We start from the raw sequence: 54,720 nt of genomic DNA on the forward strand, positions 1-54,720 counted from the left end.
CGCGGCCTGTGGGTCCCGCCGCGATGACGGCGCAGCGGGGCCGCGAACGGCGTGACCGGAGACATGGCCTACGCGACCGCATGCCCGGGGGCGATCGCTCGACGCCGAGGTGGTCACCGTCCACCAGGTGGTCACCCGCCGGACGCCGGCGCCATGTGTAAGGACGCCGCGCACGAGCCGCCGGCCCTCGCCTGCTCGCTGCCGTGGCCCACCCGCAACCGACGCAACGGGATGCGGTGGTGAGCGGACCCGTCTGGTGAACCGTCACGTGCTTTCCCTGCGATCGTCTCGTCCCTTGGCTATCGCCGGAACAGATCCTACGATGGACGAGGTCCAAGTCAATACGGCAACCAGATCCATACGTATTCATTCGCCAGACGATGCACTGTGAGGCTGGTGACCATGAGTGACCTGCTGAATCGGCTTCGCGGACGCGGCTGGCGGATGACCGCCCAACGCCGGGTCGTCGCCGAGGTTCTCGACGGCGAGCACGTCCACCTCACCGCGGACGAGGTACTCGCGCGCGCCACCGCCCGGCTCCCGGAGATCTCCCGCGCGACCGTCTACAACACCCTCGGTGAACTCGTCTCGCTCGGCGAGGTGGTCGAGGTGACCACCGACGGCCGCGCCAAACGCTACGACCCGAACGCACACCGTCCGCACCACCACCTGGTGTGCTCACGCTGCGGCGCGATCCGCGACGTCCACCCCGACGGCGACCCACTGGCCGATCTACCCCCCTCCGAACGCTTCGGCTTCACCGTCTCCGGCGTCGAGATGACCTACCGGGGCCTGTGCCCGGACTGCGCCTGAGGCGCGGGCGAAGCCGCTGCCGACCGGTCGCTGCCACCCCGCCTCGACGGAATCGAGATCCAGCTCGACCACTGACCTTTCCTCCTGCCCACAGCACCCCGACCTGGACAGGGCAACGAGTCGGCACGCATACGCATTGACCTCCGGCCGCGGCCCACCAACACCCACTCAACACCGACGACTCGCCATCGCCGGCCGCGGTGCCCGCGCATCCGCTCCGGCCCGACGTTCGACGCCGGTCAGCGCGGTCGCCAGGTGCGGATCGCCCGGTGGGTGATGCGGGCGCCGGGTGCGCGCGGCCACTGAAGTGTCGGAGCCGTATCGGAGCGGTGTCGGCGTCCCGTCGGCGGTCCGTCGGTGCGCCCGTCAAGGATGGCCGAACGGCACCGATCCCGGGAGGTTCACCATGACGAACAGCATCCGACCGCACCACTCGCGCACGACCTCGGTCCTGATTTCCGGCGCAGGCGTCGCCGGAACCGCCCTGGCCTACTGGTTGGAGCGATACGGCTTCCGCGTCACCGTCGTCGAGCGCGCCCCGGAGCCTCGCGCCGGCGGGCAGGCGGTGGATGTGCGCGCCAGTGCCCTGGACGTCGTCGGGCGGATGGGCCTGCTCAAGGAGGTCCAGGCGCACAAGACCGGCCTGCGGGGCATGTCCCTGGTCGATGCGGACGGCCGCGAGCTGCGCCGCACCACCGAGTGGACGGCCAGCGGCGGCCCCGTTGACAGCCCCGACGTGGAGATCCTCCGCGACGAGCTGTGCACTCTGCTGAGGCAGGCCGCCGGGCCCGGCATCGAGTACCTTTTCGGCGACTCGATACACAGCCTCGTTCAGCACGACGACGGCGTCCAGGTCCGCTTCACCAGCGGCGCCGAGCGTTCCTTCGACCTCGTCGTGGGCGCCGACGGCCTGCACTCGGCCACCCGCCGTCTGGTCTTCGGCCCCGAATCCGACCACCTGCACTCCATAGGCACCTACGTCGCCGCGTGGAGCGCCCCCAACCACCTCGGCCTGGACCGTTGGGAGATCTTCCACGGACCAGGTGGTGACGGCGTATGGGGCTGCATGGCGATGACCGTACGGGACAACAGTGAGCTGCGCGTCTTCGTGGGCTTCCATTCCGACGAACCGACCGAGCAGCTGCTGCCACGCGACATCGCGGCACAGAAGCAGCTGGTGGCCGAGCGCTGCACCGGGCTGCAGTGGGAAGTACCGCGCTTCCTCAAGGCCATGTGGGAGACGGACGCCTTCCACTACGACGTGGTCGCGCAGATCCGGATGGACCACTGGTCACACGGCCGTGTCGCGTTGCTCGGCGACGCCGGGTACTGCTGCTCGCCGCTCACCGGTCAGGGCACGAGTGTGGCGCTGACCGGCGCCTACGTCCTCGCCGGGGAACTGCACACGGCCGGCGGAGATCACCGCGCCGCCTTCCCCGCCTACGAGGAGCGGCTACGCGACCATGTGACCGCCAATCAGGCACTGCTCGAAGTGGGATGGGCCCGGACCGTCGCCAGGGAGGCGGGGGCAGACGGCGCGGCAGCAGAATCCGGCCCCATCGCCGCGGTGGGCCTGGACGAGCCCGACCCCGAGACCATGGCGGCCTTCCACGCCGCCACCGCCTTCGATCTGCCCGACTACTGACGGCACGACAGGAGGTGCGCGGGACGCCTACGACCTGAGGCATGAGGCGCTGGTTGCCCGGGTCGCAACGCTCGACACGCTGCGGGGGAAGGACGCCGACCGGCTGGGGCAACCAGGAGTTCGCTGATCGACCCACCCAACACCGAAAGCGCCCCGCTTTGCTTCGGCAGTGCGGGGGCGCTTGACTTACTTCACTTACTTCCGGTCAGCCCGCCGGTGTCGCCGCCCAACTGGCCAGCAGCTTCAGGCGCTCCTCCGTCTGTGAACCCGGCTCCGGCGTGTAGACCACCAGCATCTGATCGGGCACCCCGGTCACCGTCAACGCCTCGTACGGCATGGTGAGTTCACCGGCCACCGGGTGCATCATCCGCTTCGCCCCGTAGGTCTTCTCCTTGACCTGATGATCCGCCCACAGCCGACGAAAGTCGTCGCTTTTCAACGACAACTCCCCTACCAGCGTGGCAAGTTGTCCGTCCTGCGGATGGTTTCCCGCATCCAGGCGCAGATGGGCGACCGTTTCCGCGGCCACCGCCGGCCAGTCCGGGTACAGCTCACGTGCCTGCGGGTTGAGGAACACCTGACGTGGCATGTTGCGGTCCTCGGGCGCCATCTGCGAGAAGCCGACGAGGGCGTCGCCGAGGTCGTTCCAGGCGAGCACGTCCATCCGGCGGCCCAGTACGAATGCCGGGGCCTTGTCGATGGTGTCCAGCAGGAGGCGCAGTCCGGGGCGGACCCTCTGGGGCGCGCGCCCTGCGGCGGGCGTACCGCGCGTGGCCGAGGGGCGGCGGGTGGTGGGCCTGGCCACCGTGCGCAGGTAGTCCTGCTCGGTGTCGTCGAGGCGCAGGACGCGCCCGATGGCGTCGAGTACGGCGTCCGACACCGAGGGGCCGCGGCCCTGTTCGAGGCGGATGTAGTAGTCGACACTGACGCCCGCGAGCTGGGCGACCTCCTCGCGGCGCAGGACCGGCACCCGCCGCCTGCCGTGCCCCGGCAGGCCGACCTCTTGGGGCTGGATGCGGGCACGCCGCGAGCGCAGGAAGTCGCCGAGTTCCCGACCGGTGGATATGTCCATGCCGGCGATCATAGGCCCCGGAACCGCTCCGTTCCTGGTACTGCCGGACCCAGGAAAACGGCAGCCCTGGGTAAGCGCGCCAGCCGGGCGCAGGGTGGTTGTCGTCGCCGGGAGTCGTCCGGCGACGACAACCACCGAGGCAGGAGTTCCCATGTCGTACGACACCCTCACCGGCCGCACCGCCGTCGTCACCGGAGCCGCCAGCGGCATGGGCGAGGCCACCGCCAGGTTGCTCGCCGCGCACGGCGTGCGGGTGGCACTGCTCGCCCGCCGCGCCGATCGGCTCACGGAGCTGGCCGCCAAGATCGAGGCGGACGGCGGGCAGGCCCTCGCGGTGGCCACCGACGTCACCGACACGGACTCCGTCGACGCGGCGGTGGAGCGGGTGCACGCCGCGTACGGCGAGGTCGACCTGGTGGTCAATGCGGCAGGCGTGATGCTGCCGAACCCCGTCACCGACGGCCGCGCCGACGAGTGGCGGCGCATGCTGGACACGAACGTGGCCGGTGCCCTGCGCGTCATCCGCGCCTTCACTCCGGATCTGATCGCGGTGGCCGCCGCGGGCCGGACGGCGGACCTCGTGAACATCTCCTCCATCGGCGCCCACATCACGTTCCCCAACTACGCGGTGTACGGCGCGACGAAGGCCGCCCTGACGTACCTGTCGCAGTCCCTGCGCACGGAGTTGGGCCCGCGCGACGTCCGCGTCACCAACATCGAACCCGGTCTCACGGACACGGAGTTGGGCGGTCACATCGACAACGCGGAGCTGTCCGGCCAGCTGGACGGCATGTTCGAGGCGCTGATCGGTCTGTCGGCGGACGACATCGCGGACCTGATCGCCTTCACGACGAGCCGCGCCCGCCATGTCAACCTGCGCCAGGCGATCGTACTGCCGACGCGACAGGCGTGACATCGGCGCCGGGGAGGCGGACAGTCAACGGTTGAGTCTGTTCCTCGGTGGACTGTGCTGCTGGACGTCTCGGCGCTGGGTGGGCTTGGGCTGCGGCGAGCGCTCCCACAGGGGCACGCGCGGCCTGCCCGGCTATCCGGCCGCGGTGACGAAGCCGCGGCCGGAGCGAGACGGCCTGATCAGAATGCGACGCGTGCGTTCTCGTCGATGCGGGCCACCGATTCCTGCTGGAACCGCTTGTCGTACTCGCGGCGGATCTGCTGGATCTTGCTGCCGTTCCGGCCGGCAGTACCCGACGGGTAGAGGAGGGTGACCTTGTACGAGCGCTCGCGCTCGATCTTCCCGTGCGAGTCGCGGTACTGACCGTAGCTTGTCTCGACGGTGAGGCCGTCGGGGAAGCGCGGGGTGATGAATGAGTCCACGAAGGCGCGGAACTCCTTGTCGCTGACAGGCGCGCCACCGTTCGGCTTGGCGGTGCCGAAGAGGAGCTTGGTCTCGACATACGGCTTGCCCTCGGATGCGACCGATGCCGATGCCTTGGACGGGCTTGCGCTCCGGTCGTCCAGGGCTGCGTATGCGACGGAGCCGCTCGTGCTGAGGAGCGTGGCGACGAGGGCGGCGACCGCCAGGCGGGTGCGGGCGGCGGACTTGCGTGACACGGGCACGGTTCCTTCCGGTCCGGGCGACAAGGCTTCAGGACCGTAGCGCACGGACATATCTGGCGCACCGCGTTCGACCGCATTTCACCCAGCGGTGTGCCGGACAGGCACGGATCCCCGACGGGCCAGGCGGCGGCGACCGGGTGCCACTCCGTTGCCTTGCGGAGAACCCGTTGATCAGCGTGGAGGATCAGGCCGCCCACCACCACGGGGGGCTTCGCCGCGCAGACCGCACTCGCCCTCAGCGACCTGCACAACGCCGCGGTTCCCGCCACACTCGGCCACGCGGTGCTCTGCCAGGGCTTCGAGGAGCTGGCGAGCTTCGCCTCGCTCGCCGCCCGCCAAGCGCTGCGTACCGTCGAGAGCCTCCGTGTGGTCCTCGCGTGTCTTCTGGTCGCCGCGGTGCGCGCACTGCGCCAGCGCGGCACACCACCGGCCGCCGGAACGGCGGCGGCCCGGGCGGTCGTGCCGGCCGACGAGGCCCTTGACGGCGCATGGAGGACCGGCCGCTGACCGGGGACGTGGAGGTCGCCGTCGGGCCGCCCTTGGCCCCGTGGGGCCTACCGCACGACGCCCTCCGGACCGCCAGGCAGGTAGACAGTCCCCGGGGCCGGTCGCCTGTCCGGCATCTGGGCAACGGCCTTGGGGCGGCGCACTGTTGGGTGCGCCGCCCGTTTCGTTTCCCGGTGTCGGGGTGCCCTGTGCCGGGGGCTATCGAGTCACTTCCGGGTCACTGGTGGACGGTCCAGTGATCATTGGCGCCTGCCTGGACGAACTTCAACGGCGGGCACAGGAACGCGTTCGGATCGGGGTTGGTGTCGGTCCACGGCGAGTCGGACGGGCTCGCCGGCTTCCAGGCACCGTTGCTGCGCAGCTGCACGGCGCTGCTGTCGAAGGTGGTGTTCCGTGCCTCCGTGCAGTAATACCCCTCTTCCGTAGCCGGGTTGACGCTCGCATAGATCTCGAACATGTCCCAGCCGTGGTCCAGCCCGCTCTGGTCCGTCCCCGACTGCTGGAACAACAGGTCCCAGGCAGCGGTGCGGTAGTTGTAGAGATAGGCCGACCAGCGGTTGGCGGCGGCGTCGTCCTGCACCATCTGCACGCTGTACGCGGCCGGCCCGCCGTTGCCGGGGGTGTAGTTCTTCAGGAAGTTGTCGTCGATGGGGACGGTCTTGGCCGGGCCTACGGTCCCGCACCAGTCCCACGCCCAGATCTCGTTGCCGGTGTTGGTGTACGCGGTCACCACTTCCATGCAGGAGTTCTGGGCCTTGGTGGTGGGCGCATAGGTGACGTTGTCCGCGTCGGTGACCGTGTAGGACGGGTCGATGGTATGGGTGGCCATGATGCCGTCATGCGTACCGGGCTGCGGGAAGACCCCCCACCAGTTGTGGGTGACCTGGCCCGCCCGGGGAGCCGGTGTGGTCGGCCGGCTGCCGGGGACCCGGGGGTGGTGCGTCCACGCCGGGCCGGATACGGCGCGGCGCCCTGCCAGGAACGTACGGACGGCGTGCGCGCGCCGCGGTGTGCGGGCCGGTGTGCGCGCCCCGGCGACGACGCCGGTGTGCGGGGCCGTGGGAGAGGGCGGCGGAGTGGTCCGGGCGGCGACCGGGTGGACGGTGGCGCTGGCGGGGGCTGCCAGGGTCACGGTCACCAGGGCGGTCACGGCGGAGGCGGCAAGGGCCAGGGCTGCGAGGGGCGAACGAGATCTTGCTCTGGAACCGGGTCTGAGTCCGGGGCTGTTCACGGTTGACCTCCAGGGCGTGTGGGGGGTTTCCCTGAGCTGGTCCGAGCGTGCCTGTACGTGTCTGCGCCGACCTGAGCGTGCCCGTATTTGCCGGCACTTGCCTGAGTCTGTCCGTGCCGGGCCGCTCTGGCCTGGACCAACTAGGGTCTAAGGAAATGTCCATGACAGGACATCGGGTGTCAAGGGATCCGACGGAGAGGCAGCACAACACCATCCGGCCCCATGCGGACCCATAACGCCCGGCCCTCTGCCCTCGGTTGAGGAACGGGGGCCAGACGCCGGGGTGCCGGTGGGCGGTGAAGGGTATTACTGCACGCTGATGGACTCCAGCGGATCGAGGCGGGCGGCACTGCGGGCCGGCCGGGCGGCCGTCGGCACGCCGACCGCCAGGGCGATCGCCAGGCAGAGCGCCGACCGCCCCCAGGGGAGCACTGCCTTCCCCGGCATCGCGGCAACCTTGATCATCCGGCTTCGCACATGACCGACCGGACAAAACCTAGCAACACAGGACGACCTTGCCGAACTTCCCCGGACCGGCCAACCGGGCGTAGGCGTCGGAGTAACGGTCCAGTGGGAAGGCTGCCTCGACGGGTACCCGCAGCCGGCCCTCGGCCAGCAGCGGTACGACGGAGGTGCGCACCGTGGCCGCGAGGAGGGCTTTCTCCGCGTGGGAGCGGCCTCGAATGGTGGTGCCGATCAGCTGGGCGCGGGCAAGCATCAGGTCGAACATCTGCAAGGGGGCCACCGCCCCGCCCTGTACCCCCACAATGAGGAACTTCCCCCGCGTACGCAGTAGTTCAACCCGCCGCAGGCAGTCCTCCCCGCCGACCAGCTCGACGACGATGTCATACGGCGCCCGTTCGCCCTCCTGGCCGGGGACCACCACGTCTACGCCGCTACCGACGGGGGCAAGTTCCCTGACGCGGTCGTGTAGTTCGGTCCGGCGCACGCTGGCCACGACATGGGCACCGGAAGCGGCGGCCACCTGCACCATGGCCGTACCGACCCCGCCCGCGGCTCCGGTGACCAGCACCCGATCCCCTGCGCGAACCCCGGCCTGGACGACCAGTGCGTCCCAGGCGGTGCCGAACGCCTCCGGGAAGCCTGCCGCCTCCTGCCAGGGCAACCCCGCAGGCACGGGAAGCAGCAAGTCGGCGGGCACCACGATCCTTTCGGCGTGGCCACCGCCACCCACGAGTGCCATGACCCGGTCGCCGACGCTCACTCCCGTGACCTCCGCGCCGACCTGCTCGACCTCGCCGGCGATTTCCAGCCCGGGGATGTCGGCCGGCCAGCCCGGTGGTGCCGGGTAGTCGCCCCGGGCCTGCTGAAGATCGGCCGCGTTGAGCCCTGCGGCGTGGACGCGCACTGCCACCAGGCCGGGCCCGACCACCGGATCAGCGCGCCGCCCGAGCCGGAACGCGCCCCCGCCGTCGATCACAACTGCTCGCATGATCACGAATGTACTCTCCCGGCTTCGGCGCGAGAGCCGGGGGCATCGAGCCGGAATCGATGTGGGGATGCGCACCGCGGCGAGGAGCATCATCGACCGCGCCGCCACGGACGGCTACGGGTCGGAGGCGTTGGCGCGTCCGACGAGCGTCCTTCACCAGGCCAGTCGGCCCGGAGAACCGGCGAAGGTGACGCCTGAAGATCACCTGGGCCCCGCCGGCCCCCGGGTACCCGGGCAAGGCCGAGGTCCCGGGCAAGGATCGCGGCGGGGAGCTTGTGACGCCGGCAGCCCCGGCCCGTCAGCGGGCCGGGGCTGCTGAGCGACGGACCGAGGGATCAGTTCGGTTCCACGGCCTTGCCCTTCCAGCGGTGTTCGACCTTGGCCAACCGCCAGTAGGCCAGTGCGCAGAGCCAGACGACCACGAACAGGCCGACGATGATGAAGCCCACGTTGTTGAGGTCGATGCCGGAAATCCAGTTGGTGACGGCGTCGTTGAGGTTGAGCTGGTCGTGGAGGACGCCGACCAGTTCGATGGTGCCGATGAGGAAGGCGACCGCGACGGACAGGCCGGTGATGGTGAGGTTGTAGTAGACCTTGCGCACCGGGTTGGAGAACGCCCAGTGGTAGGCGAAGTTCATGAAGGTGCCGTCGAGGGTGTCGAACAGGCTCATGCCCGCGGCGAAGAGCAGCGGCAGGCACAGGATCGCGTACCAGGGCAGCCCGGCGGCGGCGCCGGAGCCTGCCATCACCATCAAGGTGACCTCGGTGGCGGTGTCGAAGCCGATACCGAAGAGCAGGCCCACCGGGTACATCTGGCCGGGGCGGGTGATGGACTTGGTCAGCCGGCCCAGGATGCGGTTCATGAAGCCGCGGGAGTCCAGGTGCTTCTCCAGTTCGTGCTCGTCGAACTGGCCCGCCCGCATCGCCTTGAAGACCCGGTAGATGCCGGCCAGGGAGAGCAGGTTGAGGGCGGCGATCAGGTAGAGGAAGCCACCCGAGACGCTGGTACCGACCACGCCGAGGGTCTGGCGGGTACTGGAGTTGTCACTGGTCAAGGCGGTGACGAAGTGCGCTCCGGCAGCGATGCCGCCGGCGAGGAGGAGCACGATGGAGGAGTGCCCCAGGGCGAACCAGAACCCCACCGAGATCGGGCGCTTGCCATCGGCCATCAGCTTGCGGGTGGTGTTGTCGATGGCCGCGATGTGGTCGGCGTCGAAGGCGTGCCGCATGCCGAGGGTGTAGGCGGTGACGCCCAGCCCGAGGCCGAAGACCTGCTTGCCGACGGTGTAGTGGTGCGGTGCGACCAGCATCATCAGGATCGCGAAGGCGACGACGTGCAGTGCGGCTATCACCGCCAGGAGTCCGCCGGTGCGTATCCAGTCCTTGCGCTCCCAGCGGAACAGCGGTGTGGCCGGAACCACCGCCTTCGCGGCGGACATGGTGGAGTTTTCAGACAGGGTCATCTCAGGGAGCCTCTCCAGCACCTCGTGGACGGGGACGCGTGCGGTGCCGTGGCCGGTCTCCTGGCTGACGGGTCGAACGCCGGCGTACCCGGCCTTCCCAGGGGCCCGAAGGTCCCCAGTGGCGTCCGCCTTCCGGCGGAGGTACGTCGACTTCCCGATCACAGTGGCGAGGGCCGCTCCGGACTTCAGCCCCTGTCAGGGCCGTCACCGGTCTTCCCGAGCACCACGGCGGGACCACCGTAGAGGTTCGGCCACTACGGCTACAAGCCTGCAAAGATACGCAGGTGTCTTGGTTACCTGGGTGAAGTGCGGTGAGAATGGGGCGCATGCACTTGGTTCCCTCGGATCGCGCGCATCAACGCGCCATTGACCATCACACCGTGTGCGATGCCATCGAAGGCATCGGCGACCCCCACCAGGTACACGCCTGGGCCGAGCGCTTCGCCCTGCTCGCGGATCCCGGTCGCCTCTCGCTGCTCCTCGCCGTGCACCGGGCCGGCCCCATCGCGGTCTCCGACCTGGCGCTCGCCACCGGCATCCGGGACACCGCGGTCTCCCAGGCACTGCGGTTGCTCCGCGCATCGGGCGCGGTGCACGCCGCCAAGGACGGCCGCATCGTCCGGTACAGCCTGTGCGACCCCGAGATCGCACGCCTCCTCGACGCCATGTCCACGGCCGCCACGGCGCCCCCGCCCGCCTGACGAAACCGGCCCCTCCGCGATTCCGCCAGCGCATCAGGCCATGTCAACGGGAAACGAGAGGCGGGAGCGGCGATACCGTCGCGTCTCGGCCTCGGTCAGGTCGTCCGGTCGTCCACCGGGTACGGCACGAACGTGCCGGCGTGCTGATCGATCCACAGGGCGCGCCCGAGGGGCGGCAGGGCACGCCGGGGCAGTCGAGGCGTTCGCAGACGCGGCAGCCCATGCCGATGGGGGTGGCGGCGGAGGTGTTGCGGAGGTCTAGGCCGTCGGAGTACACGAGTCGTGCGGCATGGCGGATCTCGCAGCCGAGCCCGATGGCGAAGGTCTTGCCGGGTGGGCCCCAGCCGCCGCGTTGCCGGGTGACCGCGCGGGCCATCCACAAGTAGCGCTGTCCGTCGGGCATTTCGGCGATCTGGACGTGGATGCGGCCGGGGGCGGCGAACGCCACGTAGACGTTCCACGGCGGGCAAGGTGCCTCCCGCCCGCGAGAAGTGGAAGCCAATTGTCGTCGAGGATCCGGCGGCCGTCCTGGCCACCCACACCTCCTCGCTCCCGGGTCATGCGCCTCGGCATGGCCACCAGCCGCGCCGACCGGGTCGTGGGACGGCACTTCTTCAACCCGGTCCCGGTGCTGCCCTGGTGGAGATCGTGCCCTCCCTGCACACGGCCCCGGAGACGGTCACCGCCGTGACGGACTTCGCCACCGGCGTCCTCGGCAAAACGGTCGTCCACTCCCGGGACCGGGCCGGCTTCGTCGTCAACTCGCCGCTCACCCCGTACCCGTTGGCGGCGATCCGCATGGCGGAGTCGGGCTTCGTCACCGCGGCCGACATCGACACCGGCACGGTGCTGGGCTGCGCCCACCCCATGGGTCCGCTCAGGCTCGCGGACCTGATCGGACCGGACACCGTCGCCTCGATCGCCGAGTCCCTCTACGAGGAGTTCAAGGCCCCCCCTACGCCCCTCCCCCGCTGCTCCAGCGGATGGTGGAAGCCGGGCTGCGGGGCCGCAAGACCGGCCGGGGGTGCCACGCATACGGCCGGGACCGAGCGACCCGGCAGCCGGACCGAGGGGTCCGGACACCCCGCCGGCGGAGGGGCCGGCGGCGGCTCACCAGGAGGGCGGGAGACCACCATGCGGCGTTTCCCGCCTTCGGCCCGCCGCACACCCGCCGGCCGCGTGTGTGACCTCACCGTCCACATGACGGATGCGGCCCTCCGCATCCCCTGACGGCCCTTAAGCTGGTCCCAGCAGCTGGTTCGCCCCGTCCGCCAGGCGGGATGCGTCGTAAGAGGGAACCCGGTGGGAATCCGGGACTGCCCCGCAGCGGTGAGCGGGAACGACCGCCGTCACACGCACTGGGTCCGGTGAAACGGGCCTGGGAAGCGACGGCCAGTAGGTGTCCTCCCACGAGGACGTGCCCGCGAGTCCGAAGACCTGCCATCTGCCCGTGCGTGAACCACTCGCGCACGGACATCCCGGTGACCTCGAGGGCGGGTCGGCGTACACACCAGGCGGATGCGCACTCCACCGCGCGCCCTACGCCCGGACCGTGTCCCCTTCGCGCCGTCGTTCCCTCGCCGGGATCTCAGGGATTCATCTCGCGAAGGAGATTTCCGTGACCACCAAGTCCGCAGCCGCGGCAGCACGGGCCACCGTGTACGGCTACCCGCGCCAGGGCGCACACCGGGAGCTGAAGAAGGCGATCGAGGGCTACTGGAAGGGTCGCGTCACCGCCGACGCCCTCCGTGCCACCGCCGCCGAACTGCGCCGCACCAACTGGCGGCAACTGGCCGGGGCCGGCCTCGACGAGGTCCCGACGGGCGACTTCTCGTACTACGACCACGTGCTGGACACCACCGTCATGGTCGGTGCGATCCCCGACCGCCACCGGGACGCGGTCGCGGCCGACCCCCTCGACGGCTACTTCGCCATGGCACGGGGCACACAGGATGTCGCGCCCCTGGAGATGACCAAGTGGTTCGACACCAACTACCACTATCTCGTGCCCGAGTTGGGACCGGACACCGTGTTCACGGCCAACTCCGCCAAGCAGGTCGGCGAGCTGACGGAAGCCCTGGCCCTGGGGCTGACGGCCCGGCCGGTCCTGGTCGGCCCGGTCACCTACCTGCTGCTCGCCAAGCCCGCGCCCGGCGTCGCCGCCGGCTTCGACCCGCTCACGCTCCTGGACCGCCTGCTGCCGGTGTATGCCGAGGTCCTCGCCGACCTGCGGGCGGCCGGCGCCGCGTGGGTACAGCTGGACGAGCCCGCTCTCGTCCAGGACCGCACCCCGGCCGAACTCGGCGCCGCCGCACGCGCCTACCGCGCGCTCGGCGCCCTCACCGACCGGCCCCAGCTGCTCATCGCCTCCTACTTCGACCGCCTGGGCGACGCCCTGCCCGTCCTGGCCGACGCCCCGGTCGAGGGCCTCGCGCTGGACTTCACCGAGGCCGCCGCCGCCAACCTGGACGCCCTCGCGGCCGTCGGCGGACTGCCCGGCAAGCGGCTGGTCGCCGGCGTCGTCAACGGCCGCAACATCTGGGTCAACGACCTGGAGAAGTCCCTCGCCACGCTCGGCACCCTGCTGGGCCTGGCCGACCGGGTCGATGTGTCGGCCTCCTGCTCGCTGCTGCACGTCCCCCTCGACGCGGCGGCCGAACGGGACATCGAGCCGCAGATCCTGCGCTGGCTCGCCTTCGCCCGGCAGAAGACCGCCGAGCTCGTCACGCTCGCCAAGGGCCTGACCCACGGCACCGGCGCCATCACGGCCGAACTGGCGGCGGCCCGGGCCGACCTGGCTTCCCGGGCCAACTCCCCCGTCACCCACGACCCGGCCGTCCGCGCCCGCACCGCCGCGGTCACCGAGGCCGACGCCCACCGCTCCCAGCCCTACGCCGCACGGGCCGCGGCCCAGCGTGCCCACCTCGGCCTGCCGCTGCTGCCGACCACGACCATCGGCTCCTTCCCGCAGACCGACGAACTGCGCACCGCGCGGGCCGACCTGCGCGCGAGGCGGATCGACACGGCCGGATACGAGGAGCGGATCAAGGCCGAGATCCAGGAGGTGCTCGCCTTCCAGGAGAAGGCCGGTGTGGACGTGCTCGTCCACGGTGAGCCCGAACGCAACGACATGGTCCAGTACTTCGCCGAGCAACTCACCGGGTACCTGGCCACCCGGCACGGCTGGGTGCAGTCCTACGGCACGCGCTGTGTCCGCCCGCCGATCCTGGCCGGCGACGTCTCCCGCCCCGAGCCGATGACCGTGCGCTGGACGGCCTACGCCCAGTCCCTCACCGACCGCCCGGTCAAGGGCATGCTGACCGGTCCGGTGACCATGCTCGCCTGGTCCTTCGTCCGTGACGACCAGCCTCTCGGCGACACCGCCCGGCAGGTCGCCCTAGCGCTGCGCGACGAGGTCACCGACCTGGAGGCGGCCGGCACGTCCGTCATCCAGGTCGACGAGCCGGCCCTGCGCGAGACGCTGCCGCTGCGCGCCACCGACCGCCCCGCGTACCTGGCCTGGGCGACGGAGGCGTTCCGGATCACCACCAGCGGGGTCCGTCCCGACACCCAGATCCATACGCACATGTGCTACGCCGAGTTCGGCGACATCGTCCAGGCCATCGACGACCTCGACGCCGACGTCATCAGCCTGGAAGCCGCCCGCTCCCATATGCAGGTCGCCCGGGAACTGGCCGCCCACGGCTATCCGCGCGAGGCCGGGCCCGGGGTGTACGACATCCACTCACCGCGCGTGCCGAGCGCACAGGAGGCGGCCGACCTGCTGCGTACCGGCCTGGAGGCCATCCCCGCCCACCGCCTGTGGGTCAACCCCGACTGCGGCCTGAAGACCCGCGGTTGGCCCGAGACGCGCGCTTCGCTGGAGAACCTGGTCGCCGCGGCCCGCACCGTCCGCGGTGAGCTGCCGGCGTCCTGACCGGCAGGCCCCGAGGGGCCGGGGCGCCGACCCGCCCCGGCCCCGACGCCGGATCTGCGCGGCTGCGGTAGGCACGCCGAGCATCGTTCGGACGGTCACCTGTGGTCGGCGATGCTCCAGCGCCTGTCGAAGCATCGCGCTTCCAGGCTCCGCGCCATGAACACCGCGCCCCTTCGGCACGGCAGCGGATGCCGCGCACCGCACAGCCATCGCACAGCCATCGAACCGAGCATCCTGCACTTCGGGACGCCGGTGGTGCTCCCGACGACGGAGCACGACGACGGGTCGGTCGATCTCGCCCCGTTCTCCTCGGCGTGGGCACCGGTGAGGACGGTGGTTCCCGGTCTGGCCCGCGACGGTCGGACGGCACGGAACCCGGGCACCGACCCGATGTCGCGATCAATCTGCCCGCTCCCGCCCAGTGGCCTGCGGCGGAGCGGCCGGCGCCGCTGACCGGTCGCAGTCCGGTACCCGCGACCAACGCACAAGGCCGGCGGTTCGAGCCCGACGAGTTCGGCGCGGCCGGCCTGCACGAGGAGCCGTCCCCTGTGGTCCGGCCACCGCGCATCGCCGAACGACATTGCATAATCATGTGCGAACGTGCATACTCTTCCCATGTCTAAGGTCCTCACCTCCCTTCCCGCCGGCGAACGCGTCGGCATCGCCTTCTCGGGCGGCCTCGACACCTCCGTCGCGGTCGCGTGGATGCGCGACAAGGGCGCCATCCCGTGCACCTACACCGCCGACATCGGCCAGTACGACGAGCCCGACATCGCCTCGGTGCCCGGCCGCGCGAAGACCTACGGCGCCGAGATCGCGCGCCTGGTCGACTGCCGCGCGGCGCTGGTCGAGGAGGGCCTGGCCGCGCTCACCTGCGGGGCGTTCCACATCCGCTCGGGCGGGCGGGCCTACTTCAACACCACCCCGCTCGGCCGCGCCGTCACCGGCACCCTCCTGGTGCGGGCGATGCTCGAGGACAACGTGCAGATCTGGGGCGACGGCTCGACCTTCAAGGGCAACGACATCGAGCGGTTCTACCGCTACGGCCTGCTGGCCAACCCGCAGCTGCGGATCTACAAGCCCTGGCTGGACGCGGACTTCGTGACCGAGCTCGGTGGCCGCAAGGAAATGTCGGAGTGGCTGCTCGCCCACGACCTGCCCTACCGCGACAGCACGGAGAAGGCGTACTCCACCGACGCCAACATCTGGGGCGCCACCCACGAGGCCAAGACCCTGGAGCACCTGGACAACGGTGTGGAGACCGTCGAGCCGATCATGGGCGTGCGGTTCTGGGACCCCGAGGTCGAGATCCTCACCGAGGACGTGACGATCGGCTTCGACCAGGGCCGCCCGGTGACCATCAACGGCAAGGAGTTCGCCTCCGCCGTCGACCTGGTCATGGAGGCGAACGCCGTCGGCGGCCGGCACGGCATGGGCATGTCGGACCAGATCGAGAACCGGATCATCGAGGCCAAGAGCCGCGGCATCTACGAGGCGCCCGGCATGGCCCTGCTGCACGCGGCGTACGAGCGCCTGGTCAACGCGATCCACAACGAGGACACCCTCGCCCAGTACCACAACGAGGGTCGGCGCCTGGGCCGGCTGATGTACGAGGGCCGCTGGCTGGACCCGCAGGCGCTGATGGTGCGCGAGTCGCTGCAGCGCTGGGTCGGCACGGCCGTCACCGGCGAGGTGACGCTGCGGCTGCGGCGCGGTGAGGACTACTCGCTCCTCGACACCACGGGCCCGGCGTTCAGCTACCACCCGGACAAGCTGTCCATGGAGCGCACCGAGGACTCGGCGTTCGGCCCGGTGGACCGGATCGGCCAGCTCACCATGCGCAACCTCGACATCGCCGACTCGCGCGCCAAGCTGGAGCAGTACGCCGGCCTCGGCCTGATCGGCACCGCCAACCCCGCCATCGGTGCCGCCCAGGCGGCGGCGACCGGGCTGATCGGCAGCATGCCGGAGGGCGGCGCCGAGGCCATCGCCTCGCGCGGCGAGGTGTCCGCCGACGACGAGGTGCTGGACCGCGCCGCGATGGAGTGCGGCACGGACTGACCCACCCGTCGAGCGAAAGGCTCGGCACCCGGAGAGGAATGCACCACCGGAACAGGCCGGCTGGGCGCCGACGGCGTCCGGCCGGCCCGTTCCGTTACGGCGGTCCGGTCGGCACCGCTCCCGGCCCGCGCTTCAGCGGGGCCTGTCAGCGGCGTGGGCGGGCGCGAGCGGAGGAATGGCACCAGGTCGCGGGCGGGTCGTGCGGGTACCGCAGCTGTCTGCGGACGGCTACGGTGCCGCTGTGCCAGCCGACCACGCCATCACCGTCCGCCCCGGAACCCCGACGGATATCGAGGAGGCGCTGACGATCCTGCACGCTGCCGACGCCCGGCGGAGCGGGCGTTCGCCCGTCGAGGGGCAGAACCGCGATCGGACGGGCCCCAGGCTCGCCGGTCCCGACACGCTCTTCTTCGTCGCACTGCGCACGGACGGCCGTCCGGTCGGCCTCGCGGCCGGGAAGAGTGGCCGCCGGAACGGCGGTGCCGGCCCGGCCATCCCCGGGCTGTGCCACATCAGCATGGTGGCCGTCCGCCCCGAGCACTGGGGCGAGGGAGTGGGCAAGCAACTCGTCCGGGCACTGCTCGTCCACGGTCGCGACCTGGGCTACCACCGGTTCCAGCTGTTCACCCACGCCGACAACGCCCGCGCTCAACGCCTCTATGAGGGCCTGGGCTTCACGCTCACGGGCCGAACTGCCGTATCCGACGGCGGCGGGAGCATCGTCCACTACGTGTGGGGCCCGCACCGTCTTCCCTGAGGCACCAGGACGTACGGCACCACCATCCCCCGTACGGCCGGACCGCGCGAACGAGCCGTTCCGGCACGGGCGGAGGACCGGGTGCGGAAGCGGACCGAGGCCGGTGTGCACCCCCGTGGGCCTTCCGCGGCGGCTCCGGGCAGGTGTCGTGCGATGCTGATCGCCGGCCGACGGCGCATATGACCTCGGCCGATGCCAAGACTGGGGAGCGTGCGGCAGCGTGAAGGCAGCGATACGACGGACGGGGCGCGGCACCTGGGATCGCTTCGCGGCATCCGACCCCGGGCTGCTGCGGCTGATGGCCGGGCTGCGGACGGTGGCGGCGATTGTGCTCACGCTCGTCGTGCTGGCACTGCTCGACACCGGTGTCACGTTGATGGTCGCCGGCGCCATGGCGGCCATGGTCGCCACGTTCGCCATCAGGGAGAAGGAGGTGCGCGGCCAGGCGGTCACGCTCGCTCTCGGTCTGCCGGTCGCGCTCGCCGCCATGACGCTGGCGGCGCTGCTCCACAGCAGGATCGTCGCCGGCGACCTGTTCTTCATCGCGCTGATCTTCGGCGCCGTCTACGCCCGCCGCTTCGGGGACCGCGGCATGGCCCTGGGGCTGATCGGCTTCCAGGTCTACTTCATCTCGCTGTTCGTCCATGCCACCGTGCCGACCCTGCCGGAGCTGTACCTGACGCTGGGTGTCGCCTTCGCGTGCAGTGCCGTGGTGCGTTTCGCGGTCGTTCCCGAGACGCCGGAAGGGACCCTGCGCCGCCTGCGCGAGGCTTTCCGGACGCGCCTGGCGCAACTGGTGGCCACCCACATCGAGTTGGTGGACGCCGGTCCCCAGCAGTTGGACGGCGTCCTGGACGATCTGCGGCGGCACACCTCCCGGCTGCACGAGGCGGCGCTGATGATTCAGGGCCGCCTGGAGGAGGGAACCCGTGACGCCGCCGTCGCGGGACTGCTGCAACGCCGGGTCGCGGATGCCGAGATCGCGGCCGAACGGTTGGGCGTGATGCTGCTCAACGCGCGCAGCGCGGAGCGCACGGACACCCTCACCCTGCATCTGCCGGATGCCCCGGTGCCGGCCATGATGAACCGTGTGCAGGCCGAGGGGGATGCCATCGGCACGCTGCGCCGGGACCTCGAAGCGCTTCATCTGCTGGTCGCGCGGGCGCCCGATGACCGCGGCACGGCGCTGGCACATGTACGGAACCGGTTGCTCGGCTACCGCGACGAGGACAATCTGCCGCCCGGCACACCGGCCGTCCAGGACGCCTTCCGCGGTCTGGGTGAGGCCGCGCGTGCCGTACTGGGTCTGCGGCTGGCGCTGGACGGGCCACAGGACGAGTCCGACGACTCGCCGGCCACCACACGCTCGCGTGAGGAGTTCGATGCCGAGGACCTCGCGATCGTCGGGGCCGAGGAGAGCACGGAGGGCGAGGACGAACGCACCGGACTCCAGCGGCCCACCACCCGGGCCGCGTGCCAGGTCGCGGTGGGCTCCGCGCTGGCCATCGTCGGCGGCGAGTTCCTGTCGACCCAACGCTGGTACTGGGCGGTGCTGACCTGCTGGGTGGTGTTCCTCAACACCGCCTCGACGGGCGAGATCCTGGTCAAGGGCTACCGCCGGCTGCTGGGCACGGTGCTCGGCGTGGTCGCCGGTGTCGGCCTTGCCGGTCTGGTCGGCAACCACACCTGGACCGCGTTCCTCCTGGTGCTGCTCTGTGTCTTCGGGATGTTCTTCACCGCCCCGTTGTCGTACGCGTTGATGTCCTTCTTCGTCACCGCGATGCTCGGTCTGCTCTACACGCTGCTGAACACCTACAGCCTCGCCACGCTCGTGCTGCGTATCGAGGAGACGGCGCTGGGTGCCGCGTGCGGGATCATCGCGGCCGTTCTGGTGCTGCCGGTGCACACGGACCGCCGTACCGACGAGCATCTGGGCACGGTCCTGGTCCGGTTGCGCGAGGTGGTGTCCGCGGCGGTGGCGCAGCTCAGCGGCGGACCTGCGGTGGATCTGCTGAGCAGGGCACGCGATCTGGACACCGCCCTGGACGATCTGCGGGGCTCCACCCAGCCGTTGATGCATCCCATCACGCCGCTGCGCGTACGTCGGCAGACGGCGCGCTATCTGGTGGCGCTGCTGGATACCTCCGCGTATCACGCGCGGTCTCTGGCGGCGACGGCCGAACTCGTGCCGTTCAGCAAGACCGTCGCGGCCGACCCCCGGCTCGAACGCGCCGGCCTGCGTATCGCGCGCAACATCGATCTGATCGTCGCGCGGGTGGCGGACGAGCATGCCGAGGGCGAGGTGGAATCCGGTGCGAGCATCGCCTCGATGCTGGAGGCGGACGACTCCCCTGCGCTGCGGTCGGGGACCGTCACCTTCCGCGTGCTGCGGCATCTCCAGCGCCTCGACGAGGGCGTGGTGGGCATCGCCCGCTCCCTGGACGTACCGGTGTCGGGGCGCAACGGGAGCAAGAACGGCTGAGCCGGGACGGAACTGCCGTGATCGATGGGACCGTCCCGGACAATCGATCTTCGCCCCGGACCCTACCTGTCATGGTCACAGGAAATGGCCGCCCCTACCCAACTCGGTTATGTGGCAGGTCGATTCACTTCCCGCATCTGTCCCGTACGGAATTTCCGATCGGTCGATCCGGGTCAACTTCCGTAATACCGGGCCGGGTTCGATCGTGTGGTTGATGTGAATGCCGTGAGGCACGAGAGCGGTGGGGAAGCTGAATACACGAAAGCGGCAGCCGATGAGTTCCGCCGGATGACCGGCGGAACTCATCGGCATGCCTGACCGTGAGGTCGTGGGGCGCTGTCAGTGGCCGCCCTCGTTGACGACCGCCACCTCCTCGATGTTCTGCTCGATCGCCTCGGCCGGGACGGCAGTGGCCCGGGCCCAGTAGTAGATGCCGACGGAGAACAGCGCGACGATCGCCATGTCCCACCAGAGCGGGATGTGGCCCTTACCACCGAAGCCACCCTGCCAGGAAATGACCCCCATACCGATCAGGTAGACCGGGAGCCACTGCGCGGCCTTCCAGTCCAACCTCGGCGCGTTCGGCAGCTGCCTCTTCGTGGCATAGGCGGCGTAGCTGCCGAGCAGGACGTAGCCGATGATGATCGCCCAGCCGAGCCGCTGGAGGGTGTCCCAGCCGGCCCAGTAGATGATCAGGCTCGCGACGACGAACGACAGCGGGGAGAGCACATTGCCGCCGGGGAGGCGGTAGGGACGCTCGTGGTTGGCCAGCCGCCGGCGGAACACTCCGAAGGCCAGCGGGGCGCCGGCGTACATCAGGACGCTGGCGGAGGTGATGAAGGAGACGAGTTGCTGCCAGCTGGGGAAGGGCAGGAAGCAGATCACGCCGGTCACGAAGGAGATGATCAGGCCGAACCACGGTACGCCGCGGCCGTCGGTCCTCTCGAAGAGCCGGGGTGCGTAGCCGTTCTTGCTCAGGCCGTAGGAGATACGGGAGGTGGAGGTGGTGTAGATCAGGCCGGTGCCGCCGGGGGAGATGATGGCGTCGGCGTACAGGACCCAGCCCAGCCAGCCCAGGCCGACCACGGTGGCCAGTCCGGCCCAGGGGCCGCTGATGCCGGCGTAGTCGAGCTTGGCCCAGCCGTGGGCGAAGGAGGCCAGCGGCAGGGCGCCGATGTAGACGACCTGGAGCGCGGTGTAGATCACCGCACCGATCACCACCGAGCCGATGGTGGCGCGCGGCAGATCACGCTTGGGGTTGCGGCTCTCCCCCGCCAACTGAATGGCCTGCTCGAAGCCCAGCAGCGCGAAGATGATGCCACTGGTGCTGATCGCGCTCAACACACCCTTGGCACCGAACGGCGCGAAACCGTGGGACGTGAAGTTGTGCGGATGGAAGTTGGTCGCCGCGATGACGAAGATCGCCCCGAGGGGTACGGCGATCTTCCACCACGTCGCGGCACTGTTGGTGTGGGCCAGTACCTTCACGCCCAGGAAGTTCACCGCCACGAAGATCGCCATCAGGACGACCGCGACGATGAAGCCGGTTGCCGTGAGGGTTCCGTTGGCATGCTGGAGGCTCTTGGCCCATGACCAGTGGCCGGCGTAGCCGATCATGGCCTCGACCTCGATGGGCGCCACCGTCGCCGCCTGGAGCCAGGAGAACCAGCCGAAGGACATGCCGGCCAGGCCGCCGAAGGCGTAGTGCGGATAGCGGGCCGTGCCACCGGCGACCGGGAAGAGGCCACCGAGCTCGGCATGCACCAGTGCCAGCAGCACGATCGCGACCGCGCCGATGCCCCAGGAGATCACCGCGGCCGGGCCTGCCACCACGACGGCCTTCTGGGCGCCGTAGAGCCAACCGGATCCGATGATCGAGCCGACTGAGGCCCACATCAGGCCGATCAGTCCTACGTCCCTGCGAAGTGTTGATGTGCGTGTCGACATGGGCGTGATCTCGTCAACGCTTGCCATGAGGGGCCTTTCAAGACAGAGCTGGCCGAAAAGTTGCCTCAGCGTAGGGAGCATTCGGCGCCTTGCAAAGAGCCGTTGGCTGAATAGTTACATTCGAAGGAACATTCTCACCGGGCTCAGCGGACACGGACGGGGAGATGTGACGGAATGCCCCCACCTGAACCGGCCACCGCGTCCGGATATCGGAATGAGCACGATCAATTACCTGCACAGCCCACCGAATAACAGAATTCAACTTGGTGAAATCTTTGAGCCCGCGTGCCGGTGGCATTACTTTTCGGCGCCTAGGGTTTTCGCCCCCCGCCGACGAATGCAGAATTCGATCATCTCGGCACGGGACGGTCGAAGCCGTAGCAATGCCCCGCCAGAGGGGCCGCCACCGCCGTCGCCGCCGCACGGCAGGCGGGACGCCTCGTGGCGGGGACATGCCGGAAGGTGGTCCGCAAGATCAGGAGCGGATCACCTGGACGCGCTGTGCCACATCGCCTCCCGCGGACACCTCCACGACGGCCGCCCCGCACACGAGCTCGTCGACTCCCGAGGCGCCCACCTCAGCGACGTATCCACGCTCGGCCCCCTGGTGACCGGGGGCGTACTCCTCGAACTGCCCACCGTCTCGGGCAGCAGGTGGCTGGAGCCCGGACGAGCCGGGCACTCCGCGAACGTCGTCACCGCGGAACGAGCGCTCGACGTCACGATCGGTGAGGGCGCGGTACTGCCGCCGGCCGACAGCGTCCGCCGCCGGGAACCGGGAGCCTGGAACCCCGACGCGGCAAGCGCAGGCTTCCATGCGGACGCCATGCCCCTGCTGGCCGAGCCCGGTATCGCCCTGCTCGGCGGCGACGGCGACAGCGACGTACGTCCTTCGCCGGTCGACGGTGCGCACTACCGGTCCACGCACTGGCGATCGTCGCCATGGGCGTACGGCTCCTGGACAACCTCGACCTCGAAGCGGTCTCGCCCGCCTGCCGGCTGCCTCACCGTCCTGGTCCGTGCCGAGGCGCCCGTTCAGCAGGCCGAGAAGACCAACCCGACGCCCACGGCCCCACCAGCGGCCCCAGAGCGACCACCGGCAAAACCATCGTCCACGTCAACCAGTCCATGACCAGCCCGGCGTCGCTGGCGCCGCCAACCGCGTTGCACAAGCCGCCCGGACCATCGGCTCGGACCTCCGGGTGATCGACGGCGAAGCTTCTCTCCCACTTCCGCAACGCCTGGACTCACTCCGCCGCCGTCAACGACGTGTACTTCGCCGACGCCGCCCCGTCCCTGCGCGCCGCACACGAGAAGGCCGCCGCCGTCCCGTTCCACATCGGCGCGGGCGACAGCGGCCCCTCCGCCTTCCCACGCATCAACAGCCGGCAGTTCCAAGCGGCCACCGTCCCCGAACCGTTCCCCCAACAGGGCTGGCAGATCCCCGACGAATTCAACCGTGCCTTCTCCGGCAGACCCGCCGGCGGAAACATCGCCCCCGCACACATCGCCACAGCCGCCGACGGCACCGGGACGACGACCTGGGACCCGCGCGGCGTGCCGGAAGATCTGGGGAAGGTAAGCAAGTGCCCCCTGGAAACCGCACGCGGATCACGTGGAGCTGATAGTCCGTCACCACCGAGGAGCCACCAAGTGATCTTCCCCGTTCGCACCGCGCCGCCACCCACCCTGCCCCTACCCGTGCGTCGGCAGGCTGCCCCGCATCGATTTCCGGCCCGCCGGCATCAGGAACCCGTCAAGGTAGCCCCTCCCTGCGCAAAGAAAACACCAACACCTCGCGATCCCACTATCGGGTCCCCTTCGATGGAACGTGTGAACGTGGCACAGGGCGAGGAGCTGACCCCATGAACAAGCCGGGCTTCCGCGTTGTGGCCGGGGTGAGCGGTTCACTGGGAAGCCTGACCGCGCTGCACCGGGCCGCCTCCGAGGCACGCGCCACCGGCGCCACACTGTGGGCCGTGCTGGCCTGGGAACCGCCGGGCGGCGACATCGCCCATCGCGGCGGACCCTGCCCGGAGCCGCTGGCCGCATGGCGCCGCCTGGCGGTAGACCGCCTCACCAACGCGCTCGACACCGCCTTCGGCAGCGCCGGGCCCGGGGTACCGCTCGAGCGGCTCGTGGTACTCGGCAAACCGGCCAAGGTCCTGCTGTCGGTCGCCGATCGGCCCGATGACCTGCTGGTGGTCGGAGCCGGAGCCCGCGGCCGGCTGCGCCGAGCGCTGCTGCCCTCCGTGGCCCGCTACTGCCTGGCACGCGCCAGCTGCCCGGTCCTGGCCGTCCCGCCCTCCCCCCTCCACCGCACATTCCACGCCGTCCACCGCCGCAACACGTGGAAACTCCCTCTGAAAACCCAGGGGTTGGCCGAGCGGCACTGACCCCACGATCGAACGCGCCGGAGCTACGGCACACGCAGCAAGCCTGCGCAACGCCTCGCGGACGTCGTGGAGGAGGCACGGAGGAAGGCCGTACCCGCCCACGATGAGGTGAGGTCGAGCCAGTGCGGACGGTCCCGCCGATGAGGGACTCAACGCGTTCGGCTGCGCCCTCCCCGCCATCCTTGCCCGACGGTACGGAACCGGTCGACAGCATCCCCGCTCTGCTGTGGGGCTGTCGCCGTATCCGGCAGGGAAGAAGCCGTCAGCGACCGCATGCCCGGCGGAAAAACGCTGCGCCTGGTTCGCGTTGATCCTCACAACTCGCGCTAGGCTGCCGAAGATCAGGCCATGCCTGACGCATGGCTCGGAGAGTTTGGGGTTCGAGTGCGCCCGATCCGTGTTACTCCCCGCATTCCCGGCGTACAGCCGAGCAGGCTATTCGGCTTGCTCCCGGTTTTCACCTGCGACGGGAACCTGGCTGCCATTTCCGACCACCGGTCGATCGCCTCGCTCCAAGAGGGCGGTGCAGTTCCGATCGACGCCCGGTTCGATCTCGGCGGGCCGGGTACGGCGGGTCTCCCGGAACCCCTCGCCGACCGAATCATGACGAATAGCCTGGCCAATATGCCGCACGGAGTCTTCCGCCCGAGCACAGAGCACGGAGCGCGAAGACCCGTCCTCAGTCCCTTCGGAGGGTGACGATGATCAGCCCTGAACGAACGGCTTCGACTTCTCTGTCCACTTGGCGGTCCGCGGTGGCCGACAGCGTCTCTGAAATCCCGCCGGAGGTGTGGCACGAGCTCGCACCGTCTGACGACCCGATCTACGACTACGCGTTCTTCCAGGCCATGGAGCGGACCGGAATCGGCCCGGATGCCTATCGCTACATCCTGCTCAAACAGGGAGAGCAGGTGAGGGCCGTATTGCCGATGTGCGTCTTCCACGGACTTGCTCTGGAAGACATTCTGGGAACCCAGGGACGCCAAGTACTGCGGCCGCTGCACGGCATCATGCGGAGATCACTGCGCATCAAGGCTCTGCTGTGCGGACATGTCATGGGTCCTACCGGAAGAGTCCTGCGAGACGGCGGGATCCCTGAGACGGCGTCACACCTCCTGGTGGACACGGTGCAACAACTGGCTGCGTCGATGGGCTCACGGTGGATCGGCTTCACGAACTTCGCACCGTCGGAACTGCAATGTCTGGATCCGGCTCTGAAAAGAGCCGGATACTTTCGCGCCCCGGGGCTCCCCGCTGCGTGGCTCTGCCTGCGCGCCAAGAGTTTTGAGGAATATGTTTCAACCCTGTCCAGGAACGGCAGAAGTACCGTCCGTCGTAATCTGGCGAGGTTTTCCGAGCATCAAGACGTGACCATCGAGGTGCGCGACCGATTCGATGATCTCGTACCAGCCATGATGCCGCTCTATCAAGCGGTGCTCGACCGTGCGGAGTCCAGGCTGGACGTATGGACACCGGAATTCATGACCTTGCTCTCCACCGACGCGAGGATTCCCGCCAGGGCTGTCGTCTGCTGGCAGCGGGACCGCCTGGTGGGGTTCTTGATCTTCCTTGTCAAGGAGAACAGCGCGGTGGTATTGCGCATCGGCCTCGACTACGACTGCGCGCGCGAGCTACGGCTCTATCAGGTCATCCACTATCGCAGCATCCAGGAGATGATTCGCTTGGGTGTGACCAAGATCAGCCTGACACAGAACGCCTATGAGGCGAAACGCAGAATGGGGTGTCATCTCGTCCCGATCGAACATGCAGCGACACACCGCAACCCGGTGTGCAGGTCCTTCCTCAGGAATTTCCTCCCGATGGCGATCAGCCGGTACGGAGAACAGACCTGAGTCGATGAACGAGTACGCGTCAGAACGGTTCGGGAACGAAGGACGCACGGGGTTGCGAAGCCGCGTGCGCAAGTGCCGATGGACACTTTTCACTTCTCGAAGTGGGCGAGGAAGGAGTCCCATTCCTCGTTCATCGGGCTCCAACACCAAAACGGTCGCCAACTGCTGACGGGGCATCGTCCCCTCCCCGGTGGAGCACTGACCGACGAGCACGGCGGTGACGGTCGGTACTCCACCGCAGGCAACTCCACTCCCCTCCGGGCTGCCGGAGGGGCACCACCACCCCGGGACGGCTCGTCAGTGGCGGATCAGGCCGGTGCGTTTGACCGTCGCCAGCAGCGGGGTGGTGTCGATGGCGGTGATCCCGTCCAGGGAGCCGACGGCGTCGGTGAGGAAGGCGTACAGGGTGTCGAGGTCCGCGGTGGCGAGAGCGACGACGAGGTTGGCGGGGCCGGTGGTGGCGGCGCAGAAGCGGACGTGCGGGTGACCGCTGAGGGTCCGGGCGGCCTCGTGCAGTGCGCCGGGCCGCACCGCGATCCACAGCAGGGCTTCGGTGTACGCACCGAGCAGGGCGAGGTCGACCTCGGTCGCCAGACGCACGGTCTGGCCGCGCACGAGCGCGTCGAGTCGTCGGCGGGCGGTGAGCGCGGTGGTGCCGGCACGGCGGGCGAGCTCGCTGTAGGTGCTCCGGCCGTCCTCGGTCAGCGCCGCGATCAGCGCGGTGTCGATGGCCAGCGGCGGAGGAGGCGCTGTCGGGGGTGTGGGGTCGGGGATGAGCTGAGCCAGCTCTTGGAGTGAGAGGAGGCCCGCGGTCCAGCGGAATGCGGTGGGAAAGACGCGTAGCAGGGTGTGAGCGGTCCAGGAGCCGACGGCATCGGTGGCGGGCAGGTCGCGCAGCAGCAGGGTGTTGCGGGCGTCGGGGCCGTCGAGGAAGAAGATCGTGGAGACCTCGTCGCCGCCGCCGAGGATGTCGACCCAGACCGTGTCGGTGCGGCGTGCCAGGGCCTGGGGTCGGCACCCATGCCTACGGCGACCGCAGGTCCGCATCCTCCTGGACGTCTACGAACGCGTCCTCGACCGCAACCCCGGTCTGCCCGCCGGCACGCTGGTGATGGAGCACGGCGGCCTGGCCGGCCCCGAACAGCGCGCCCGAGCCGTGGCCCTGGGCATCCCCGTCACCATCCAGCAGCCGCTGCTGCACGACACGGCCGAGGTGGAAGAGGGCTTCTGGGGCCCGGAACGCGTCGCCCGGCTCTTCCCCGCCCGGGGCTGGCTCGACCAGGGTGCCCAGGTCAGCGCCGGGTCCGACTTCCCCGTCGGCCAGTTCGGCGCGATGCGCTCCGTCTGGGGCATGACCACCCGGCACACCGTCATCGGCGTCAAGGGCCCCGAGCACGCCATCACCTACGACGAGGCCCTCACTTCTGCACACCACCAACGCCGCCCGCCTGTGCGATGAGGAGAACCTGCGCGGCACCCTCACCCCCGGCCGCCTGGCCGACCTCACTGTCTGGGACCAGGACCCCGCGCACTGCCTTGGCGACGCTCTGCGCGACCTCAGCCCCACCCACACCTTCGTCGGTGGCCTCCTGGTCTCCCCCGCTGCCACCCAGTGAGCCAAGCCATCCCGGCCAACAGCCAGGACCCGGCAGAGCAGCCCCGGGCACGGCGACAGCGGCGGTGACCACCACACGCGTCACGGCCACCCCTGCGCCATCCTGGAACCGTGAGGATCGAGGTTCTGGTCGTGCCGGACTGCCCGCACGAGGAGGCGGCGGTCGAGCTGCTGCGTCAGGCGCTGGACGACGCCGGGCTGGCGGACGTCACGTGGGAGACGCGGGTGGTGGCCGATCAAGACGAGGCCGAGCGGATCGGCTTCGCCGGGTCCCCGGCCTTCGTGGTCGACGGACGGGACCTGTTCGCCGCGCCCGGTCGCGTCTCCGGGCTGACGTGCCGGATGTACCCGACGCCGCAGGGGCCCGCCGGACTGCCCACCCGTGACCAGCTGCGACAGGCACTGGCCGGCGCCGGTACGGCCGGCGACGCTCCGGCGGGTGCAGATGGCGAGCGGGAGCGGGCGGAGGAGCAGCGGCGGCACTGGCAGGACACCTATGCCGCGTACCCCGGCATGTACGGCGCCGAGCCCTCCGCCCCGGCCGTGCACGCGGCCGGCGTCTTCCGGGCCGCGGGGGCCGAACGGGTACTGGAACTCGGTGCCGGGCACGGCCGCGACGCCCTGTACTTCGCCGGCGAGGGCTTCGCCGTGCAGGCAACCGACTTCAGTTCCAACGGACTTGAGCAGTTGCGCGACGCCGCCCGCGCTCAGGGCCTGGCCGATCGGATCAGCACGGCAGTGCACGATGTCCGGACTCCGCTGCCGTTGCCCGACGACTCGGTGGACGCCGTCTTCGCGCACATGCTGCTGTGCATGGCGCTGTCCACCCGCGAGATCCACGCCCTGGTCGACGAGGTCCGTCGCGTGCTGCGTCCGGGCGGGGTCTTCGTCTACACCGCCCGGCACACCGGCGACGCCCACTACGGCGCCGGCACGGCCCACGGCGACGACATCTACGAACACGGCGGCTTCGCCGTCCACTTCTTCCCCCGCCGGCTGGTCGACGGCCTCGCCGAGGGGTGGCGACTGGACGAGGTCCACGGCTTCGAGGAAGGCGAACTGCCGCGCCGGCTGTGGCGCGTCACCCAGACCCTGGCCTGAGGCGGAGCAGCAGCCCGGACCGAGCGGCTGCGCACGGTCCGGCCGGTCCGGATGCCGGCGCCCGCCCTCTCATGCCGGAACACCCTGCGAACCGACTGGCGAGAAGGGTTATCGGTCCCGCTCCCGGCACTTGTAATCATGGAATTGGCAGCCGGCGGAGGGCGTGCGGAAGCTCGACCGGGCACCGGCTGCATCATCCCGGGGTTTGTGCCTTCCGAATGCGAAGCCGCCCCCCTTCACGCCGTACCGAGATGATCTCCAGCCTGTTTCGCTAGTTCCTGCGTACGGCCACCCTGCGCACCATCGGCCGTTTTGCTCATGCCTGTTCACGTCCCGGGAGGGAATGTGTCCGCACCGGACAGCGTCACCGGTTCCGCTACCGAAGAGCCCGCACTCGATCCATCCGCAGACACCGCGCTCACCAGTCTCAGTACACAGGCCGCGCGCCAACTGGCCACCACCACCAAGTCCGTGCCCCAGATGCAGGCCATCACCTCGCGATGGCTGCTGAAGATGCTGCCGTGGGTGGACGTCAAGGGTGGCACCTACCGGGTCAACCGGCGTCTGCAACTCCGTGTCGGCCGGGGCCGTGTCCAGTTCGAGCACAACGGCGCGGACGACATCAAGGTGATCCCGCAGACCCTCACCGAGCTGCCCGTGCTGCGCGGTTACCCCGATATCGACGTCCTCAAGGAGATCGCCGGGCGGTTCCGCGTCCGGGAGGTCCGGGCCGGCCAGGTGCTCTTCGAGGCCGGGCAGCGGGCCACCGAGGCGTACCTCGTCGTGCACGGCCGGTTCGCGCGCTACGCGGCCGGCAAGTACGGCGGGGAGGAGGTCATCGGCGTCGTCACGGACGGCGACCAGATGGGGGACGAGGCGATCGGCCGGCCCGAACCGCGGTGGCAGACCTCGGTACGGGCCGAGACGGCGGGCGTGCTGTTGGCGCTGCCCTGGGACGTGGTCGAGGAGTTCACCGGCCGGGTGCCGTCCCTGGCCGCACACCTGGCGGCGTACGCGGAGCGGCAGCAGCGCCCCGTGAACCGCAAGGGCGAGGCGGATGTGCCGGTACAGGCGGGGCACGTCGGCGAACCGACGCTGTCCGGCGGCTTCGTCGACTACGACCTCACCCCGCGCGAGTACGAGCTCTCCCTGACCCAGACCGTGCTGCGGGTGCACAGCCGGGTCGCCGATCTCTACAACGAACCCATGGACCAGACACAGCAGCAGTTGCGGCTCACCGTCGAGGAGATCCGTGAACGCCAGGAGTGGGAGCTGGTCAACAACCGTGAGTTCGGGCTGCTGCACAACACCGACTACGGCCAGCGCATCAGCACCTACAGCGGTCCGCCCACCCCCGACGACATGGACGAGCTGCTGTCCATGCGCCGCAAGACCCGGCTGTTCCTGGCCCACCCCAAGGCGATCGCCGCGTTCTTCCGGCAGTGCAACAAGCGCGGACTGGTGCCGGGCACGGCGCATGTCGACGGGCACGAGGTGCCCGCCTGGCGCGGCGTCCCGATTTTCCCGTGCGGCAAGATCCCGATCACCGGCGAGCACACCAGCAGCATCATCGCGCTGCGTACCGGGGAGGCGGACCAGGGGGTCGTCGGCCTCAACCAGACCGGCCTGCCGGAGGAGTTCCAGCCCGGTCTGAACGTCCGCTTCATGGGCATCGACGACGCCGCCATCATCAAGTACCTCGTCACCGCCTACTACTCGATGGCCATCCTCGTACCCGACGCGGCCGGAATCCTGGAGAACGTCCAGATCGGCCGGAGCGCCGACTGACCGGGTGGAGTTCCCAACCATGAGCACGACCCCCGACACCGCGGCCGGGTACGCGCTGCCCGGCCCGCCGAACCTCGCCCGCAGCCTGCGGGCCCGACGCGGCGGAGCCGTCCCCGGGCTGAAGTACCGGCCCGCCGTCCCCGCCGACCCGGAAAAGGCCAGGGAGATCGACCGCAGGCTGGAGTCCTGGGCCCGCCGGCTGGATCTCTTCCCCGCGCAGTGGACCGGGGACTTCGCAGAGTTCCAGGTCGGCCGGGCGGTCGTCCTGCAGCATCCCGGTGCGTTCGATCTCGAACGCCTCACCGTCGCGGGCGAGTTCCTGCTGGCCGAGAACATCGTCGACAGCTGCTACTGCGAGGAGGACGAGGGCCGCGGTGCCTCGCGCCGCAGCCTGGGCGGTCGTCTGATCCTCGCCCAGTCGGCTCTCGACCCGTTCCACGGCACGCCCGCACTGGAGGCGGAGTGGCACCGCGGCATGCAGGCCGACGGCCCGCTGCGCTCGTACCACTGGGCCATACAGGACTACGCGGCCTTCGCAACTCCCAGTCAGACGGACCGGTTCGTCCACGACATGGCCCGGCTGCACCTCGGCTACCTCGCCGAGGCGTCCTGGGCGGCGACGCGACACGTGCCGCATGTCTGGGAGTACCTGGTGATGCGGCAGTTCAACAACTTCCGCCCCTGCCTGTCCCTCGTCGACGCCGTGGACGGCTACGAACTGCCCGAAGCCCTCTACGCCCGCCCCGAGGTCCAGCGGGTCACCGCCCTGGCCTGCAATGCCACGACCATCGTGAACGACCTGTACTCCTTCACCAAGGAACTGGCCAGCGACCCCAAGCACCTGAACCTGCCCCAGGTGGTGGCCGCCAACGACAAACGCGGTCTCAAGGCCGCCTACCTGAAGAGCGTCGACATCCACAACGAGGTCTTCGAGGCGTTCGAGGCGGAGTCGGCCCCGCTGGCCGCCACCTCGCCGCTCCTCGAACGGTATGTCCGGGGCCTGTCCGACTGGGTCGCCGGCAACCACGAGTGGCATGCCACCAACACCGACCGCTACCACCTGCCCAACTACTGGTAGACCGATCCCGCGCACCACGGCAAGGAGTCACCGTTGACCATCGCACACGCCGGCATCGTCCGCACACCGGTGCCGACCCAGTCCACGTACCAGTCCCGCGTCGCGGACTACTGGAACGCCGAGGAAAACCCGGTCAACCTCGAACTCGGAAAGATCGACGACCTGTACCACCACCACTACGGCATCGGGGATGCCGACCTGTCGGTACTGGACGAGCCCGACCCCGACCGCCGCCGCGAGCGGGTCACCGGCGAACTGCACCGCCTGGAACACGCCCAGGCCGAACTCCTCGCCTCCCACCTCGGCGACCTCTCCCCCACCGACCGCGTCTTCGACGCCGGGTGCGGACGCGGTGGCGGCAGCGTGGTCGCCCATCTGCGCTACGGCTGCTACGCCGACGGCGCCACCATCTCCGCCAAGCAGGCCGACTTCGCCAACGAGCAGGCCCGCAAGCGCGGTATCGACGACCAGGTGCGCTACCACCACCGCAACATGCTCGACACCGGCTTCGCCTCCGGCGAGTACGCTGCGTCCTGGAACAACGAGTCGACCATGTACGTCGAGTTGGACCTGCTGTTCGCGGAGCACGCGCGCCTGCTGCGGCGCGGTGGACGCTACGTCACCATCACCGGCTGCTACAACGACGCCTACGGCCGTGCCTCCCGCGAGGTCTCCCTCATCAACGCCCACTACATCTGCGACATCCATCCCCGCTCGGCGTACTTCAGCGCCATGGCCCGCAACAGGCTCGTCCCCGTCCACGTCCAGGACCTGACGGAGGCCGCCCTTCCGTACTGGGAACTGCGCCGCCAGGCCGACCACTTGGTCACCGGCATCGAGGAGACCTTCCTCAACGCCTACCGCAACGGCAGCTTCCAGTACCTGCTGATCGCCGCCGACCGGGTGTGAATCCATGGGGCCGCGCCGTGAACGGCGCGGCCCCATGCGGTGACACCCGGGGTCGGGCGAAAGCGCCACGGTGACCTGCCGGAGCCGTCGCACGGGCTATGGTCGGCTCCATGACACTGTCGATGCGCGAACGAGAGCTTTTTCTGGCGGAACCTCATATCGGTGCGCTGTCGGTCATCGAACGGCCGGACCGCGCGCCGCTGACAGTCCCCATCTGGTACCACTACACGCCGGGCGGCGAACTGTGGATCCGTACCGGGCCGGATTCCCGCAAGGCCCGAGCGATTCGGTCCGCCGGGCGTTTCAGTCTGATGGTGCAGCGGACCGAGCCGACCGTGCGCTATGTGTCGGTTGAGGGCCCGGTAACCAGGACGGAATCCGACAGCCGCGAGCTGTCCTGGGAGATGACCGCGCGATACCTCCCTCAGGACAAGGTCGCCGACTTCGTGGAATACGACCGCACCCACCTCGGTGAGCACATCGCCATCTACATGCGGCCGGAACACTGGGTCTCCGCCGACATGGGGTCCTTCTGACCGCACCAGCGGCAGGCCCCCACTGAAGCGCGCCGCGGCAACTCGCCCGAACTCCTGCTCCGCGCGTGCCCGCGAGCGCCCGGCTCCCTGCTACGGCCGAGCACGGCATCCGATCCGGCCCCTTCCCAGGCATACGGCTTCCCAGGCATACGGCGGCCGACATCGACAACTCCGTTACAGCAGGCGGCACTTCGTTGACGGCGGAGACGACATCAGGTGTAGCGTCGACGGACAGCAATGCACAGAAGGGACTTGCAGCAATGAAGTTAGCCATTCGCACCGGACTGGTCGCCGCGGTATCGGCCGCGGCCTTCGCGGTGGTCGCCCCGCCCGCCGGTGCCACCACCGTCAAGAGCGACCAGGCGGCGAATGAACCGAGCCGGGCAACCGCAACCGCCGTCACGCCGACCGTCGTCGGCGACCGCGTGACGGGCGCCCGCGTCGCGGCGAACCCGAAGACCGTCAAGGCCGCCGCGTACAACCAGGCCCGCAGCATCCTGGCGAAGGCCGGCAGCGACACCGCGGCCAAGTCGCACCCCGTCCACGGCAAGCCCGACGTGCCGGTCAGCTACGGCACCAGCCTGCTGGCCGGCTCGCGGGACGAGTTCCGGTCCAAGGACCGCAACCTTCCGGAGAAGGACAAGAAGTCCGGCATGTCGCTCGCTCACTACAACGCGATCCACGACGCGGCGCGGACGATGGGCATCGACCGCTGGTGACGTGGCCGACAGCGCACCGGCCACGGCACCGCCGGGCTGGTGCGCAGCGGCCGGCGACTCGTAGGAACCGCTCCGTCAGCGGTTCCCGCAGCCCCCTCGGTGCACCGGACTGCTGCCGACGTGGCCTGCCGGTGTCACCAGGGCCGATATGCCGAGGCATGCGGTGGCAGTGACAGGAGAGGCGCGTTTGCGGATCATGTTTCCCATTAGCCCGTAACGGATCTCCGGATCTGCATGCCAAAGATGCCGGGCAGGTCGCTCCGGTGTCCTCAGCGCTCGGCCCGCAGCTCTTTCGTCCGGGCGATCATGTGGCTTCATCCTGGATCGTCGATGCGGTGGACCGCGCTCCGGTCGGCGCCGAGGTGCGATCCCAGGTGCCTGCGCAGCGCGTTCAGCGGCGTGCCTGCGCGGCCGGTGCGGCGGTCAGTGCGCGGGTCGCAGGTCGACGGGGAGGAGTTGTTCGGTCAGCAGCCGGCGGATCCTCGCGGTCCGATCGGGGGCGGCGAGCCAGGAGTCCAGGAGCTGCCAACCGTGAAAGTAGCTGAGCACGTACAGGGCCATGCCCGTGGCGCGCAGCACGCTGAGCGCCGCGTGGGCCTCGGCCTCGGAGAGCAGAGCCCATCGTGAGAGGTAGGCGGCCAACTCTGCGTGCCGGCGGCCTTCGTCGGCCATCATCGCGACGTTGGCCCAGACCCCGAACAGGAGGTTCTGCGTGCGGTGGATGGCGGCGAAGTCACTGCCGTCCGGAGGCATCCCGTGGGCGGCCAGGACGTGGTCGGCCAGCCACGCCTGGGCCTCGTCGCCGGGGAAGACGATGTTCTGCGCATGCAGCCCGAGCCCTTCGCTGATCACGAAACTGGGCGCCAACATGAACCGCACCCGCTGTTCGAGGCGGCCCTGTTCCTCGACGAGCCGGCGCTCTTTGAGCAGGGATTCGGCGATGTGTCCGGGGTGCCCTTCGTGCGCGACGACATACAGCAAGTCGGCCAGATTGAACGGCAGATCGCGGTTGATGTGGATGGTTGACCTCAGCCCGCCCTCGTAATCCCCAGCCGCCCGGAAGTGCACCCCGGACACCAGTCGGCACTGCACCACCTCGTCGGCAGGCAGGGGCACGATCGCGCTGGTACGCCGGCGCGTCTCGGCCACGGCCCGGTCAACGAGAACGGTCAACGGGTCCAACCGGTCCGAAGGCAGGGTGTGCGCCGTCTTCCAGGCATGCAGTCGATGCGCCAAGGATCCGCCACTCCGTGGCAGCGCGGCATCGAGCGCAGCATGCCCCTGCTCGAACAACTCTTCCGGCAACCGACGTACCGAGATACCCAGGCACTCGCCGGCGTACTCGGCCAACGGCAGCTCCTGCCCGGACAGCCGGCGAGCGACCGCCCGCAGAGCCCGGACATGAGCGGCCAGATACCGACCGCGGTGGGATGGGAAAGGCACCTGCGCCAGCAGCGCCTCGGCGCTGTCGACCAACCGCCCCGCCGGAGGCGGCTCCTCGTTCTCCACTCGGGCACGCCACTCCTGCGGCCCTCGGTAGATGAGTACCGTCCCCGTGGCGCTTCCCGCCATCTGCCGATTGATGCGCAGTGCCAGCACCGCGTAGTTGCGCAGCCACTCCCGTGATGTCACGGCCATCGCTACCTCCTTGCCGGAAAGCCGAGTTCGCAAGGAAAGCTAGCTGTACGGTCACCCGTACGGTGTACGGAAGGAGAGTGTGCGAATGCCCATGTCACGTCCTGCGGCCATCTGGTTTGCCGGGGAGCCCGATCGCAAACCCAGGCTGTCCCGAGAGCGGATCACCACAGCGGCGGTCGCGTTGCTGGACGCCGAGGGAGTGCAAGGGCTCTCCATGCGACGTCTCGCAGCCCGCCTGAGCGCCGGCACCATGTCGCTGTACGAGTACGTCGGCAGCAAGGAAGACGTCCTGGACCTCGCCGTGGACGCGGCGATCGGCGAGATCGATATAGGCGCCATCGACGGCCTCCCGTGGCGCGAGGCCCTGCACTGCCAGCTGACCCGCAGCAGGGACGTCATGCGCCGGCATCCCTGGCTGCCCGTCCTGATGGCCACCCGCCCGCTGCTCGGCCCCCATGCCTTGGAACGGTCCGAATTGGTGTACTCCGTGCTTCACCAGGCCGGACTCGTAGGTCCCCGACTCAGCGCTGCCGTCTCGGCCCTGACCTACTACGTGCAGGGGTACACCGCCGCGGAGAACGTCTGGCGCACCAGCCGACGAGATCCTGCTGCAGAGGCCGAACTGCGCCGCCAGACCCAGCAATACCTTCACCGCCGAAAGGAACTCCATCCCACGCTGGCCCAGCACACCGACGTCGGCAACAATGACTTCGATGCCTCGTTCCGTATCGGCCTCGAAACCGTCCTCGATGGCATCGAAACCCAGATCAGCACCGGGTGATCCAATTGAGACCAGGCCCTGGCGATCTCTTGCCGGAGCTGGTGGGTGAAGCGGCGAAGGAGGACCAGCGTGTCGTTGTGATCTTCCCTCTCCTCGGTGGGCTGGGCCGTCCAGACCCGACGCGCGAGATCGACGGCGAGAGCGACGGCGAGAGCGACGGTGTCGCTGTCGCACAGTAAGGGCCACGGACAGGAGATTCCCCACTGTCAACTGCCCCGCAGCTTCCCCCGGTACACGGCCGACGGCAGCCCACCGAAGCCATCGGGCGTGCCGCACTCGATGAGCGCGCTCACGCACCAAGTATCCGGTGTTGCATACGAATCGGCCTAGCCGTCGTGGTGCGGTAGCCCCTCCAGCGGGAACAGGATCGGGCTCAGCAGGTGGAGACTGCGGCCCGGCGCGGGCTTGTTGTGCCTTTTGGACCTGATGGCACCGACGATCTCGTCGACCAGTTCGGCGAGTTCGTCCCGGTCGAGCCAGAGCGGGATCTGGGTGTAGCCCACCGAGTCGGCGGCCGGGTCGGCGCCGTCCCGGTCGAGGTAGGCGTTGAAGTCCGCGTGCAGGCCGGCCAGGGCCGCGGTGAAGCCGCGCCGGTGGTCGTCCAGCGTCATGGACGCGGCCTCGTCGGTGTCAATCACCGTGCGCTCGCGGCGCAGCCGGTAATGGCGTTCGACGGCGCCGTGTACCCGCTGTTCGTCGGTGACTTCCAATACCCCGGCGTCGGCCAGCAGGCCGACGTGCCGGTACACGGTGGTCTTGGGGACGTCGGGAAGGGTCGCGCACAGGTCGGAGGTGGTACGCGTGCGTTCACCTGACATGGCGTGCACGATACGCAGCCGCACGGGATGCAGGAGCAGGTCGAGCTTGTCCACCCCGATACGATCCCATATCCGCTACCGCTCCCAAAGTCGGGAAAGCAAACGGGAGTGAGCCATGACAGATCAGCCGCCCGATGTGACGCCGATCTCCCTCACCGCCAAGGACATCGACGACTGGACGACTGCAAGAGAGCCGTCCTGATCTGCGAGTCCGAGGAACTACCGCGCCAGGAGTTCGACGGCAAGCGGCGGCTCCCTCGGAACCCGGCCTCCTCGGTCCCGCACGGCGAGGACCGTCTCGTCGAGGGCGTCTGGCACGCCTCGATCCACTGACGCCCCGACATCGTGCTCCAGGACTGGAAGGCCAGCTTCGCGAACGCCTTCGACACCCGGTTCCGGGAATGGATCAACACCATCGCCGCCGGCACCGAACACCCCGGCCCATCCGCCTGGGACGGCTACGCCGCCACCGTCACCACCGACGCCGCCGTCCGCTCCCTGGAATCCGACGGCACCGTCACCCCCGTCGACCTCAAGCCCCGCCCGCCTTCTACGGAGCCACCACATGAAAATCGCCCTCGCCCCGGAGGCCCACCCGGACGACTTCTGCGAGGAGAACACCCCCGCCGTCGACCTCGTCCGCGCCATCAAGAGGAACGCGCGCGGGGTTCCTCGGAGTTCATGCTGGACCGCATCACCAGGGAACTCGCCACGCGGACGGGTTGATCACCGGCCTATCGCTCGTACCAACACCGCTCACCCTCACTCTCCGGCAACCGTCGGACATCCCTGCACAGCGCCCCGCACCTGCTTCACCGCTCCGGCAGGGCGGGGCGCTGCGCTTCAGCTGGTGGTCGAGCGTGCCTGTATGGCGTCCGTCCAGTTGACGAGCAACTGCTCGTACTCGGCCTGCTCCTCGGGCCCTAGCGGTCGACCGACTCGGGCGGCCATGAACGCACGTATCCGTTCGTTGACCTCGACGGTGGCGTCTGAGACGCATGTGGGCGTCATGTCCCAGATGATATTCGACTGGATGGCCTGCCGCCATTACCGCGTTTGGATGACGTTTACAAGCTCTGCCCCCGCCTCCACACGAGCAGCCAGATCGCGCACCTGCGGGAAACCATGGTCCACCCAGGCGCCGTCAAACTATCTTGACCTTCGGACAGTTGACGTCGAACAGTCCGCCGACGGCCCGCAGCACAAGTGAAAGGGGAACCAGTGGCCCACCACCCCGCATTACCCCACCGAGCCCCGTCCCACGGAGCATCCTCCGGCCGCCACGGCGTGACACCACGCCCCTCCGTGGCGGCCTTTCTGCGCCAGGCCGTCTGCGCGGCAGGGCTGCTCTCCGCACTGACCCTTACCGCCCCACCGGCCTCGGCCGTCACCCCCCGGTCACCGGCGCCGGTCACAGCTCACGCCGCGACGGCAGCCAAAGCACCCACCACCACACCTCTGGAACGATGCGCTCAACAGGTGCACACGGAGGTGTTCCGGCAGGGCGGCATACCACTGCTCGACTGGCGGGAAAACCTGGAGTTCGACGGACGCGGCACACTCTGGGTCTCGCACGTCACCCAGCACCGGGTCGAGGGTTACGCACCCGACGGAAGTCTCAAAACCAGTTTCCCGGTGAACGGCCCCGGCGGAATCCGGCGCGGCCCCGACGGGATGATGTACGTCAACTTCGGCGTGAATCCCCTGACTTCATGGCTCTCGGGCGGCGGCATCATGCGTTTCGACCCGACCGCCGCCAGACCGAAGCCCGTGAAGGTGGTGGACGGGGTGTCCGGCATCAACGGCCTGGCCATCGACGCCAAGGGCAACTTCTACCTGAGCGGCGAACTGGCCACCAGCATCGTCAAGATACGCCCGGACGGCACGAAGGACGAGAAGTGGACACGGGCCGCGAACGTCTTCGGCACCAACGGCCTGCACATCGCCGGCGACCAGCTGTACGCGAGCGTCCTGACCAACGCCGCCTCGCCGGTCGTACGGATCCCCCTGAACGACCCCGCCCACCACACCACGATCGCCAACCTCAGCCCAAACCCCCTCGACATCAAGCTCCTTGACGACCTCACCACTTTCGACGGCAACCTGATCGTCACCTCGTTCCGGGACGGCGAACTCATCCAGGTGAATCCCGCCACCGGCCGGTCCTGCACCCTGGCAACCGGCCTGCGCACGCCCACCAGCGTGCGAGTCGCCCGCGGCTTCGGTGAGCACAGCGCACAGCACGCCCTGTTCGTCTCCGAAGCCTCCGGCCGCATCCTGAAGGTCACCATTCCTCGGCACGGGACCGGCTGAGAACCCCCGCGAGCGCACTCGTACGGCAACACTGCCGGCGGCAACGAAGCAGCGGCGGACGGCTTGTCGCGGGCATCATCGCGGTAAGCGGTCCGCCGTACCGTATGCGCCCGGTACGCCGTCAGGAGGTGGGGCCGCTCCAGTAGGCGTCCTGCCACCGCTTCGCGTCGGGGCTGAACTCCACCTCGATCCGGTTGGCGGCCTCGGGCGGAAGGGAGAAGGCGTACTTGCCCACGGCTTCCTTGCCGGGCAGAACGTAGCCGGTGATGACCTTCTGCCGCCCGCTGCCGTCGATCACCAGCTCCGCCGACGCCCCGTCCGCGTCGTTGACGCTGGGCAGCCCGGTCTCGACGGCGACCCGCTTGCTGCCGGTGTTGACCACGGTAACCGTGACCTGGACGGCCTTGTTGCCCTTGGCATGGCCGAGAACATAGCCGTCCGGGACGAACGGCACCGGCTTGCCGACCGTGACCTTCAGACCGTTGTCGAAGGTGTACGCCTTACCGAAGGACAGGTGACGGGCCTCCTCGGCCGCCTTGGCCTTCGCGCGGGCGTCGGCGTCAACCTTCTTGACGTGCGCACGGGCGTCGTCGACCACATCCTTGACCAGCACGGCGGTGAACACCGCGCTGCACGCCGCCACGAGCAGCCCCAAGATGCCCAGACCAACACCGCTGAGTGCCATGGCCCTGTTGGTGGCCCGGCCCATGCGTACCCGGCTCAGTCCGACGCCACCGAAGATCACAGCCAGCAACGCCGGCAGCCAGGACAGCCAGAACAGGAAGATGAACACGCCGAGGACGACGCCGACAATACCGAGTACCAGGGCAGTGATGCCCATGCCGTTGCTGGGCTGCGGAGTCCAGGCCAGCGGCGGGCACGGCGCCTGGTACGCGCCGCCCTCAGCGGGCGGCGCAGCCCACGGGTCGCGGTGCTGCGGCAGCGGGTCCCCGGTCGGGGATCCGTCGGGAGAGACGGGCGCGGTCATGCAGAATCCTTCAGCCAGATCACTCAGTGAATTTCCGACAATACCAGCAGTTTTACGCATTCATTACTTCTCGCGGGCAGGGCCGGCGCACCACCCCAACTCCCTGGAGCGGAGCTTTCGATCAGCCCTCCCGCAGCACCGCCCGGATCACATGCCGGGCGTTGTGTGCCATCGCCGGATTCGTCCCGCGGTAGTACGGCAGCGCGATCAGCGCCTGCGAGAGCGTCCGGGCCCGCCCGCGGATCCACGTCGCGTCGTCCACGCCGAGCGCCTCACGGAAGTCCGCCCTGGCAGCGGCCGGCAGCAGATTCCACGCCGGAAACAGATCGCACGCCGGATCACCCACGCCCATGCACCCGAAATCGATCACCGAGGTCAACCTGCCACCGCCCACCAGCAGATTGCCCGGCATCAAGTCGCCATGCAGCCACACCGGTGGCCCGTCCCACCCCGGAGCCCGCAGCGCCTCCTCCCAAACTGCCACCGCGGCATCACCGTCGACACCCTCCTGCGGAATCCCACGCAATTCCTCTACGGCCGCCCGCGTCGACGCGTCCAGCGAGGCGAGAGGCCCGCCGCGGTGGGCCCGTGGCGCCCCGGGCAGGGGGACACTCCGCATCGCCGCCACGAAACCGGCCAAGTCCTGCGCCAGCAGCACCGGCTCCTCCCACGCCTCCGCAACAGGGCTCTCCCCCGCCAGCCACCGATAGACCGCCCACGGCCACGGGTACCCCTCAGCCGGCTCCCCCGCCCCGAGCACCTCCGGTACGGCCACCGGCAAGCGCTCCGCGAGCCTGGGCAGCCACTCCCGCTCCATGACCACCTCCGGAGCTCCTCCCTCCCCCAGGGGCAACCGCACGACCATGTCGTCGCCCAGCCGATAGACGGCATTCACCGTGCCTGCGGACGCAATCCGCTCCACCCCCAGCTCCGCCCACTGGGGAAACTGCCCGGCGATCAACCGCAGCACCAGGTCATCATCGATGGGACGCAGTCCCGGATGCATCGGCCCTCCACTCATGGAGCGCCATCTGACCGCCCAACACCGCCCACGTCAAACGCTTTACGCCGTGCCCTTTTCGGGAAAGCGGAGCACACGTTGTGCGCAGCAGATGACTGCGATGACTGCAATGGCTGCAATAGCTGCCAAGACTGCGGCAAGTCCAGGAGGTACCGGGTGGTTGCGAGGAGCGTGAAATGGCCTCGGTACGCCGCGAATCCGTTCGTTCGGATGGTTCAGCGGTCGAGTGGGTCTGACGCAGGATCAGGTCGCGCAGTCCGGGGAATCGGGCGTTGAACCCCTCGCGCCGCAGTCAGTTGACCCGCTTCGGGCCCATGTTGCGCTGCCCGACGATGCCTTCCTTGCGCAGCAGGGAGAAGTGGTGACTCAGTGATCTGCGCACCGCCGCCGCTTTGCCCACCGTGCTGCCGACGGCCCCTGCACTGCTTCACGAAGTGGGACGGCTGCGTGAGGGGGAGAGCGTGCTCGCCCGGGGAGCGGCCCCTCTGCCGCACCGAGGCAGGCGGGTGCCTGCCTGGTCCGTATACGCCGCTGGCCGAACCGGACGCATGGAGGTGAGCTCCGGACACATGGAGGTGAGCTGGGGAGAGTCTTGGCGACCATTGGGCGTATCTCCGGTGTTGAGGAGTTCCCTCAAACCCTCGCCCGGGTAGGAACAACAGCCCGCATCAAGTCATCGGGGCATCGCGTGTCACAGTCGCTGGAGGTTCACATGACGGTAGATCAACTTGACCCCGTTGTCGCAAAATTCGTTGACGCCGTCAACGCGGGCGACTCAGCAGGATTCTTTGACTTGCTGACCGAAGACGTTTCCATGTCCGACGATGGCTCGGACCGCAACGTTCAAAACTGGGTGGATTCCGAGATCTTCGGTTCCAACGCCCGCATGAATGTCGAGTCGGTGTCGGATGGCGGACGGGCACTGGTCGCGGACTACACCAACGACCGGTGGGGCTCCATGCGGACGGCCTGGCGCTTCACTGTCGCCGGCGACAAGATCAGTCGCTTCGAAACAGGTCAGGCATAGGTCGGACTACGATTCGCCCGGCGGTAGCGTTACGGCCACCGCCGGGCCGACCTGCGAAGACAGACGATGGTCCCGAGCTCGGAATCCTGCGGCGATGCCTGCCGGCCGCGCTGCGCCGGATCAGTCAGGAGGACGCCACGCCACAGTCGCAGGACCGTGCCTGCTCGAAGTGAACCGGTGGGCTGACCGGCACCAGATGATGGACCCGGGCCGGGGGCAGGTTTCCCAGCACCGTCTCCGTACGGAAGGTGTGCCGGCGCAGGATGCGGCGCAGTACGCCCAGCCCGGCGAAGGTGCGCTCTCGCTCTGCCGCGTCGGCGAACGTCCTGCGGAGCGTCTCGCCTCCCACGTAGCCGAAGAACGACAGCGTGCCGCCGGGTCGCAGCGCCCCGAGCAGCCGGTCGAAGATCTCTTGCGTCGTCCGGGCCTCGAAGTTGGCGAAGGGCAGGCCGCACACGATCGTGTCGTAGGAACCGAGTTCGTGTTCCTGCACCAGGCCCGTTCGGATCCGGAGCCTGGGATCACCGGCATATGTCTGTCGCAGCAGGTCGGCGAAGCGCGGGTTGGCCTCGATGAGGTCCAGGGTGTCCAGCCGGCTGAGCGAGTCGGCGATGTGCCGGGTCACTGCTCCGGTGCCGGGCCCTACCTCAAGGACCGCGCGGGGGCGCCCAGGGCTGGGGACCAGATACCGGGTGAGGGCTCTGCTGAGCCGCGCGCTGCTCGGGGCGATCGCCCCCACATCCTGACGCGTCCTCGCGTACTCCCGGAGGAACAGAGTCACTTCAGCCACAAGTCACCCACTGCGATAGTGAAAGTACCGGTCTCGTCACATTGCTGCCGGATCGTCCAGTTCAGCAACATCATTCCGATCAGTGTGCCCCTGACCTGGTAAAACGACCGGCAAAGGGCCGGGGAGATGTGGTGAAGGAAGGGTGTCGGAACCGGTTCATTGCCGATTTGACGTCGGCGACGGATCCGGCTTCTCGCCCGCCGCCCGCATCGTGACCTGCGAGTGACCGGGGACGCTCAGAGCCGGTGGCGACGTCCCGCCGGCGGACCTGAACGTCGTCGTGGGTGGTTCCTGCCGCGATGCAGGATGGGGAGACGTAGGTCACATTCGTTCGTGTCACAACTTGCGGGGCTATTCCGTCCAAGACGGTGTAACCACCAACAACGACATTGGAGCGCACCATGGAAGCTCGGCTGAACATCATGACCAGTCCGGCCGCGGCCAAGGCCATGAAGCACATCATCGCGGCGCACAAGGCGCTTGCGGACTCGACGCTGCCGACCGCGACGCGCGAGCTGGTGATGCTCCGCGCCAGTCAGATCAATGGCTGTGCCGGATGCATCGACATGCACACCAAGGAAGCCGCGGCGGCCGGGGAGACCGCGGTGCGCCTCAACCTGGTCGCTGCCTGGCGCGAGGCCACGGTCTTCACCGACGCGGAGCGCGCCGCGCTGGAGCTGGCGGAGCAGGGTACCCGCATCGCGGACGCGGCCGGCGGCGTCCCGGACGAGGTCTGGGCGAACGCCGCCAAGCACTACGACGAGGACCAACTCGCCGCGCTGGTGGCCCAAATCGCCATCATCAACGCCTTCAACCGCGGGAACGTCATCACCCAGCAGCCGGCCGGCGACTACCAGGTCGGCCAGCTGCACTGACGGGGCAGCCGTGGCGCCGGCCGATCCTCCGACACCAGCAGCAGACACCCCCGGACACCGCTCCTTTGCCCCCGGGAATGTGGTTCCGGGCCCGCCCGGCAGCTCGACCACCGCTCACCGCCGATGGGACTGCTGCCGCAGATGAAGGCCGAGGTGGTGCGGAGGGTGCCGAGCAGGTTGGTGGTCACCGCGCGGTCGTTGTGGCCTCGTCCAGGACGTGGCGTCGGTGGCCGGCGATGATGACGGTGTCGCCACGGCATCGGCACCGGCACCGGCACCGGCACCGGTGATCAGGATGGTGTTTCCGGTGAGCTTCATGAGGTGCCCTCCTGGGCCGGCAGGTATAGGAAGTTGGCGAGGATCTGGACACCGTCGAAGCCTGCGGCGATGGCGTTGCGGGCGGCGGTGGCGTAGTCGGCAATGGTCTGGCGGATCTCGGCCGTGGTCATCGCGCGCTGCGTGACCGTGGGCTTGCGGCCGGACGGGGTGATACTCCAGATCCATCCGCGTTCCCCAGCCTGCGCGGAAGCGGCGGCGTCGCCGAACCACGTGGAAAGCGGAAAGTGGAAAGCGGAAAGACGGAATGGTGCAGCTATGGAAACGTCGGTTTCCCGGTAGAGCGGCGGCTCCAACGGGAGGCTTCAAAGCCCGGATCAGCGAAGGTATCGCGGCCCCCGTACTGGAAATGCCTCACTGCGGAACGCGGGTGGCGCGGAAGGTGCGCCGGTAGGTGAGCGGGGCCACCCCGATGGCGGCGTGGAGGTGCTGGCGGAGCGAGGTGGCGGTCGCGAAGCCGACCTGGCCTGCGATGCGGTCCACGGACAGGTCGCTGGTTTCGAGGAGTTGGCGTGCGCGGGAGACGCGCTGTTGGATGAGCCACCGTCCCGGGCTGGTCCCGACCTCGTCCTGGAAGCGTCGTGCGAAGGTCCGTACGCTCATCTGTGCCTGGCCTGCGAGGTCGGTCAGGGTCAGCGGCAGGTGCAGGTGCTCCAGCGCCCATTGCCGGGTGGCGGCCGTTGTGGTGGCGCTCGAATCGGGGACGGGGTGTTCGATGTACTGTGCCTGGCCGCCTTCCCGCCATGGCGGCACCACGCACGCTCGGGCGACATGGTTGGCCACCTGGCTTCCGTGATCGGTGCGTACGACGTGCAGGCACACATCGATGCCCGACGCGGCGCCGGCCGAGGTGAGGATGTCGCCGTCGTCGATGAAGAGCACCTCGGGGTCAAGCCGAACCCGTGGGAACAGCTGCCGGAAGCGTTCGGCGAGCGCCCAGTGCGTGGTGGCGGGGCGGTCGTCGAGCAGTCCGGCTGCCGCGAGGACGAAGGCACCGGTACAGATGGAGATGAGCCGGGTACCGGGGCGGATCACGGCGAGGGCGTCGGAAACGGGATCAGGGAGTTCGCCGGTGGCCAGAGCCAGGTCGAACGGCGGGATCACGACGGTGTCGGCAGTGCGCAGCACCTCGGGCCCGTGCTCGACGGCGATTCCGAAGTCGGCGTCAGTGCACACCGGGCGGCCGTCGACGGTGCACGTGAGCAGCTCGTAGCGGCCGCGCACACTGCCGAAGATCCGGTTGGGGATGCCGAGTTCGAACGGATACACCCCGTCGAGTGCGAGGACGACGATGCGGTGCGTCGATTCCGGCAGCGTTGTCCGGCCCATGACGATCAGCCCTTCCCATCCGTCGTCCCGCTGCCTGGTTGGCAGAATCCCATCGAATAGTGACCATCATGCCATTGTCCATGCCGCCGCGCGGCGGCAATGCTGACCGCATGAGTGCAGAGACCACGCAAAAGACCACCACAGAGCACGTCACGACCACCCAGCACACGATGCGGGCGATCAGCCAGGACGTCCTCGGCGGGCCCGAGGTACTGAAGGAAGTGGAGGTGGCTCGCCCGGAACCCGGTCCGAGCGAGGTGCTCATCAGAGTCCACGCGGCAGGAGTCAACCCCACCGACTGGAAGCACCGGAAACGCAGCATCCTCCTCGGCGAGCCGCCGTTCATCCTGGGCTGGGACGTCTCCGGAGTGGTGGAGGCAGTCGGAAGCGGAGTCACTCTGTTCAAGCCGGGTGACGAGGTCTTCGGGATGCTGCCCTATCCGCACGGTGTGGGCTCCCACGCCGAGTACGTCACCGGGCCCGCCCGCGCCTTCGCCCACAAGCCCACACAGATCGACCACGTCCAGGCGGGGGCGCTACCACTGGCTGCCCTGACCGCCTGGCAGGCACTTGTCGACACCGCCGCCATACGGGCCGGGGACCGTGTGCTGATCCACGCCGCGGCCGGCGGCGTGGGCCACCTCGCGGTGCAGATCGCCAAGGCGCGCGGCGCGTATGTGATCGGTACGGCCAGCGCGGCCAAGCACGAGTTCGTGCGCGGCCTCGGTGCCGACGAAGTGCTCGACTACCAGCGGGCAGACTTCGCCGAGGCCGTCCACGATGTCGACGTCGTTCTGGACACGATCGGCGGCGAGTACCAGCTGCGTTCACTGCGCACGCTGGGCCGTGGTGGCCTACTGGTTTCCGTCCTGCCCTACCCGGCGCAGGGACTGGCCGAAGCGGCAGACCGGCTCGGGGTGCGTACGGAACTGCTGATCGTCGAGGCCGATCACGCCGGGATGAAGGCGATCGCCGCGCTCGTGGAGGAGGGCGCGCTCCGAGCGACGGTCGCGGAGACGTTCCCGATGGCGCAGGCCGCGAAGGCGCACGAGTTCGGCGAGACGAATCGAACCGCGGGCAAGCTGGTGCTCGTCATGAGTGGTGTAGGCGGCGCACGCGACTGATCGGCGACGGAATTCCACGAGGTGGGGACGGAATTTCACGAGGTGGGGGTGGTCGGTATCCGATCCGGCCACCCCCACCTCGCCCAGCAGGCGCCTGTGATGGGGCGGATGGGCCGGCGGGCCGCACGCGTCGAAGGCGAGAACGTGGTCGGGAACGGTGTTGATCGCGTGTGCTGTGCGGCCGGGCTTGGCGTCGAGGTCGGGCGCCGTGAGTCCCCTGCCTCGGTGGACGCGGCGATACGATGATCGAGTGGGGGGCGCGACCCGCGGCCTCCCACCAACGCCAGGCGTGCTCTTCGGCACCGTGCTCCGCCGTTCCCATCAGCACGCCGGCCACAACGGGAGGGAAGTCGTCGTGACCGACGAGACAGCGGATGCGCAGGAGACCCGGCGGGTCGAAGGGCTGGTTGCCGCCCAGGAGAAGGCCGTCGCACTGTTCGCCGAGGTGGAGAGGCGCGGGTTGGTGACGCCTGGCCGCGGTGAGCGCGAGGTCAGTGACCTGATCCGCGACCTGGCCAACGAGATGTTCGGGACCACCAAGCACTGGCACAAGCGGATCATCCGGTCCGGGCCCAACACCCTCCGGCCGTACCGGGACAACCCGCCGGACCGGGTCATCGGGCCCGACGACATCGCCTTCGCCGACTTCGGGCCGATCTTCGAAGAATACGAGGCAGACTTCGGCCGCACGTACGTCTTCGGCGACGACCCGCACAAGCACCGTCTGTGCCAGGACCTGCCGCGTATCTTCGATGCCGGCCGTGCCTTCTTCGCCGCGCACCCGGACATCACCGGCCGTCAGCTGTACGCAGAGGTCGAACGCCTTGCCACGGCGGCCGGTTGGGCCGTCGGCATCTGGCACGCCGGGCACCTGGTCGGCGAGTTCCCGCACGAGACGAACGACGGCGCCAAGGCCGATTCCTACATCACCCCGGAGAACCACACCCCGTTGCGCCGCACGGACCGCGCCGGCCGTACCTGCCACTGGATCCTCGAACTCCATCTTGTCGACCGGGAACGGGACTTCGGCGGGTTCTACGAACAGCTCCTCGACCTCGCCTGATGCGCCGGCTCCGGCGCCCGACGAGCGGGTGCCGGCCCGGGCCATCGGTGTTCCGGTGGCACCCGCTCGCCTGATTGCTGAGGAGCGCCGGCCGCGGCAGCGCGCGGTCGTCCTCGCGTCGTCCGTGGTCGTGCCGCCGGTGCGGGCCGCCGCGGCGCACGGGCCCGCTCGCCTCACACAGTGCCGTCGTGGCCTGTGCGTGAGGTGTAACCCCCGGTGCTCCTGGCGTGTGACGGGCCGGAAATTCGATCTTTCTACGGTGCTGGTCAGAGGCTGCCCGCCATCGGTGAGGCGGTCCCGGCTCGGAACGGCACACGCACCACGGAGTGGGGTTTCGTTGGCATCATCTGGCTCGAAGGACGGCGGTGTCCGCACGGTCTGCTCGTACTGCGGGGTGGGCTGCGGGATCGTACTGGACGTGGCGCGGGACCCCGCTGACGGTCGCCGCCGCGCGGCGAAGGCGTCCGGCGACAAGGCGCACCCCACCAACTTCGGCCGGCTGTGCACGAAGGGGGCGACCAGCGCGGACCTGATGGCCGCGCCCGGGCGTGCCGAGAAGGCACTGGTGCGTGGCGAGCGTGGCGCCGAGACGGTCGAGACGGATGTGGACGAGGCCATCGCGTCGGTCGCCGGGCGACTGCGGGCGATCCTGGACGCGCACGGACCGGACGCGCTGTCCTTCTACGTGTCCGGGCAGCTGTCCCTGGAGGCGCAGTACCTGGCGAACAAGCTGGCCAAGGGCTTTGTGCGCACCAACCAGATCGAGTCCAACTCACGGCTGTGCATGGCCTCCGCCGGGTCCGGTTACAAGCTGTCGCTGGGGGCGGACGGCCCCCCTGGCTCGTACCAGGACTTCGACAGCGCGGATGTGTTCTTCGTGATCGGCGCCAACATGGCCGACTGCCACCCGATCCTCTTCCTGCGCATGATGGACCGGGTCAAGGCCGGCGCGAAACTGATCGTCGTCGACCCGCGCCGCAACGCCACCGCCGACAAGGCCGATCTCTTCCTGCGGATCAGGCCCGGCACCGACCTCGCCCTGCTGAACGGCCTGTTGCACCTGCTGGTCGCCGACGGCCACACCGACGAGGAGTTCATCGCCGAGTTCACCGAGGGCTGGGAGGAGATACCCGCCTTCCTCGCGGACTACCCGCCCGACCGGGTCGCGGAGATCACCGGCCTCGCCGAGGACGACATCCGGCAGGCCGCGCAGTGGATCGGCGAGGCCGGGGAGTGGATGAGCTGCTGGACCATGGGACTGAACCAGTCCACCCACGGCACGTGGAACACCAACGCCCTGGTCAACCTGCACCTCGCCACCGGCGCCATCTGCCGCCCGGGGTCCGGTCCGTTCTCGTTGACCGGCCAGCCCAACGCCATGGGCGGCCGGGAGATGGGGTACATGGGGCCGGGGCTGCCCGGACAGCGCTCCGTGCTCGTCGATGCCGAGCGTGCCTTCGTCGAGCGACTGTGGCGGATTCCCGAGGGCTCCCTGCGTACCGACGTCGGGCGCGGAACCGTTGAGATGTTCGAGCAGTTGGCCGCCGGTGACATCAAGGCGTGCTGGATCATCTGCACCAACCCGGTCGCCTCGGTCGCCAACCGCAAGACCGTCATCGCCGGTCTGGAGGCGGCCGAACTCGTCATCACACAGGACGTCTTCGCCGATACCGAGACCAATGCGTACGCCGACGTCGTCCTGCCGGCGACGCTGTGGGCGGAGTCCGACGGCATCATGGTCAACTCCGAGCGCAACCTCACCCTCGTACAAGGGGTCGTCGACCCGCCCGGACAGGCGCTGCCCGACTGGCAGTTGATCGCCCGGGTGGCCTGCGAGATGGGTTTCGCCGACGCGTTCGGCTACGCCTCCGCGGAGGAGGTGTTCGAGGAACTCAAGCAGGCGTGGAATCCCCAAACCGGATGGGATCTGCGCGGGGTGAGCTACGAGCGGCTGCGCACGACCCCCGTCCAGTGGCCGGCGCCGGCCGCCGACGGCCCGGACCGCAACCCGATCCGCTACCTCAACGACGGCGTCAGCCAGTCACTGCGGGAACGCGAGGACGGCAGCCGCCCCCGCCTGGCCTTCCCGACCGCGAGCGGACGCGCGCGGTTCTACCCACGTCCGCACCTGCCACCGGCCGAACTCCCCGACGACGACTACCCGTTCGTGCTCAACACCGGCCGCTTGCAACATCAGTGGCACACGATGACCAAGACCGGCAAGGTCGCCAAACTCACCAGACTCAACCCCGGCCCTTTCGTGGAAGTCCATCCCGAGGACGCCGACGCCATGGGGATCGCGGAGGGCGACCACGTGGAGATCGCCTCCCGCCGCGGACGAGCCGTACTCCCCGCCATGGTCACCGACCGGGTCCGGCCCGGCACGTGCTTCGCCCCCTTCCACTGGAACGACCTGTTCGGCGAATACCTCAGCATCAACGCCGTCACCCATGACGCCGTCGACCCGATCTCCTTCCAGCCCGAGTTCAAGGTCTGCGCCGTCACCCTCACCAAGACAGCCGCCCCTGTCCCGGAGGCCCGCCCGAGCAGCCGGCCGGAGGCCGCCCCGGCACACGCCGCGGACCGGGAAGAGCCCATGAACCCCGTACCGGCCACGGCCGGCGCATCCACCCGTTCGGACTCCGCCGTCCAGGCGCTCGCCACAGTGTTCGGCATCACCGACCTCGCCCCCGCACCACTGGCCGAGCCGGAGCGCCGCTACCTCTCGGGCTATCTCGCCGGTCTCGCCCTGACCCCGCCCGACGGTCGTGTCCCCGTGCTCCCGCCCGACGCGCCCTTCGCCCCCGACCAGGCGCTGTGGGTCGACGGCGTCCTCGCCGGCATGTTCTCCCGCACTGCGGCGCCGGCTCCCACCGCTCCCGCCCACGTGCCCACACAGACCGCCGCACCGGCAACCGGCGCGAAGGCACCTGCCCGTCGCCTGGTCATCCTGTGGGCGTCGCAGACCGGCAACGCCGAGGAGTTCGCCGCCACGGCAGCCGCACACCTCACCGAGTCCGGCCGCACCCCCGAACTGCTGCCCATGACGGACATCGCTCCCACGCAACTCACCGCCGACACCGACCTGTTGATCGTCACCAGCACCTTCGGCGACGGTGACGCCCCGGACAACGGCGCCGACTTCTGGCAGGCACTGTCCGCTCCGGAAACCGGACCGCTGGAGGGGATCCGGTACGCGGTACTAGCCTTCGGCGACTCCAACTACGACGACTTCTGCGGCCACGGCCGCCGGCTCGACGAACGGTTCGACGCACTCGGGGCCACCCGCCTGGTCGCCCGCACCGACTGCGAGCCCGACTTCGAGGAGACCGCCGGGCAGTGGCTCGGCCAGGTGGTCACAGCCCTTGCCACCCCCGACGACCGGCAACCCACAGGCGCGGCCGGAGCCGGGACGACCAACCCCGAACCCGCCACCACCGCACCCGTCGCGACCACACCCACCAGCGCCTCCCCGCCACCGTCTCCCCCACCGGCCGGCTACACCAAGGCGTCACCGTTCGCCACCCTCCTCGTCGGCAACCGGCTGCTGAGCCTGCCCGGTTCCCAGAAGGAGGTACGGCAGTTCGCCCTCGACACCCGCGACGGCCAACTCGCCTACGACGCCGGTGACGCGCTCGGCGTATGGCCGGTCAACGGCGCCGGTCTCGTCGCCGAATGGCTCGCCCTCACCGGACTGGACCCCGACGAACCCGTCGAGCTCGGCGACGGCGCACCCATCCCCTTCGAAGACGCCCTGCGCACCCGTCTGGACATCACTCGCATCACCCCCGGCCTGCTCAAATTCGTGGCGGACCGCACCGGCAGCCACGACCTGAAGCGACTTCTGCGGCCCGACAACAAGGACGCGCTCGCGAAGTGGAGTTGGGGCCGCCAGGCCGCCGACGTCATCGCCGGGTTCCCGGTCCGCGCCTCCGCCGCGGAGTGGACCGCCACACTCAAGCGCCTCCAGCCCCGCCTGTACTCCATCTCCTCCAGCCCCCTCGCGCACCCCAGCGAGGTCCGGCTCACGGTCTCCGTCGTCCGCTACACCAACGACCTCGGCCGCGACCGCAAGGGCACCTGCTCGACCTACCTCGCCGACTGTGCGGACGACGGCCCGGTACGGGTCTTCGTACAGCGCTCACCGCACTTCCGCCCGCCCGCCGACCCCGCCACCCCCATGATCATGGTCGGCCCCGGCACGGGCGTGGCACCCTTCGTCGGCTTCCTCGAAGACCGCCGGGCCCGCGGCCACACCGGCCCCAACTGGCTCTTCTTCGGCGAACAGCGCCAGGCCACCGACTTCTACTACCGCGAGGACCTGGAGTCGTACCAGGCATCCGGCCACCTCGACCGCCTCGACCTCGCCTTCTCGCGCGACCAGCGCAACAAGATCTACGTCCAGGACCGGATGCGCGAAAAGGGTGCCCGCCTGTGGCAGTGGCTCCAGGACGGCGCCCACTTCTACGTCTGCGGCGACGCCGGACGCATGGCTCATGACGTCGACCAGGCACTCAAGGACATCGCCGCCACCCACGGCGGCATGGACACCGACGAGGCCACCGCCTACGTCAAGCGTCTGTCCGCAGACAAACGCTACGTCCGCGACGTCTACTGACCGGCACCGACGGCCGGCCGCCGCCCCACCCGGCCGCTCAGCAACCGCTGCGCTCTGGCTCACCGGGTGCCGGACTCCTTCACCCACGCCGGCCTGTCCGACAGACTCCTGTTCACCCACGCCGGCCCGTCCGACAGGCTCCTGCTGCCCTCCCCTCCCGGTCAGGTCGAGGCGGTGAGTCCGGTCGGCACCTGCCAGTCGCGGCGCCGGCCCTTGTTGGTCAACCGCAGGCCCGACTTGAACATCGCCGTCCCCAGCTCGCCCGCCGCGTCCGCCACTCCCGGCAACGCATCACTTCCCTTGCTGTAGCCCAGGTTCAACGCGGACTGTGCCTGGAACAGCACCCTGGTGGCATCGGCTGCCGGAACCCGTACGAGGTCGGCGGCCTCGTCACCGATCAGGCGGCGGATCAGCGTCGGACCGACGCCGGCGAAGGCCGGTCCGGGCAGCACCTCGCGGATGAAGTCCAGTACGGCCTTGGTCAGGGCGGCCCCGGCCTCGGACGGGCGCTGCTGCCGCCCCAGAATGGCGTCGAACATCCCGGCACCGTCGTCGAAGGCCGCCGGGTTGACTTCCTCCCGGACGCCCAGAACGTGCCCGATCACCCGCCAGGTGTGGAAGAGGGCGTCCCGGTCCTCGGGCAGCAGCTGGACACCCAGCCGTGCCAGACCTCGGGGAATCTCGACCGAGAAACTCATCAGCGTTCCGGCAAGGTCCTCCTGATTGACCGGAAGGCCCCATCCATCGGCGTCCCAGTCGCCCAACTGCCCGACGTGATAACGCATGGTGGCGTGGAGCAGGCGGATCTTCTGCGCCGAGCGCAGCCCCCGGCCGTCCGGACCCAGTCCGCCCTTGTCCAGTACGTCGACGACGAACTGCGCGGTCTCCATCAGCCGGCGGTACACCCCCGAGGTCAACCGCTGCGAACGCGCCAGTACCTCTGCCCCGTTCCCACACCCGTAGCACAGCGGGAGCGAACCGCACAGCAGCGTGGAGACGATCTGCGACTGGTAGCGGCCCAGCAGCACATGACTGCGGTCCAGCAACGCCGCGTCGGCCCAGTCCGGGAGCACGGCACTCGCCTCGAAATACCGCTGCAACTGCGGTGGCAGGCCGTCGGGGACGGCATCGCTGTTGCGGCCGAACCCGAGCAATGCCTGACGCACCTGCTCCTGCCGCCCCAGCGCGTAGGTCTCGCTGATCGCGGCGTCAGCCAACGGGTCTCCCGTGTGCCGCAACGCGTCGAGCTGTTCGTCCGTCCACCGGCCTGCGGGCATGTCGGTCTCCCTTGTCCGTGCTCTCCGGGCGAGACACCCTTACCCGTCATGTGCCGACGCGAGCGGCACCCTCACCCGAACGAGGAGATACCGAACGGCCGTGCGGCCGGCCGCCGCGGTGCTGGAGACCAGGCTCAGGTCACCAACAGATCCTCGTCTGACGAGGGCCGTAATGGTCCGGAACGGGATATGACAGGCCATCAGCGGTAGGGGACGATGCCGGAGCAGGTCGTGGCCCGCGTCACCGGTGGCGTGCCCGCGGTGCGCGTCCGGGGCCGGAGGCCGCTGGATTGTTGGACGGGGTTCATACTGGATTCTCCCTCTCGTCTCGTACGGGACGGGTACCCGGGGCGGGCGGACTGGTGTGGACGCCGTAGCCGTCCGTCCCGGGGCTTTGCACCGCAGGCCGACGGCGCCTGCGGAGCATGTTGGCGTCGGACCTTGTGCGCTGGGGCCGGAAGACCCCGCGGGCGGGCCGTCCCGACGCCGGTCCGGGCTGCGCGTAGATCTACCGAACGTGCCGGGCGATACCGGTTGCCCTGGCCATCAGCCCTTCGAGCGGTCCGCGGGGGAAGAACCGCGACCAGGCGGTGGCGAACGCCATGACGGCTCCGATGAAGCCGAACAGAACGGGCAGCGGCGATCCAGGCAGTTCGTCGATGCCCATGAGCCAGATGCCGACGATGTGGAAGACGTACGCCGTCAGCGACATCGACCCGACCGCGATGACCGGCCAGGCCAGGGAGCGCAGGCGCGGGACGGCTTCCACGGCGATGAGGCAGGTGGCCAGGACGGCCGTCGCCACACCGGTGTTGCCCACGATGGACAGGGTGGTCTCGCTGTGCGGGGAAGCCACCAGCAGCCAGGCCAGGGTGTCGTACGTCGGGTAACCGGCGATATCGGACCACCACGTGCTCGCCGCGTCCGGTCCGGCCACGTCGGTGAGGGCGTCGAGAGCACCGGGGACGAGGCGCAGCGCCAGCCAGGAGCCTCCGTAGCCGGCCACGGCGAGGGCGCCACCGGATACCGCGAGCCGTATGCGGACCGTGGCGGAAGCCAGGTCGAGGCGGGGGGCGGGCC

Annotated in this window: 45 protein-coding genes, 6 pseudogenes and 2 riboswitches; of the genes and pseudogenes, 32 read left to right on the plus strand and 19 right to left on the minus strand. The window is 69.4% G+C overall.

The window, feature by feature from the left end; translation table 11 throughout:
* Positions 1 to 402: 402 nt before the first annotated feature.
* Together RZ84_RS01590 and RZ84_RS01595 are read left to right on the plus strand one after the other, a co-directional pair.
* Positions 403 to 813, plus strand: a complete 411-nt coding sequence (locus tag RZ84_RS01590) for a Fur family transcriptional regulator (RefSeq protein WP_043268816.1) — start codon at positions 403 to 405, stop codon at positions 811 to 813.
* Positions 814 to 1,219: 406 nt separating this feature from the next.
* Positions 1,220 to 2,458, plus strand: coding sequence for an FAD-dependent monooxygenase (locus RZ84_RS01595; RefSeq protein ID WP_052229688.1), 1,239 nt, complete (start codon positions 1,220 to 1,222; stop codon positions 2,456 to 2,458).
* A gap of 205 nt (positions 2,459 to 2,663) precedes the next feature.
* Here the strand turns inward: RZ84_RS01595 and RZ84_RS01600 are convergent, their stop codons facing one another.
* Positions 2,664 to 3,530: a helix-turn-helix transcriptional regulator gene (locus RZ84_RS01600; RefSeq protein WP_043268820.1), complete on the minus strand. Its 867-nt coding sequence runs from the start codon at positions 3,528 to 3,530 to the stop codon at positions 2,664 to 2,666.
* 151 nt (positions 3,531 to 3,681) lie between these two features.
* Between RZ84_RS01600 and RZ84_RS01605 the strand changes: the two genes are divergently transcribed.
* Positions 3,682 to 4,443, plus strand: a complete 762-nt coding sequence (locus RZ84_RS01605) for an SDR family oxidoreductase (protein WP_043262794.1) — start codon at positions 3,682 to 3,684, stop codon at positions 4,441 to 4,443.
* A 179-nt stretch (positions 4,444 to 4,622) separates the two neighbouring features.
* Here the strand turns inward: RZ84_RS01605 and RZ84_RS01610 are convergent, their stop codons facing one another.
* The gene (locus RZ84_RS01610) at positions 4,623 to 5,102 is read right to left on the minus strand and encodes a DUF3574 domain-containing protein (RefSeq protein WP_043262795.1); all 480 of its coding nucleotides are present in this window, start codon (positions 5,100 to 5,102) and stop codon (positions 4,623 to 4,625) included.
* 288 nt (positions 5,103 to 5,390) lie between these two features.
* Here RZ84_RS01610 and RZ84_RS42445 point away from each other — a divergent pair, with 288 nt between their 5' ends.
* The gene (locus tag RZ84_RS42445) at positions 5,391 to 5,615 is read left to right on the plus strand and encodes an aromatic amino acid lyase (RefSeq protein WP_043262796.1); all 225 of its coding nucleotides are present in this window, start codon (positions 5,391 to 5,393) and stop codon (positions 5,613 to 5,615) included.
* A gap of 217 nt (positions 5,616 to 5,832) precedes the next feature.
* On the opposite strand, the gene RZ84_RS01620 is transcribed toward RZ84_RS42445, so the two are convergent.
* From RZ84_RS01620 to RZ84_RS01630, 4 genes are all read right to left on the minus strand, one after another.
* On the minus strand, positions 5,833 to 6,747 hold the full coding sequence (locus RZ84_RS01620; protein WP_241777498.1) for a carbohydrate-binding protein: 915 nt from the start codon (positions 6,745 to 6,747) through the stop codon (positions 5,833 to 5,835).
* Between the two features lie 405 nt (positions 6,748 to 7,152).
* Positions 7,153 to 7,293, minus strand: a complete 141-nt coding sequence (locus RZ84_RS38705; protein ID WP_157878743.1) for a hypothetical protein — start codon at positions 7,291 to 7,293, stop codon at positions 7,153 to 7,155.
* Positions 7,294 to 7,342: 49 nt separating this feature from the next.
* Complete coding sequence (locus RZ84_RS01625) at positions 7,343 to 8,299, minus strand: alcohol dehydrogenase catalytic domain-containing protein (RefSeq protein WP_043268822.1); 957 nt, start codon at positions 8,297 to 8,299, stop codon at positions 7,343 to 7,345.
* Positions 8,300 to 8,634: 335 nt separating this feature from the next.
* The gene (locus RZ84_RS01630; RefSeq protein WP_043268824.1) at positions 8,635 to 9,762 is read right to left on the minus strand and encodes a Nickel transporter NicT; all 1,128 of its coding nucleotides are present in this window, start codon (positions 9,760 to 9,762) and stop codon (positions 8,635 to 8,637) included.
* Positions 9,763 to 9,794: 32 nt separating this feature from the next.
* Positions 9,795 to 10,016: riboswitch (cobalamin riboswitch) on the minus strand.
* A gap of 126 nt (positions 10,017 to 10,142) precedes the next feature.
* On the opposite strand from RZ84_RS01630, the gene RZ84_RS01635 reads away from it, so the two are divergent.
* Entirely contained in the window at positions 10,143 to 10,463 is a 321-nt protein-coding gene (locus RZ84_RS01635; RefSeq protein WP_347232720.1) for an ArsR/SmtB family transcription factor, read from the plus strand.
* 95 nt (positions 10,464 to 10,558) lie between these two features.
* On the opposite strand, the pseudogene RZ84_RS35940 reads toward RZ84_RS01635, so the two are convergent.
* Positions 10,559 to 10,963: pseudogene (locus RZ84_RS35940) on the minus strand (short-chain fatty acyl-CoA regulator family protein); the annotation flags it as partial.
* On the opposite strand from RZ84_RS35940, the gene RZ84_RS01645 reads away from it, so the two are divergent.
* The 5 genes from RZ84_RS01645 to RZ84_RS01670 all read left to right on the plus strand — a co-directional run bounded on the left by RZ84_RS01645 (position 10,935) and on the right by RZ84_RS01670 (position 19,700).
* Positions 10,935 to 11,693, plus strand: coding sequence for a 3-hydroxyacyl-CoA dehydrogenase family protein (locus RZ84_RS01645; RefSeq protein WP_241777500.1), 759 nt, complete (start codon positions 10,935 to 10,937; stop codon positions 11,691 to 11,693). The pseudogene RZ84_RS35940 and the gene RZ84_RS01645 sit on opposite strands and share 29 nt — an antisense overlap.
* A gap of 8 nt (positions 11,694 to 11,701) precedes the next feature.
* Positions 11,702 to 11,923: riboswitch (cobalamin riboswitch) on the plus strand.
* A gap of 158 nt (positions 11,924 to 12,081) precedes the next feature.
* Positions 12,082 to 14,400 (plus strand): 5-methyltetrahydropteroyltriglutamate--homocysteine S-methyltransferase, encoded by a 2,319-nt coding sequence (gene metE, locus RZ84_RS01650; protein ID WP_043262800.1) that lies wholly within the window; start codon positions 12,082 to 12,084, stop codon positions 14,398 to 14,400.
* 615 nt (positions 14,401 to 15,015) lie between these two features.
* Positions 15,016 to 16,461 (plus strand): argininosuccinate synthase, encoded by a 1,446-nt coding sequence (gene argG, locus RZ84_RS01660; protein ID WP_043262802.1) that lies wholly within the window; start codon positions 15,016 to 15,018, stop codon positions 16,459 to 16,461.
* A gap of 241 nt (positions 16,462 to 16,702) precedes the next feature.
* Positions 16,703 to 17,218: a GNAT family N-acetyltransferase gene (locus RZ84_RS01665; RefSeq protein ID WP_157878744.1), complete on the plus strand. Its 516-nt coding sequence runs from the start codon at positions 16,703 to 16,705 to the stop codon at positions 17,216 to 17,218.
* 298 nt (positions 17,219 to 17,516) lie between these two features.
* Complete coding sequence (locus tag RZ84_RS01670; protein ID WP_052230389.1) at positions 17,517 to 19,700, plus strand: FUSC family protein; 2,184 nt, start codon at positions 17,517 to 17,519, stop codon at positions 19,698 to 19,700.
* A 339-nt stretch (positions 19,701 to 20,039) separates the two neighbouring features.
* On the opposite strand, the gene RZ84_RS01675 is transcribed toward RZ84_RS01670, so the two are convergent.
* The gene (locus tag RZ84_RS01675) at positions 20,040 to 21,674 is read right to left on the minus strand and encodes an APC family permease (protein ID WP_043262803.1); all 1,635 of its coding nucleotides are present in this window, start codon (positions 21,672 to 21,674) and stop codon (positions 20,040 to 20,042) included.
* 460 nt (positions 21,675 to 22,134) lie between these two features.
* On the opposite strand from RZ84_RS01675, the pseudogene RZ84_RS35945 reads away from it, so the two are divergent.
* The 4 genes and pseudogenes from RZ84_RS35945 to RZ84_RS01690 form a co-directional block, all read left to right on the plus strand.
* Positions 22,135 to 22,640, plus strand: a pseudogene (locus tag RZ84_RS35945) (cyclase family protein); the annotation flags it as partial.
* Between the two features lie 219 nt (positions 22,641 to 22,859).
* Positions 22,860 to 23,229: pseudogene (locus tag RZ84_RS40390) on the plus strand (sugar ABC transporter substrate-binding protein); the annotation flags it as partial.
* 283 nt (positions 23,230 to 23,512) lie between these two features.
* On the plus strand, positions 23,513 to 24,043 hold the full coding sequence (locus RZ84_RS01685) for a universal stress protein (RefSeq protein WP_043262805.1): 531 nt from the start codon (positions 23,513 to 23,515) through the stop codon (positions 24,041 to 24,043).
* A gap of 701 nt (positions 24,044 to 24,744) precedes the next feature.
* The gene (locus RZ84_RS01690; protein WP_241777999.1) at positions 24,745 to 25,896 is read left to right on the plus strand and encodes a GNAT family N-acetyltransferase; all 1,152 of its coding nucleotides are present in this window, start codon (positions 24,745 to 24,747) and stop codon (positions 25,894 to 25,896) included.
* Between the two features lie 297 nt (positions 25,897 to 26,193).
* On the opposite strand, the gene RZ84_RS01695 is transcribed toward RZ84_RS01690, so the two are convergent.
* A complete protein-coding gene (locus RZ84_RS01695) occupies positions 26,194 to 26,943 on the minus strand; it encodes an Lrp/AsnC family transcriptional regulator (RefSeq protein WP_241777502.1) in 750 nt (249 codons plus the stop codon).
* Between RZ84_RS01695 and RZ84_RS01700 the strand changes: the two genes are divergently transcribed.
* The 8 genes from RZ84_RS01700 (at position 26,864) to RZ84_RS39485 (ending at position 33,642) form a co-directional block, all read left to right on the plus strand.
* Positions 26,864 to 27,355: an amidohydrolase family protein gene (locus tag RZ84_RS01700; protein WP_277816861.1), complete on the plus strand. Its 492-nt coding sequence runs from the start codon at positions 26,864 to 26,866 to the stop codon at positions 27,353 to 27,355. The genes RZ84_RS01695 and RZ84_RS01700 overlap by 80 nt on opposite strands.
* Before the next feature lie 7 nt (positions 27,356 to 27,362).
* Complete coding sequence (locus RZ84_RS42210) at positions 27,363 to 27,512, plus strand: hypothetical protein (RefSeq protein WP_277816895.1); 150 nt, start codon at positions 27,363 to 27,365, stop codon at positions 27,510 to 27,512.
* Positions 27,513 to 27,622: 110 nt separating this feature from the next.
* Positions 27,623 to 28,612 (plus strand): class I SAM-dependent methyltransferase, encoded by a 990-nt coding sequence (locus tag RZ84_RS01705; protein ID WP_241777503.1) that lies wholly within the window; start codon positions 27,623 to 27,625, stop codon positions 28,610 to 28,612.
* 345 nt (positions 28,613 to 28,957) lie between these two features.
* The gene (locus RZ84_RS01710; protein WP_043262806.1) at positions 28,958 to 30,400 is read left to right on the plus strand and encodes a family 2B encapsulin nanocompartment shell protein; all 1,443 of its coding nucleotides are present in this window, start codon (positions 28,958 to 28,960) and stop codon (positions 30,398 to 30,400) included.
* Positions 30,401 to 30,419: 19 nt separating this feature from the next.
* Positions 30,420 to 31,478, plus strand: a complete 1,059-nt coding sequence (locus RZ84_RS01715; protein WP_043262807.1) for a family 2 encapsulin nanocompartment cargo protein terpene cyclase — start codon at positions 30,420 to 30,422, stop codon at positions 31,476 to 31,478.
* A gap of 33 nt (positions 31,479 to 31,511) precedes the next feature.
* On the plus strand, positions 31,512 to 32,387 hold the full coding sequence (locus RZ84_RS01720; RefSeq protein ID WP_043262808.1) for a geranyl diphosphate 2-C-methyltransferase: 876 nt from the start codon (positions 31,512 to 31,514) through the stop codon (positions 32,385 to 32,387).
* A gap of 110 nt (positions 32,388 to 32,497) precedes the next feature.
* Positions 32,498 to 32,923 (plus strand): pyridoxamine 5'-phosphate oxidase family protein, encoded by a 426-nt coding sequence (locus tag RZ84_RS01725; RefSeq protein ID WP_043268836.1) that lies wholly within the window; start codon positions 32,498 to 32,500, stop codon positions 32,921 to 32,923.
* 260 nt (positions 32,924 to 33,183) lie between these two features.
* Positions 33,184 to 33,642 (plus strand): hypothetical protein, encoded by a 459-nt coding sequence (locus RZ84_RS39485; protein WP_198539927.1) that lies wholly within the window; start codon positions 33,184 to 33,186, stop codon positions 33,640 to 33,642.
* A gap of 423 nt (positions 33,643 to 34,065) precedes the next feature.
* Here the strand turns inward: RZ84_RS39485 and RZ84_RS01735 are convergent, their stop codons facing one another.
* On the minus strand, positions 34,066 to 35,151 hold the full coding sequence (locus RZ84_RS01735; RefSeq protein ID WP_198539928.1) for a hypothetical protein: 1,086 nt from the start codon (positions 35,149 to 35,151) through the stop codon (positions 34,066 to 34,068).
* Between the two features lie 220 nt (positions 35,152 to 35,371).
* On the opposite strand from RZ84_RS01735, the gene RZ84_RS01740 reads away from it, so the two are divergent.
* The gene (locus tag RZ84_RS01740) at positions 35,372 to 36,061 is read left to right on the plus strand and encodes a TetR/AcrR family transcriptional regulator (RefSeq protein WP_043268842.1); all 690 of its coding nucleotides are present in this window, start codon (positions 35,372 to 35,374) and stop codon (positions 36,059 to 36,061) included.
* Positions 36,062 to 36,387: 326 nt separating this feature from the next.
* On the opposite strand, the gene RZ84_RS01745 is transcribed toward RZ84_RS01740, so the two are convergent.
* Positions 36,388 to 36,933, minus strand: coding sequence for a helix-turn-helix domain-containing protein (locus tag RZ84_RS01745; protein WP_043262809.1), 546 nt, complete (start codon positions 36,931 to 36,933; stop codon positions 36,388 to 36,390).
* Between the two features lie 54 nt (positions 36,934 to 36,987).
* Between RZ84_RS01745 and RZ84_RS38710 the strand changes: the two genes are divergently transcribed.
* Together RZ84_RS38710 and RZ84_RS35955 are read left to right on the plus strand one after the other, a co-directional pair.
* The gene (locus tag RZ84_RS38710; RefSeq protein WP_157878745.1) at positions 36,988 to 37,212 is read left to right on the plus strand and encodes a hypothetical protein; all 225 of its coding nucleotides are present in this window, start codon (positions 36,988 to 36,990) and stop codon (positions 37,210 to 37,212) included.
* Between the two features lie 12 nt (positions 37,213 to 37,224).
* Positions 37,225 to 37,448, plus strand: a pseudogene (locus RZ84_RS35955) (Gfo/Idh/MocA family oxidoreductase); the annotation flags it as partial.
* A gap of 274 nt (positions 37,449 to 37,722) precedes the next feature.
* On the opposite strand, the gene RZ84_RS39490 reads toward RZ84_RS35955, so the two are convergent.
* Positions 37,723 to 37,890: a hypothetical protein gene (locus tag RZ84_RS39490; protein ID WP_198539930.1), complete on the minus strand. Its 168-nt coding sequence runs from the start codon at positions 37,888 to 37,890 to the stop codon at positions 37,723 to 37,725.
* 468 nt (positions 37,891 to 38,358) lie between these two features.
* On the opposite strand from RZ84_RS39490, the gene RZ84_RS01755 reads away from it, so the two are divergent.
* On the plus strand, positions 38,359 to 39,192 hold the full coding sequence (locus RZ84_RS01755) for an NHL repeat-containing protein (protein WP_043262811.1): 834 nt from the start codon (positions 38,359 to 38,361) through the stop codon (positions 39,190 to 39,192).
* 121 nt (positions 39,193 to 39,313) lie between these two features.
* On the opposite strand, the gene RZ84_RS01760 is transcribed toward RZ84_RS01755, so the two are convergent.
* Both RZ84_RS01760 and RZ84_RS01765 read right to left on the minus strand, forming a co-directional pair.
* Entirely contained in the window at positions 39,314 to 40,180 is an 867-nt protein-coding gene (locus RZ84_RS01760) for a DUF4190 domain-containing protein (protein WP_043262812.1), read from the minus strand.
* Between the two features lie 121 nt (positions 40,181 to 40,301).
* The gene (locus RZ84_RS01765; RefSeq protein WP_043262813.1) at positions 40,302 to 41,186 is read right to left on the minus strand and encodes an aminoglycoside phosphotransferase family protein; all 885 of its coding nucleotides are present in this window, start codon (positions 41,184 to 41,186) and stop codon (positions 40,302 to 40,304) included.
* Between the two features lie 386 nt (positions 41,187 to 41,572).
* Between RZ84_RS01765 and RZ84_RS40395 the strand changes: the two are divergent.
* Positions 41,573 to 41,683: pseudogene (locus RZ84_RS40395) on the plus strand (quinone oxidoreductase); the annotation flags it as partial.
* Between the two features lie 230 nt (positions 41,684 to 41,913).
* Positions 41,914 to 42,228: a nuclear transport factor 2-like protein gene (locus RZ84_RS01775; RefSeq protein WP_043268843.1), complete on the plus strand. Its 315-nt coding sequence runs from the start codon at positions 41,914 to 41,916 to the stop codon at positions 42,226 to 42,228.
* 124 nt (positions 42,229 to 42,352) lie between these two features.
* Here the strand turns inward: RZ84_RS01775 and RZ84_RS01780 are convergent, their stop codons facing one another.
* A complete protein-coding gene (locus RZ84_RS01780) occupies positions 42,353 to 43,018 on the minus strand; it encodes a class I SAM-dependent methyltransferase (protein ID WP_347232721.1) in 666 nt (221 codons plus the stop codon).
* A 401-nt stretch (positions 43,019 to 43,419) separates the two neighbouring features.
* On the opposite strand from RZ84_RS01780, the gene RZ84_RS01785 reads away from it, so the two are divergent.
* Positions 43,420 to 43,893 (plus strand): carboxymuconolactone decarboxylase family protein, encoded by a 474-nt coding sequence (locus RZ84_RS01785; protein WP_043262814.1) that lies wholly within the window; start codon positions 43,420 to 43,422, stop codon positions 43,891 to 43,893.
* 329 nt (positions 43,894 to 44,222) lie between these two features.
* Here the strand turns inward: RZ84_RS01785 and RZ84_RS35965 are convergent.
* Positions 44,223 to 44,381: pseudogene (locus tag RZ84_RS35965) on the minus strand (alkene reductase); the annotation flags it as partial.
* Between the two features lie 202 nt (positions 44,382 to 44,583).
* Positions 44,584 to 45,558: a GlxA family transcriptional regulator gene (locus RZ84_RS01790; RefSeq protein ID WP_052229692.1), complete on the minus strand. Its 975-nt coding sequence runs from the start codon at positions 45,556 to 45,558 to the stop codon at positions 44,584 to 44,586.
* A gap of 110 nt (positions 45,559 to 45,668) precedes the next feature.
* Between RZ84_RS01790 and RZ84_RS01795 the strand changes: the two genes are divergently transcribed.
* The 3 genes from RZ84_RS01795 to RZ84_RS01810 all read left to right on the plus strand — a co-directional run bounded on the left by RZ84_RS01795 (position 45,669) and on the right by RZ84_RS01810 (position 52,363).
* The gene (locus RZ84_RS01795; RefSeq protein ID WP_052229693.1) at positions 45,669 to 46,682 is read left to right on the plus strand and encodes an NADP-dependent oxidoreductase; all 1,014 of its coding nucleotides are present in this window, start codon (positions 45,669 to 45,671) and stop codon (positions 46,680 to 46,682) included.
* Between the two features lie 355 nt (positions 46,683 to 47,037).
* On the plus strand, positions 47,038 to 47,745 hold the full coding sequence (locus RZ84_RS01805; protein ID WP_043268851.1) for a M24 family metallopeptidase: 708 nt from the start codon (positions 47,038 to 47,040) through the stop codon (positions 47,743 to 47,745).
* A gap of 337 nt (positions 47,746 to 48,082) precedes the next feature.
* Positions 48,083 to 52,363, plus strand: a complete 4,281-nt coding sequence (locus RZ84_RS01810; protein ID WP_043262816.1) for a bifunctional nitrate reductase/sulfite reductase flavoprotein subunit alpha — start codon at positions 48,083 to 48,085, stop codon at positions 52,361 to 52,363.
* A 161-nt stretch (positions 52,364 to 52,524) separates the two neighbouring features.
* On the opposite strand, the gene RZ84_RS01815 is transcribed toward RZ84_RS01810, so the two are convergent.
* Both RZ84_RS01815 and RZ84_RS40400 read right to left on the minus strand, forming a co-directional pair.
* Complete coding sequence (locus RZ84_RS01815) at positions 52,525 to 53,640, minus strand: oxygenase MpaB family protein (RefSeq protein ID WP_043262817.1); 1,116 nt, start codon at positions 53,638 to 53,640, stop codon at positions 52,525 to 52,527.
* Between the two features lie 508 nt (positions 53,641 to 54,148).
* A partial coding sequence (locus RZ84_RS40400) for a DUF418 domain-containing protein (RefSeq protein ID WP_241777507.1) occupies positions 54,149 to 54,720 on the minus strand: 572 nt, incomplete at its 5' end.

Source organism: Streptomyces sp. CT34 (genome assembly GCF_000805335.1).
Classification (GTDB): Bacteria; Actinomycetota; Actinomycetes; order Streptomycetales; family Streptomycetaceae; genus Streptomyces.

Coding starts and splice junctions, on each gene's coding strand:
- RZ84_RS01590 (WP_043268816.1), top strand. CDS start 403: ATGAGTGACCTGCTGAATCGGCTTCGCGGACGCGGCTGGCGGATGACC.
- RZ84_RS01595 (WP_052229688.1), top strand. CDS start 1,220: ATGACGAACAGCATCCGACCGCACCACTCGCGCACGACCTCGGTCCTG.
- RZ84_RS01600 (WP_043268820.1), bottom strand. CDS start 3,530: ATGGACATATCCACCGGTCGGGAACTCGGCGACTTCCTGCGCTCGCGG.
- RZ84_RS01605 (WP_043262794.1), top strand. CDS start 3,682: ATGTCGTACGACACCCTCACCGGCCGCACCGCCGTCGTCACCGGAGCC.
- RZ84_RS38705 (WP_157878743.1), bottom strand. CDS start 7,293: ATGCCGGGGAAGGCAGTGCTCCCCTGGGGGCGGTCGGCGCTCTGCCTG.
- RZ84_RS01625 (WP_043268822.1), bottom strand. CDS start 8,299: ATGCGAGCAGTTGTGATCGACGGCGGGGGCGCGTTCCGGCTCGGGCGG.
- RZ84_RS01630 (WP_043268824.1), bottom strand. CDS start 9,762: ATGACCCTGTCTGAAAACTCCACCATGTCCGCCGCGAAGGCGGTGGTT.
- argG (WP_043262802.1), top strand. CDS start 15,016: ATGTCTAAGGTCCTCACCTCCCTTCCCGCCGGCGAACGCGTCGGCATC.
- RZ84_RS01670 (WP_052230389.1), top strand. CDS start 17,517: ATGGCCGGGCTGCGGACGGTGGCGGCGATTGTGCTCACGCTCGTCGTG.
- RZ84_RS01675 (WP_043262803.1), bottom strand. CDS start 21,674: ATGGCAAGCGTTGACGAGATCACGCCCATGTCGACACGCACATCAACA.
- RZ84_RS01685 (WP_043262805.1), top strand. CDS start 23,513: ATGAACAAGCCGGGCTTCCGCGTTGTGGCCGGGGTGAGCGGTTCACTG.
- RZ84_RS01690 (WP_241777999.1), top strand. CDS start 24,745: ATGATCAGCCCTGAACGAACGGCTTCGACTTCTCTGTCCACTTGGCGG.
- RZ84_RS01700 (WP_277816861.1), top strand. CDS start 26,864: ATGTCGACCCAGACCGTGTCGGTGCGGCGTGCCAGGGCCTGGGGTCGG.
- RZ84_RS01695 (WP_241777502.1), bottom strand. CDS start 26,943: ATGCGGACCTGCGGTCGCCGTAGGCATGGGTGCCGACCCCAGGCCCTG.
- RZ84_RS01715 (WP_043262807.1), top strand. CDS start 30,420: ATGAGCACGACCCCCGACACCGCGGCCGGGTACGCGCTGCCCGGCCCG.
- RZ84_RS01725 (WP_043268836.1), top strand. CDS start 32,498: ATGACACTGTCGATGCGCGAACGAGAGCTTTTTCTGGCGGAACCTCAT.
- RZ84_RS39485 (WP_198539927.1), top strand. CDS start 33,184: ATGAAGTTAGCCATTCGCACCGGACTGGTCGCCGCGGTATCGGCCGCG.
- RZ84_RS01740 (WP_043268842.1), top strand. CDS start 35,372: ATGTCACGTCCTGCGGCCATCTGGTTTGCCGGGGAGCCCGATCGCAAA.
- RZ84_RS39490 (WP_198539930.1), bottom strand. CDS start 37,890: ATGACGCCCACATGCGTCTCAGACGCCACCGTCGAGGTCAACGAACGG.
- RZ84_RS01760 (WP_043262812.1), bottom strand. CDS start 40,180: ATGACCGCGCCCGTCTCTCCCGACGGATCCCCGACCGGGGACCCGCTG.
- RZ84_RS01765 (WP_043262813.1), bottom strand. CDS start 41,186: ATGCATCCGGGACTGCGTCCCATCGATGATGACCTGGTGCTGCGGTTG.
- RZ84_RS01775 (WP_043268843.1), top strand. CDS start 41,914: ATGACGGTAGATCAACTTGACCCCGTTGTCGCAAAATTCGTTGACGCC.
- RZ84_RS01785 (WP_043262814.1), top strand. CDS start 43,420: ATGGAAGCTCGGCTGAACATCATGACCAGTCCGGCCGCGGCCAAGGCC.
- RZ84_RS01790 (WP_052229692.1), bottom strand. CDS start 45,558: ATGGGCCGGACAACGCTGCCGGAATCGACGCACCGCATCGTCGTCCTC.
- RZ84_RS01795 (WP_052229693.1), top strand. CDS start 45,669: ATGAGTGCAGAGACCACGCAAAAGACCACCACAGAGCACGTCACGACC.
- RZ84_RS01815 (WP_043262817.1), bottom strand. CDS start 53,640: ATGCCCGCAGGCCGGTGGACGGACGAACAGCTCGACGCGTTGCGGCAC.